Source organism: Mycobacterium sp. E2327, assembly GCF_001672675.1.
Lineage (GTDB): Bacteria > Actinomycetota > Actinomycetes > Mycobacteriales > Mycobacteriaceae > Mycobacterium.
Genome location: NZ_LZKE01000027.1, coordinates 1 through 41833, shown reverse-complemented (window position 1 = coordinate 41833; position 41833 = coordinate 1). Strand labels below are relative to the sequence as shown.

At 67.3% G+C, this 41833-nt stretch carries 40 protein-coding genes and 2 pseudogenes; 19 read left to right on the top strand and 23 right to left on the bottom strand.

The window, feature by feature from the left end:
* The 3 genes from A5712_RS03245 to A5712_RS03235 form a co-directional block, all read left to right on the top strand.
* Positions 1-752 (top strand): alpha/beta hydrolase (locus tag A5712_RS03245; RefSeq protein ID WP_068101203.1); only part of this gene is annotated, 752 nt, incomplete at its 5' end.
* A 68-nt stretch (positions 753-820) separates the two neighbouring features.
* Positions 821-1168 (top strand): hypothetical protein, encoded by a 348-nt coding sequence (locus A5712_RS03240; protein ID WP_068101200.1) that lies wholly within the window; start codon positions 821-823, stop codon positions 1166-1168.
* Positions 1161-1808 carry a Dabb family protein gene (locus A5712_RS03235; protein ID WP_068101194.1) on the top strand — a complete coding sequence of 216 codons (648 nt, stop codon included), beginning with the start codon at positions 1161-1163 and terminating at the stop codon, positions 1806-1808. The genes A5712_RS03240 and A5712_RS03235 overlap by 8 nt, the downstream gene beginning before the upstream one ends.
* A gap of 1 nt (position 1809) precedes the next feature.
* Here A5712_RS03235 and A5712_RS03230 read toward each other — a convergent pair whose 3' ends face one another.
* Together A5712_RS03230 and A5712_RS03225 are read right to left on the bottom strand one after the other, a co-directional pair.
* Positions 1810-2697, bottom strand: coding sequence for an SDR family NAD(P)-dependent oxidoreductase (locus tag A5712_RS03230; protein WP_068101191.1), 888 nt, complete (start codon positions 2695-2697; stop codon positions 1810-1812).
* Positions 2694-4625: an NAD(P)/FAD-dependent oxidoreductase gene (locus tag A5712_RS03225; RefSeq protein ID WP_068101188.1), complete on the bottom strand. Its 1932-nt coding sequence runs from the start codon at positions 4623-4625 to the stop codon at positions 2694-2696. Before A5712_RS03225 ends, A5712_RS03230 begins: the two co-directional genes overlap by 4 nt.
* Before the next feature lie 102 nt (positions 4626-4727).
* Here A5712_RS03225 and A5712_RS03220 point away from each other — a divergent pair, with 102 nt between their 5' ends.
* Positions 4728-6323: an acyl-CoA synthetase gene (locus A5712_RS03220; protein WP_068101185.1), complete on the top strand. Its 1596-nt coding sequence runs from the start codon at positions 4728-4730 to the stop codon at positions 6321-6323.
* Between the two features lie 23 nt (positions 6324-6346).
* Here the strand turns inward: A5712_RS03220 and A5712_RS03215 are convergent, their stop codons facing one another.
* Positions 6347-7252, bottom strand: coding sequence for a hypothetical protein (locus A5712_RS03215; RefSeq protein ID WP_068101183.1), 906 nt, complete (start codon positions 7250-7252; stop codon positions 6347-6349).
* Positions 7253-7519: 267 nt separating this feature from the next.
* Between A5712_RS03215 and A5712_RS03210 the strand changes: the two genes are divergently transcribed.
* The 7 genes from A5712_RS03210 to A5712_RS03180 all read left to right on the top strand — a co-directional run bounded on the left by A5712_RS03210 (position 7520) and on the right by A5712_RS03180 (position 13594).
* Positions 7520-8134, top strand: coding sequence for a TetR/AcrR family transcriptional regulator (locus A5712_RS03210; RefSeq protein ID WP_068101182.1), 615 nt, complete (start codon positions 7520-7522; stop codon positions 8132-8134).
* 91 nt (positions 8135-8225) lie between these two features.
* Positions 8226-8705, top strand: a complete 480-nt coding sequence (locus A5712_RS03205) for a nuclear transport factor 2 family protein (protein WP_068101179.1) — start codon at positions 8226-8228, stop codon at positions 8703-8705.
* Positions 8702-9568 (top strand): SDR family oxidoreductase, encoded by an 867-nt coding sequence (locus A5712_RS03200; protein WP_068101176.1) that lies wholly within the window; start codon positions 8702-8704, stop codon positions 9566-9568. The genes A5712_RS03205 and A5712_RS03200 overlap by 4 nt, the downstream gene beginning before the upstream one ends.
* A 1-nt stretch (position 9569) precedes the next feature.
* On the top strand, positions 9570-10553 hold the full coding sequence (locus tag A5712_RS03195) for an alpha/beta hydrolase (protein WP_068101174.1): 984 nt from the start codon (positions 9570-9572) through the stop codon (positions 10551-10553).
* A gap of 45 nt (positions 10554-10598) precedes the next feature.
* Positions 10599-11675: a hypothetical protein gene (locus A5712_RS03190; RefSeq protein WP_068101171.1), complete on the top strand. Its 1077-nt coding sequence runs from the start codon at positions 10599-10601 to the stop codon at positions 11673-11675.
* A 17-nt stretch (positions 11676-11692) separates the two neighbouring features.
* Positions 11693-12475 (top strand): SDR family NAD(P)-dependent oxidoreductase, encoded by a 783-nt coding sequence (locus A5712_RS03185; RefSeq protein ID WP_068101168.1) that lies wholly within the window; start codon positions 11693-11695, stop codon positions 12473-12475.
* 243 nt (positions 12476-12718) lie between these two features.
* On the top strand, positions 12719-13594 hold the full coding sequence (locus A5712_RS03180) for a cyclopropane mycolic acid synthase family methyltransferase (RefSeq protein ID WP_068101165.1): 876 nt from the start codon (positions 12719-12721) through the stop codon (positions 13592-13594).
* Here the strand turns inward: A5712_RS03180 and A5712_RS03175 are convergent.
* Positions 13575-13907: a ferredoxin gene (locus A5712_RS03175; protein WP_068101162.1), complete on the bottom strand. Its 333-nt coding sequence runs from the start codon at positions 13905-13907 to the stop codon at positions 13575-13577. The genes A5712_RS03180 and A5712_RS03175 overlap by 20 nt on opposite strands.
* Entirely contained in the window at positions 13907-15031 is a 1125-nt protein-coding gene (locus A5712_RS03170; protein ID WP_068101157.1) for a Rieske 2Fe-2S domain-containing protein, read from the bottom strand. The genes A5712_RS03175 and A5712_RS03170 overlap by 1 nt, the downstream gene beginning before the upstream one ends.
* Before the next feature lie 101 nt (positions 15032-15132).
* Between A5712_RS03170 and A5712_RS03165 the strand changes: the two genes are divergently transcribed.
* Complete coding sequence (locus tag A5712_RS03165; protein ID WP_068101154.1) at positions 15133-16836, top strand: 3-ketosteroid-delta-1-dehydrogenase; 1704 nt, start codon at positions 15133-15135, stop codon at positions 16834-16836.
* Here A5712_RS03165 and A5712_RS03160 read toward each other — a convergent pair.
* From A5712_RS03160 to A5712_RS03135, 6 genes are all read right to left on the bottom strand, one after another.
* A complete protein-coding gene (locus tag A5712_RS03160; RefSeq protein ID WP_068101151.1) occupies positions 16833-17510 on the bottom strand; it encodes a PadR family transcriptional regulator in 678 nt (225 codons plus the stop codon). The genes A5712_RS03165 and A5712_RS03160 overlap by 4 nt on opposite strands.
* 77 nt (positions 17511-17587) lie before the next feature.
* Positions 17588-18466: a DUF2510 domain-containing protein gene (locus tag A5712_RS30015; protein ID WP_082973250.1), complete on the bottom strand. Its 879-nt coding sequence runs from the start codon at positions 18464-18466 to the stop codon at positions 17588-17590.
* 82 nt (positions 18467-18548) lie between these two features.
* Positions 18549-18929, bottom strand: coding sequence for an NINE protein (locus A5712_RS03150; RefSeq protein WP_082973249.1), 381 nt, complete (start codon positions 18927-18929; stop codon positions 18549-18551).
* A gap of 97 nt (positions 18930-19026) precedes the next feature.
* The gene (locus tag A5712_RS03145) at positions 19027-19917 is read right to left on the bottom strand and encodes an alpha/beta hydrolase fold domain-containing protein (protein WP_068101146.1); all 891 of its coding nucleotides are present in this window, start codon (positions 19915-19917) and stop codon (positions 19027-19029) included.
* Positions 19914-20768, bottom strand: coding sequence for a hypothetical protein (locus tag A5712_RS03140; protein ID WP_068101143.1), 855 nt, complete (start codon positions 20766-20768; stop codon positions 19914-19916). The genes A5712_RS03145 and A5712_RS03140 overlap by 4 nt, the downstream gene beginning before the upstream one ends.
* 78 nt (positions 20769-20846) lie before the next feature.
* On the bottom strand, positions 20847-21293 hold the full coding sequence (locus A5712_RS03135) for a DUF1003 domain-containing protein (RefSeq protein ID WP_082973248.1): 447 nt from the start codon (positions 21291-21293) through the stop codon (positions 20847-20849).
* A gap of 215 nt (positions 21294-21508) precedes the next feature.
* On the opposite strand from A5712_RS03135, the gene A5712_RS03130 reads away from it, so the two are divergent.
* Positions 21509-22645, top strand: a complete 1137-nt coding sequence (locus tag A5712_RS03130; protein ID WP_068101139.1) for an FAD-dependent oxidoreductase — start codon at positions 21509-21511, stop codon at positions 22643-22645.
* Here A5712_RS03130 and A5712_RS03125 read toward each other — a convergent pair.
* The 5 genes from A5712_RS03125 to A5712_RS32390 form a co-directional block, all read right to left on the bottom strand.
* Positions 22635-23381 carry a DUF4190 domain-containing protein gene (locus A5712_RS03125; protein ID WP_068101133.1) on the bottom strand — a complete coding sequence of 249 codons (747 nt, stop codon included), beginning with the start codon at positions 23379-23381 and terminating at the stop codon, positions 22635-22637. The two genes, A5712_RS03130 and A5712_RS03125, sit on opposite strands and share 11 nt — an antisense overlap.
* 118 nt (positions 23382-23499) lie before the next feature.
* Positions 23500-25401, bottom strand: coding sequence for a serine/threonine-protein kinase (locus tag A5712_RS32400; protein ID WP_068101130.1), 1902 nt, complete (start codon positions 25399-25401; stop codon positions 23500-23502).
* A gap of 87 nt (positions 25402-25488) precedes the next feature.
* Positions 25489-27324: a serine/threonine-protein kinase gene (locus A5712_RS32395; protein WP_068101128.1), complete on the bottom strand. Its 1836-nt coding sequence runs from the start codon at positions 27322-27324 to the stop codon at positions 25489-25491.
* Positions 27325-27353: 29 nt separating this feature from the next.
* Positions 27354-28832, bottom strand: coding sequence for a multicopper oxidase family protein (locus tag A5712_RS03110; protein WP_068101125.1), 1479 nt, complete (start codon positions 28830-28832; stop codon positions 27354-27356).
* Positions 28829-29575: a helix-turn-helix domain-containing protein gene (locus A5712_RS32390; protein ID WP_156766389.1), complete on the bottom strand. Its 747-nt coding sequence runs from the start codon at positions 29573-29575 to the stop codon at positions 28829-28831. The genes A5712_RS03110 and A5712_RS32390 overlap by 4 nt, the downstream gene beginning before the upstream one ends.
* Before the next feature lie 41 nt (positions 29576-29616).
* On the opposite strand from A5712_RS32390, the gene A5712_RS03100 reads away from it, so the two are divergent.
* From A5712_RS03100 to A5712_RS03090, 3 genes are read left to right on the top strand one after another with little or no spacing between them, the layout of a single operon-like run.
* Positions 29617-30855: an APC family permease gene (locus tag A5712_RS03100; protein ID WP_068101123.1), complete on the top strand. Its 1239-nt coding sequence runs from the start codon at positions 29617-29619 to the stop codon at positions 30853-30855.
* A gap of 4 nt (positions 30856-30859) precedes the next feature.
* Entirely contained in the window at positions 30860-31357 is a 498-nt protein-coding gene (locus A5712_RS03095) for a flavin reductase family protein (RefSeq protein WP_068101120.1), read from the top strand.
* Position 31358: 1 nt separating this feature from the next.
* Positions 31359-32030 (top strand): pyrimidine reductase family protein, encoded by a 672-nt coding sequence (locus tag A5712_RS03090; RefSeq protein WP_068101118.1) that lies wholly within the window; start codon positions 31359-31361, stop codon positions 32028-32030.
* A gap of 7 nt (positions 32031-32037) precedes the next feature.
* Here A5712_RS03090 and A5712_RS03085 read toward each other — a convergent pair whose 3' ends face one another.
* Positions 32038-32526, bottom strand: a complete 489-nt coding sequence (locus tag A5712_RS03085) for an SRPBCC family protein (protein WP_068101116.1) — start codon at positions 32524-32526, stop codon at positions 32038-32040.
* A gap of 281 nt (positions 32527-32807) precedes the next feature.
* Here A5712_RS03085 and A5712_RS03080 point away from each other — a divergent pair, with 281 nt between their 5' ends.
* Positions 32808-33104 carry a hypothetical protein gene (locus A5712_RS03080; protein ID WP_369830352.1) on the top strand — a complete coding sequence of 99 codons (297 nt, stop codon included), beginning with the start codon at positions 32808-32810 and terminating at the stop codon, positions 33102-33104.
* 160 nt (positions 33105-33264) lie between these two features.
* On the top strand, positions 33265-35082 hold the full coding sequence (locus tag A5712_RS03075; RefSeq protein WP_068101209.1) for a serine/threonine protein kinase PknE: 1818 nt from the start codon (positions 33265-33267) through the stop codon (positions 35080-35082).
* A gap of 6 nt (positions 35083-35088) precedes the next feature.
* Here the strand turns inward: A5712_RS03075 and A5712_RS03070 are convergent, their stop codons facing one another.
* From A5712_RS03070 to A5712_RS03060, 3 genes are all read right to left on the bottom strand, one after another.
* Positions 35089-35448 carry a hypothetical protein gene (locus A5712_RS03070; RefSeq protein WP_068101109.1) on the bottom strand — a complete coding sequence of 120 codons (360 nt, stop codon included), beginning with the start codon at positions 35446-35448 and terminating at the stop codon, positions 35089-35091.
* A gap of 140 nt (positions 35449-35588) precedes the next feature.
* Positions 35589-37523, bottom strand: a complete 1935-nt coding sequence (locus tag A5712_RS31205) for a serine/threonine-protein kinase (RefSeq protein ID WP_068101206.1) — start codon at positions 37521-37523, stop codon at positions 35589-35591.
* A gap of 216 nt (positions 37524-37739) precedes the next feature.
* A complete protein-coding gene (locus tag A5712_RS03060; RefSeq protein ID WP_068101106.1) occupies positions 37740-39917 on the bottom strand; it encodes a glutamine synthetase III in 2178 nt (725 codons plus the stop codon).
* 194 nt (positions 39918-40111) lie between these two features.
* Between A5712_RS03060 and A5712_RS03055 the strand changes: the two are divergent.
* Positions 40112-40792 (top strand): annotated as a pseudogene (locus A5712_RS03055) (DUF2293 domain-containing protein); the annotation flags it as partial.
* On the opposite strand, the gene A5712_RS03050 reads toward A5712_RS03055, so the two are convergent.
* The 3 genes and pseudogenes from A5712_RS03050 to A5712_RS31200 form a co-directional block, all read right to left on the bottom strand.
* Positions 40789-41187 (bottom strand): type II toxin-antitoxin system VapC family toxin, encoded by a 399-nt coding sequence (locus tag A5712_RS03050; RefSeq protein WP_068101100.1) that lies wholly within the window; start codon positions 41185-41187, stop codon positions 40789-40791. The pseudogene A5712_RS03055 and the gene A5712_RS03050 sit on opposite strands and share 4 nt — an antisense overlap.
* On the bottom strand, positions 41187-41441 hold the full coding sequence (locus A5712_RS03045; protein ID WP_068101098.1) for a type II toxin-antitoxin system VapB family antitoxin: 255 nt from the start codon (positions 41439-41441) through the stop codon (positions 41187-41189). Before A5712_RS03045 ends, A5712_RS03050 begins: the two co-directional genes overlap by 1 nt.
* A 2-nt stretch (positions 41442-41443) precedes the next feature.
* Positions 41444-41833, bottom strand: a pseudogene (locus A5712_RS31200) (hypothetical protein); the annotation flags it as partial.

Here is a 41833-nt window from a genome sequence, read left to right as displayed (position 1 = left end):
GCGACATTCCGGTCCGCGTCTACCGGCCGGACAGCCAGGACACCACCCTGCCGATTCTCGTGTACGCCCACGGCGGGGGTTTCGTGTTCTGCGACCTGGACAGCCACGACGCGCTTTGCCGCGACGTCGCGAATCGCATTCCCGCCGTGGTGATCTCGGTGGGCTACCGGTTGGCCCCCGAGCACCGCTGGCCGGCAGCGGCCGACGATGTGTACACCGTCGCCCGATGGGCGGCGCTTAACGCGTCCGACCTCGGCGGCGAAGCCGACCGCCTGGCGGTGGGCGGCGATAGCGCCGGTGGCAACCTGGCCGCCGTCACCGCGCTGATGGCACGCGACCGAGGCAATCCCCCGCTGGCTGCCCAGTTCCTGATCTACCCGGTCCTGGCGCCGAACTTCCAGAACGAGTCCTACCGGTTGTTCGGCCACGGCTTCTACAACCCGAGGCCGGCCCTGCAGTGGTATTGGGATCAGTACGTGCCGTCGCTGGCCGACCGAAAGCACCCGTATGCAACACCCCTGAACGCCGAGCTGGATGGGCTGCCACCCGCCGTGATGGTCATCGCCGGGCACGATCCGCTACGCGACGAGGGGCTGACGTTCGGCGAGGCGTTACAGGCCGCCGGCGTGCCGACCGTCCAATTGCGTTATGACGGCGGCATCCACGGATTCATGACGATGCCGATGCTCGATCTCGCACAACGGGCCCGGGCGGAGGCCGCCGCCGCGCTCGCTGACATGTTGCGGCGATAGGTGCCTGACTCATCCCGATGGTCGGGAACCCAACGCGCGCGGTTCGCTGCATGCCATACGGTCGGGTGATGGCAGACGGCCAAATCTTCGTGATCGACCGTGTGATCACCAAGCCGGGCTGTGCGCGCCGGTTCGTCGAGACATACCTCTCGGAGTATGCGCCCGGCGCGCGCGATCGCGGAATGACGCTGCGGGACGTCTTGATCAGCCCGCCGATTTGGTTCGACGACCAGACGAACACGGTGACCGTCACCTGGACGCTGCCGAGCGTGCCGGCGTGGTGGGAGATGACCTGGCAGGGTAGGCCGGACCCGGCGCTGGGCGAATGGTGGTCGCGCATTGCCGAATTGGTGCAGGATCGATCACGGTCGTTCGCAGCGGCCGCGGACGACGTTGACGGACTGTGCGATGTATAGCGTTACGAGGCTGCTCGACGTCGCCGAGGGAGATCGCGACCGCGTGCTGGCGACACTTCGCGGCGCGGCCGCGCAGATACCCGGCGAACGCATTCTGGTGGAACCGACGCTTCCGGGTGCCCGCAACGGCGGCGATATCCTCATGCACCTGCGGTTCACTGATGCGACCGAATGGGACTCTGTCGCTGCGCTTTTCGATGACGCCCTCCGCGACCCCGCGGTCCGTCGCATCAACGGGGCCACGTACTCCGGTTGCCTCGCCAGCACGGGTCGGTCGGCAAAACCCGGGACCGTCTATCGCACCTTGCTGCTGAGCGTGGTGCCCGGTACCGACGCGGCGACCGTGGCGCGGTTCGAGGCGGACCTGCGACTCATGCCTCGGTACGTACGCTCGATAACCGACTGGCAGCTCAGCCGCGTAGAAGCAGCAATCGGGGCGTCGGCCTGGACCCATGTGTTCGAACAGCACTTCACCGACGCGAACGGGCTGACCGGCCCGTACCTCATGCATCCGATTCACTGGGCCTACGTGGACCGATGGTTCGATCCCGAATGTCCCGACGTCGTCGTGCGTGATCGGGTCTGCCACAGTTTCTGCCGAAGCAACACGGCAATCGCGTCTCCGGTCGGATCACTGTGAGCTACAGACCGGCGGGCAGAATATTCGGGTTGGCCGTCGGCGGCGGTTCGAGCGGTGGGAGCAACCCACTGCCGTCGAGGCTGTGCACCGGCAGTTGCTGCGACCACGGATAGTGCAGGCTGAACGCCACCAGGCCGGTGCGCTCTGTCGCGGGCAGGTGACACATTGCGAGCACAGTTTCGGCCAGGTACTCCACCGGCTCGGTGGGGAAGGCGTCCGGGATCAACTGCGCCGCACCGGGTGTACGCACGGCCGTCGACGGACCAACGCAGTTGACCGCGATGTTCGCGTCGAGCAGCTCCGCGGCGAGCCCCTGCGTAAACCTGTGCAGGGCGGCCTTCATCGCCGCGTAGATCACGTCGCCCGCAGTCTTGTTGTATTCCCGATATGGTCGCACCGGAGCCACGCCGGTGACGGAGCCGATGTTGACGATCCAGCCCGCGCCTTGCTTGCGCATATGCGGCACAGCGGATTTCGTCAGGACGAACGGCACGCGAAGGTAGTGCTCCACGGTGCGGTCGAACGTTTCCAGGCTCATGTCCTCGACCAGCGCGTAGTCGGCGAAACCGGCGTTGTTGACCAGGATGTCGATGCGCCCGGTGCGGTCCAGCACCGCGTCGACCAATCCGTCGCGCTGCCCGGCGTCCTCCAGGTCGGCAGCGACGCCGAACGCCTGGCCACCGGCGGCTCCGATCAGATCAACCGTCTCGGCGATGGTGCCCGGTAACGCGGAGGTCGTTCCGGCACGCACCGACAAGGACGGCGCGTGCGACCGCGCGGTGACCGCCACCGTGGCGCCTTCGGCGGCCAGTCGCTGGGCGATCGCGCGGCCGATTCCCCGGCTGCTGCCGGTCACCAAAGCCGTTTTACCGCAGAGTAGCCGGCTCATCGCAGCGTGAGATCCGCTTCGAGCGGAGCACGATGGTCGCGCCAGAAGTCGAGCAGCCGGTATGGGAAAGCGGTCACAATCCGCCCGCCGCCCGAGCGGTAGTACGTGTGGGCGGACGGGGTGTGGCACCAGACGGTGCCGGCCATGGTCGCATCGATGTCGCCGACATAGCGTTCGTAGGCGCTCCGCGTCACCTCGATGGTGGCGGCTTTGCGCAGCGCCATCAACTGCAGGCATTCCATAACGTAGTGCACCATCACCTCGACGCCGAAGTTGTGGCCGGCCCCGTGGCCCGGGCTGTAGTTGGGCGCCGAGGAAATGAACATGTTCGGGAAGCCGGGCACCATCCCCCCGCGGTAGGCGCGCGGGATGTCGCCCCACTCGTCGGTGAGCTTCCTACCGTCACGACCCCGGATATCCACGGTGGAAAGGAAATCCAGGTAGTAGCCGGTGGCGTAGATGATGACGTCGAGATCGATCTGCCGGCCGTCGGGGGTTACGATTCCGGCTTCGTTGACCCGGGCGGGCTCGCTGGCCTCGACGTCCACGTGCTCGCGTGCCAGCGCGGCGTAGTATCCGCCGGGATCGCGGATGATCCGCTTGCCGTAGGGAGCGAAGTCGGGAGTCACCTTGCGGGCGAGGTCGCTGCCGGCGCCGAATACGCGATCGATGTAGTCGAGGCACATCTGCAGCAGCGCGTCGTTGGCCGGCGAGATCGACAGGTGCTCGGCCGCCCAGTCCGGGTCATGCAGGATCACCGGGTAGTTGTTGTCCGATGTGCCCCAATACGATTTGAGCCGGATCCAATTCGCGTAATACGGCAGCCGGGTGCCCAGCCAGCGCTGGTATTCGGGCACGTCGTCGGTCGCTCGCCTTCGGGGCGCCACCCAGTGGGGCTGCCGCTGAAACACGGTCAGGTGCGCGACCTGGTCCACGCAGGCATCAACGATCTGCACCGCAGTGCAACCGGCGCCGATGACGGCGACCCTCTTACCCGTCAAATCCAGGTCGGGATCCCACTGCGCGGAGTGGATCGAAACTCCCGAGAACGTCTCGCGGCCAGGCAAATCCGGCCAGCGGGGCCGGTTGAGATAGCCGGCAGCCGGGATCACCACGTTGGCGTACGTCACATCCCGGGCACCGTCCGGGCCTGCGGAGTGGATCTGCCACTGCTGGCGCGCTTCGTCCCACCAGAGCGCTTCGACCTCAGTACCGAACCGGGTGTGCTGCCGCAGATTATTCTTGTCGGCCACCGAAACCAGGTAGGACTGGTACTCCGCGCCCATCGGATAGTAGCTGGACCATTCGCCGTTGATGTCCCGCGACAGCGAGTAGTACGCCGACGGCGTGTCCACGCCGATACCCGGATAGGTGGTGGTGTACCACGTTCCCCCGACTTCGTCGTTTCGGTCGAAGATCTCATAGTCGATGCCGGCATCCGCCAACTCCAGCGCGGCGGTCAGCCCCGCGATGCCCGCGCCGACGATTGCGACCCGGAAGCCATCGGGGAGCTTTGCGGTGCGCGGCAGCACCGGCTGTGACGGCTGGAACCCGCCCTGCTCCAACAACAGCGGGATGTAATCGGAGCCGACCACTCCCCCAAGGGCCACCGGCGCGATCCGCGCGAACAGGTCGGGGTCATCGGCAGGTACGGCGGTGGCGGTGCGGGATGACTGCAGCGCCGCGACCACCGCATCGACGAGCGCTGCGGCCGTCTCGGGATCGGTGACACCGGCCTGCTCCGGCGGGTCGGGCACATGAGAGATCTTCGGTGCGTACCGGTCAACCACCGCCGAGTCTCCGGTCAGTTGCGCCAGCACGGCGACCAGCACGCCAGGGTCCGCGCGGCGAAGGTTGGCCCGCAGTTCGTCCAAATCCAGGTCCGCCCGTCCGGCGCGTTCGGTTGTGACGGGTACGCCAGCGCTCATGTCGACGAGTATCGAGGCCGTCCGAGCAGATGTGCGGGTCCCTGTCTACTCAGCGGGACGTGGATGGCGCGCGGCTCTGTATGGGCGCCTACCGTGGGGGGAATGCAGTCCCACGACCTGGACGCGACCATCGCGCGGGCGCGCAGGCACGGGCTCGGAGATATCCCCCGCCGCTCGGCTCGCCGACACCCGGACAAGACCGCGGTCATCGACGGCGACGTCGCGCTGAGTTTTGCCGAGTTCGACAATCTGGTCGACCGCGCCGCGGCGGCATTGCACCACAACGGCTTTGAACCCGGCGATCGCATCGCGCTTTTGGCACACAACTGCTGGCAGTACGCGGTGCTGGCGTTCGCAACGGCCCGGGCCGGGGTGGTGCTGGTCCCGGTCAACTTCATGCTGACCGGCGAGGAGATCGGCTACATCCTCGGCCACAGTCGGGTCAGCGGATTCATTGTCGAAGCGGATTTGGTAGCGACGGCCGAAGAGGCGATGCGGCGCGGCGGTGCGGTCAAGACGCAGGTTGCTCTGGTGCCCGCCGGGCATCACAGCCCGTCCGGCTGGGACGATTTTGCCCACTGGCTGACCACCGACGCCGCGGCACCGTGCCCGCACATCGACGACGACCAACTGGTGCGGCTGATGTACACGAGCGGCACCGAGTCCCATCCGAAGGCGGCCATGCACACCAGCCGCAGCCTGATGTGGCAGTACGTCAGCACCATCCTCGCCGGCGAGATGGCCCATGCCGACATTGAGATCCACTCGCTGCCCCTATATCACTGCGCGCAGTTGGACAACTTCCTGGCCACCGACATCTACCTCGGCGCCACCAGCATCATCCTGCCGCGACCGGACCCGGAAACGGTGCTGCGCACGATCGAGCGGTACGGGGTCACCAACTACTTCGCGCCCCCAACGGTGTGGATCTCGCTGCTGCGCTCGCCGGTGTTCGACGAGGTGGACCTGTCGAGCTTGCGCAAGGGCTACTACGGCGCCTCGGCGATGCCGGTCGAGGTGCTGGCCGAGCTGCGGCGACGACTGCCCAATCTGAGGTTGTGGAATTTCTACGGCCAGACCGAAATGGCACCGCTGGCCTCCGCGTTGGGACCCGATGAGCAGGCAGCACATGCCGGTTCGGCCGGGCGTCCCGTCGCCAACGTGGAGACGACGATCCTCGACGAGGACAACGTTCCGGTCGCTACCGGCGTCGTCGGCGAAATCGCGCACCGCAGTCCACATCTGATGCTGGGTTACCTGGACGACCCGGAACGCACCGCCGAGGCGTTCAGGGGCGGCTGGTTCCACTCGGGCGACCTGGGTTTCTACGACGAGCACGGGCTGTTGCACGTCGTGGACCGGAAGAAAGACATGATCAAGACCGGCGGTGAGAACGTTGCCAGCCGCGAGGTCGAGGAGGTCCTCTACCGGCACAGCGGCATTCAAGAGGCTGCGGTGTTCGCCGTGGCGCACCCGGTCTGGGTTGAGGCGGTGGTCGCCGCGATCGTGCCCCGCGACGGCGTGACACTGACGGAGGAGGACGTCGTCGCACACTGTCGAGAGCACCTGGCCGGATTCAAAACACCCAAACGAGTCTTCTTCGTCGACTCGTTGCCGAAGAACCCGAGCGGCAAGCTGCTGAAGCGGGAGTTGCGAGAACGTTTCGGCTCAGGACAATTTCAGACAAGCCGCCGGTAGAGGCGCGGCTGACATCGACTCGGTCAGGACGAGACCGGGAAGATGGGAATCTTCTTCATGGCGCTGGCCCGGGGGTCGGGCGCGGCCGCAGCTGCCCGATGGTTTTCCTCGCCGCGCGTGTAGGTCCACACGCAGAATGGCTCGCCCTTGGCGAACTTGAAATCCTTTGGCGGCAAATTGATTTCGAGTTTGCAACCAGGAAAAAACGGTGCGGAAATGCGCTGCTCGAACGTGCAGTTCATCCAGGCACGTGCCGGCGGGTAGAGACCTTCGTCGGTGTATTTCTGCAGCACTTCGCATCGACGCATGTTGAGCACCACGTGATCGGGGTTGTACACGATGTACTCACCGCCGTAGCCGAGCGTCCCGTCGATGCTGAGGCAGGCCAATTTGAGGTAGTCAACGACATGCACCGGCTCGATTCCGAGCACCCTGGCCAGTTTGGGGTATTCGTAATCGATGATTAGTTGATACATGTCAGGCAGTCCCAACCAGACTTCGTCCTCGGGGATGATCTTCGTCCATTGATCGATGAAGTAGTTGTGTCCCTTGAGGTATTGGTCCCAGTAGGTCTTTATCAACCTTATGAGGGCTTCTTTCGTGAGGTCCTCCGTTTGGACGTCGAATGGGATGGCTTGGTACTGGGCATTTTTCCAATCCCACCCCGGGGGTGCGATGAAGCGACCCATGGGCATCACCTGTCGCATCCCAGCGCGCGACACCTGCGCGGCCACGTCCATGGCAGTGTTCATGCCAACCTTTGGGGCGTAGGTGGTGACGTGAGCGTAGGGAACGAAGTTCAGGGTGTCCTCGAAGACGCGGGCCAGCCCCAGTAGGAACCCCCTCGAAAAGTCCTGAATGTTGCCGACTTTGCCCATGAAGTCATGCGTGTAGTCCTCATAGTTCAAGTCGTCTTCTGCCCCGGTCATTGGAGTTCCTCCTCTGTAGCGGATGTCGCGCCCCTACGGGAATCGAGACGATCGCGACCCGGTGGAGCCGATTTGCTGTCAGATTCTGTATTGCGTGGCAGAATCTGACAGCAGCATGGTACGCACACTCGAGACCACGGGATCACTCAAGATGGCCGCTGAGTGGGACACCGCATGCCGGCTGAAGCACGTCGGCCACAGCCCGCCATTGCTCCCGGTTACGATGCGCCCGCACGATTCAGCCCATGCACGGAAGAGGAGCTTGACGTGAGTGCGCCCGCCAAGCCGACGCTGAGCGCGCGGCGCGCGGAGCAGCTCCGCTTGGACATCGCAATAGCTGCTCGCGACATCTTCCTGTCCGAGGGCTCGACCTCAGCAACCGTCGAGCGCATCTCTGAGGCGGCCGGCATTGCGCCTCGCACCTTCCACCGCCACTTTCCGGTCAAGGAAGACGTCGTCATGCCACTGTTTCGCGAGTTCGGCAGGCTGAGCGTTCAAGTCCTCCAACATGCCCCACCCACGAGCAATGCCATCGACACACTGGTGGAGGCGTTTAGCACCGAAGTCCCCAAGCGCGGACAGGTCGAGACAGACCGCCGGTTCCTGGCGTTGATGATCAACGATCCGCAGTACAGGCTGCGCTGGCTTGATTGGGGGCAAAACCTGGCCGAGCCCATCTCAGAGTTTCTTGCCGCGCGGTTTGACCTCGGTGCGGACCCGTTTCGCCGCGAGCTGCCAGCCCAACTTGTCATCCAATGCTGCAGACACGCCTACGTTCGGTGGGTGGAGGACGGCAACTTCCGCCGCTTGAAATACGGGTTGCGGATGGGCTTCGAGATGACACTCGCATCACTGTCGCCCCGTCCAGCCGGCCTGCCGTAGGAGCCGATCATCACCGGCCGACTCGACACCATGTTCCACTGACCGGGCATCGGGCCTGTCACCCGGCGCACAAGCCGAGTTGACTCAAGCTATGGCCAATGACATCACGCTGCCCGAATTGCAGGAGTTCGTCGCCGGGTTCTGGTACCACTACGACGAGGCTCACTACGACGAGATGGCGGCCAGTTACGCCGAGGACGTGCGCTATCTGACCCGAAGCGATTCCGGCGCAAGCCCTTTCGAGGAATTGATGTCGCCGGAGCTCAATGGCCGCGACGCCGTGATGGAATGGCTGTCGGACCACCGCAAGCAGAGCCCGTACCCGTTGCGCCACCACGCCACCAACGTGCACCGCACCGGCACCGACGGCGACGTCACCCGGGCGCGGTTCTACATCTTCGTCAACCAAATCGCCAACTTCGTGCCGTTCGCGGTGTCCAGCGGGGTAGTCAACGTCGGCGTCCGGCGCGGCGCCAACGGCCTTCAGTTCACCGAGATGGACGTCGTCCTCGACGCCACCAACTCGGTGTTGCTCTCGGAGCTGGCCGCCGACAGCGTCGCGGGGCCGTGAGCGCCGAGGAAGCCTTTTCCGGCGGGGTTGCCGTCATCACCGGGGCCGGCTCCGGCCTCGGTGCGGGCCTGGCGCGCCACGCGAGCCGGCTCGGTATGACCGTGGTGCTGGCCGACATTGACGGCGCGGCGGCCGCGTCGGTCGCCGACGAACTGCGCGCCGCGGGCGGGGCGGCTGTCGACGTCGCCTGCGACGTGCGCGACCCCGACGCCGTGCAGGACCTCGCCGATCGGGTCTACGGAGACGTCGGCCCGGTGCGGTTGCTGGTCAACAACGCCGGCGTCGAACAGTTCGGCTACCTGTGGGACACGCCAGTGGCCAATTGGCGGCGCACTATCGACATCAACGTCAGCGGCGTCTTTTACGGCGTGCACGCTTTCCTGCCGAAGATGATGTCCACCGACGAGCGGGCGTGGGTGTGGAACATCGCGTCCGTTGGCGCGGTGGTGGCGATTCCGTTGCAAGCGCCGTACATCGTCAGCAAGCATGCGGTGCTGGCACTGACCGAGTGCCTGTACTTGGAAGTCGACTCGACCGGACACGCCAACCACATTCACGTGCAAGCCGTGCTCCCCGGTCCCGTGTCGTCCAACATCTTCGAGTCGGCCGGCGGAATCGACGCCGACGGTGACGTGGTCGCCGCCGAGGCGCAACGCGCGACAATGCTGGATCTCAAGGGCACGGCCATGGACCCGATGGACGCCGCCGAGGCGTTGTTCCGGCAGGCCATAGACGGACGCTTCTACCTACACACCCATCCCGACACGGTGGGCGCCGCGATGGCCGAGCGAGCCGATGTGCTCGCCTCACAACGACCCCCGGCGCTGCGCACCGAAAGCCGCTTCGACACGACAAAGCGATGAGATGGTAACGCCCGCACTGGATCCCGACGCCGCGGCGCGCGTCGCATCGTTCGGCCCCGTCGCACCGATGCGACAACGCGGGCTGGCCGCGGTGCGCGCCGGGCTCGAATCCGCCCCGCTGCCCGAAGCGATGCCAGAAATGGCCGTCGTCACCGATACCGCGATTCCCGGTCCGGCGGGCGACATCCCGGCCCGGATCTACCACCCCACCGCCGACGCCGGCGGCCCCGTGCTGGTTTACCTCCACGGGGGCGGGCTGGTGATGGGTTCCAACCACTCGTTCGAACCGCTGGCGCGCGAGTTGGCCGCGGCGTCGGTGGCCACCGTCGTGGCCGTCGATTACCGGTTGGCCCCGGAGTTTCCACCGCCGGCACAGTTCGACGACGCCTACACGGCAACCGTGTGGGTCTCCCGAAATGCCGCCGAACTGGGTGTCGACGGGGAGCGGCTCGCGGTGGTCGGCGACAGCGCCGGCGGGTCGCTCGCGGCCGGGGTCGCGCTGGCCGCCCGGGACCGCGGCGGACCCGCGATCTGCGCACAGGTGCTGCTCTATCCGGGGCTGGATCGCGACATGTCCGCGCCCTCCGTTGGCGCGCTGGCCGATGCGCCCCTACTCGCGCGCGACGACATCGACTACATGCACGCGCTCGTCGACGGCGACGCCGGTGCGCCCACCGATCCTTATCTGGTCCCGGCGTACGCCGCCGATCTGTCCGGCCTACCGCCTGCGATTGTGGTGACTGGCGGCTGCGATCCCATCCGGGACTGGGGCGAGCGGTACGCGGCCCGGCTACGCGACGCAGACGTGCAGACCACCAGCACCCGCTATCCCGGCATGTACCACGGCTTTTTGATGCGCTCCGATGCGACCGCGCGGGGTCGGCTGGCCATCGCCGAGGTCGGCGCGCTGCTGCGGGCACGGTTCAGCCACCCCCTTCGTTTCGACGTCCCGATGACCGGACAACGGTCGGCCGCATCGCGCTGACGCTGCGCACAATCGGTCGATCCAGAACTGCAAAGGAGACAGCTGATGCTCACCGAGGAGCGGCGGATGGAGCTTTCCGACGTGCTGCGGCCGGCCAACCCGCCCCGCGAAATCGACAACGTCTACACGGACGACCAGCATGATCGTCTGCTCGACGTGGTGCGCACCGAAGGCCCGTGGAAGCTGATCATCGCCCAGCACTTCGCGTCGGCCGACGAGCTGATGGCGACGATGAGCGGCATGTTTCCCGAAGGATTCACCCCGTCGCTGGATTTGTTTCTGACGCCGACCTTCCGCGGCTACCTGGCAAATTACGGTGCGGTGCTCTACCCGCAACTGCACGACTGCTTCTACAACGAGCGTTTCCTGGATCTGGCCAAGGCCTACTGGAAAGCCGAATACGCCAAGCCACAGCTGATGTTGTTCAACATCAACGGACCGTGCGCCAACCGCGACCCGGGGCACCTGGATTCGCCGAGCTTTCGCGGGGTGCGGCACGAGAATGCGCCAACCTGGCTGACCAGCGTGATGGGCAAGTCCGGCCTTTTCCAGGACTACCTGATCAAGATGGCGCAGGTGATCACCTGGTTCTCGCTCGATGCCGGCAGCGGCTTCACCTACTGGCCCGAAGGGCCGCTCAAGGAACCGAAGCGCATCCTGCCGCCAATCAACAACCGCGGCATCGTGGTCCAGAACGAGATGATGGTGCACCGCGGCGAGGCCAATGGTCCACTGGACCAACAAGTTCCGGCCGGCCTGGCATTCGACACCATGTTCGCCGGCGACCCATGCGACCGCGACTATTGGTTGCTGAAGAACGGTGAGGATGTGATCGCCCGCCACCACACCGACGAACTGCGCTTCCTGGTGCACTGGTCGGCCGAAGTGTTCGCCGACTACGACGAGCTGAAGAAGAACATGGAGGGCTCCGACGACCTTACGGTCGAGAAGGCGATCGACATGATGGTCGACGATCTCATGGGCAGGGGCATCAAGCTGGACATTCCGAGCGAACCGCTGCACGATCCGGCGTTCGTCGGCGCCCTCAACGCCGCATACGACCTTGGCGGCCCGGCGGTCTACCCCGAGGAAGCCCCGCTCAGCGCCTTCCAGCTCGCATGACCGAAAGGGCTTGGCTGATGGATCGTTTCGCAGACAGACGGGTGATCGTGACTGGAGCGGGCTCCGGAATCGGACAGGCCACCGTGGCCCGGTTGCTCGACGAGGGCGCCACGGTTGTGGCGTACGACATCTCGGCTGACGGGCTGTCGAGCACCGCGGCCACCGCCGACGAGGCGGGCAGCGGTAAGCGACTGACCACCGCGGTCCTCGACATTTCCGACGAGGGGGCCGTAACAGCCGCGGTGGATGCGGCGCTGAACGAACTCGGTGGACTCGAAGTGCTCGTCAATGCGGCCGCCATCCAGCGCTGCGCCAACACCCACCAGCACACGCTGGAAGACTGGAATGCCACCCTGGCGGTCAACCTGACCGGGACCTTCCTGATGACCCGCCAGGCGCTTCCGGCGCTGCTGGACTCCGGTCGCGGCGTGGTCGTCAACTTCACCTCCACCGCGGCGTCGTTCGCACACCCCTACATGGCGGCCTATGCCGCCAGCAAAGGCGGCGTGTTGTCATTCACGCACTCGTTGGCGCTCGAATATTCCAAACAGGGCCTGCGCGCAGTCAACATCCAACCCGGCGGGGTTTCCACGGCGCTCGCGCTCAGCACCCTGGACAAGATGCCCGAGGGGTACGACCTCGGCCTCTGGGCCAAGCAGACACCGCTGCTGCACGGGAAAGACAACCCCATCCTGGGCGACCCGACCGCCGTGGCATCGGTAATCGCCATGGTCGCCTCCGACGACGGCGCGTTCATCACCGGCACGGAAATCCGGATCGACGGCGGCGCGCACGCCTGACCGCGTGCCTTCCGGTCGATTCGGACCCGATCCGGCTGGCGTAATGGCAAAGGCCAATTGTCACGGGCCCAAGAATCAAAAACCGCGCAAGATTGCATTCAAAATTCGCCCTGTTTCGCTACCTCGCTGCGGTGCCCAATACGTGTAATCTCCCTTACCGAATGGTGCGGATCAGTCGCGGGGGAACCCGCGCCGGCGTGGAGCCTGCAGGGACTCCCTGCCCGAGCCGTTGCGAGAGGACGCATGCGACAAAGCGCGCAAAGCCTGCGGCCGCACTTCGAGGACGTACAGGCTCACTACGACCTTTCGGACGACTTCTTCGCGCTATTCCTAGACCCGACCCGCACGTACACCTGCGCCTATTTCGAGCGCGACGACATGACCCTGGAAGAGGCCCAGATCGCCAAGATCGACCTGGCGCTGGGCAAACTGGGCCTGCAGCCGGGGATGACGCTCCTCGATGTGGGTTGCGGTTGGGGTTCGGCGATGCTTCGGGCGCTGGAGACCTACGATGTCAACGTGGTCGGCCTGACCCTGAGCAGGAATCAGGTGGCCTACGTCGAAAAGTTGTTCGCTGCATCGGACAGCCCCCGTTCCAAGCGAGTGCTGCTGCAGGGTTGGGAGCAGTTTCACGAGCCGGTGGACCGGATCGTCGCGATCGGGCCGCTCGAGCATTTCGGCTACGACCGCCACGTCCCCTTCTTCAAGTGGGCATACAACCTGCTGCCGGCCGACGGCACGATGCTGCTCCATACGATCGTGGTGTTGAGCCGCGAGCAGATCCGGCAGCGCAACCTCCCGTTGACGATGTGGCATATCCGCTTCGTGAAATTCCTTCTGGAAGAGATCTTCCCCGGCGGCCGGCTGCCGACGGTGGAAATGGTCGAGGAGAATTCCACGGCGGTTGGGTTCAGCGTCAGCCGGATCCATCGACTCCGGCCGCACTACAAGAGGACGCTCGACATGTGGGCGGCGGCCCTTCAGGCCCACAAGAGCGAGGCGATCGCGATCCAGTCGGACGAGGTCTACGAGCGGTACATGAGGTACCTGACCGGTTGTGCCGAGTTGTTCCGCGACGGCTACACCGATTTGTGCCAGTTCACGCTGGAAAAGAAATAGCTCCCGATTTAGGTTGTGGCACGCCTGTTTCGTCGACGATAGACAACGCCCCGCATCGCACCGCGTCGACAATCGACTCGCTCAGCGCCGAGCACGCGAGGAACACCGCGCGGCCACCGGGCGCCGAGATCCGCTCCGCGTCAAGGCGTTCGGCACACCGGGCGGTCGCGTCGGCGGTCCACTGCACACTGGTCTGGTTCCAACTGCTCTTGCGCGCCAGCACCTGTGCGCCGCAGGCGCGGCAGGCCACCGGAATCATCGGCATCTCAGCCAGGCGATCGTCGTCGTCGCTGACGGGTGAATCGAGCGTCATCATGACTGGGCGGCCATGTTCGCCTCGACCTGTTTCATCCACGCTTCGTAGGGCCGGGTGGTGTCGAGCTCGAATTCGAAGCGGTCCACCATGTCCGGCCGCACGTCGGCCAGGTCGACATAAAACTGTTCGTACCAACGACGCAGCTGATAGACCGGGCCGTCCTCCTCGACCAGGAGCGGGTTATCGATACGCGCCTTGTGGCGCCAGATCTGCACATCCTGCTCGAAACCCAGCTTGACGAAGTCACCAAGACTGATCGCGGTCTGCATCGCGAGGTCTTCCGGCAACGCGTCGGATTTCTTGACGATGATGCCATATTGCAGCACAAAGGAATTCGCATCGATCGGATAGTGACAATTGATGAGCACCGTGTGGTGGTCGGCGTCCGCATAGTGATAGGTCAGGTCGTCGATCATGAAGGACGGGCCCCAGTAGGACGCCACCGAGGTAGTACCGAGCATTCGCGCACCTTCGGTTCCACCCAGGTCCGGGCGGCCCGCACTGTTCATGTACTGCGTCGCCACGTGTCCTTCGAAGATGTTCTTGAAATGCGTGGGCAACGAGCCGTGGATATAGAAGAAGTGCGCCATGTCCACGACGTTGTCAATGATTTCGCGGCAATTGGTGTTCACGACGGTGGTGTACCAGTGCCAGTCGGTCCAGTCGTCACTGGTCGCACCTTCGATACGGGGAATGCTGACATCGGGTGGGGGCGGGTTGCGCTCCGGGTCGTTCCACACGAACAACATGCCGTCCTGCACCAGGGTGTGCCACGCCTGCGTACGGGCCAACCGGGGGGTGCGCCTGCTGTACGGGACTAGCTTGCATCGCCCGTCGCCGCCCCAGCGCCAGTCGTGGAACGGGCACGCTATCTCGTTGCCCTTGACCTCGCCCTGGGACAGGTCACCACCCATGTGCCTGCAGAAGCCGTCGAGGACGTTGATGTCGCCGTCGCCGCTGCGGAACACAACAAGCTTCTGCCCGAAGGCGTTGACCGCGTGCGGCTTGCCGTCGCCGAAGTCTCTGACCAGGCCGAGGCAATGCCAACCGCGGGCGAACCGCGTCGGCGTGGCCTGCGCTTCGATGAGCCGAATTTCGTCGGCGTCGGACTGCAGAGTCATGTGCGCTATTTCAACTCGTGGGCCGCGCAATGGGGCCGGCTTGTTCCACTCATCAGGAGGGCTCTTCCTTCGGCGCGTCAGCCCGGCATACCGTTCTCACCGTGACTCAGCGCAGCACGACGATTCCCGCCGGACTTCCGGTCGCCGATACCGTGGTCGACCTGCTGGTGATCGGCTCGGGCACCGGCATGTCGGCTGCACTGGCTGCGCACGAGCTGGGACTGTCGGTGCTCATCGTGGAGAAGTCGTCCTACGTGGGCGGCTCGACCGCCCGGTCCGGGGGCGCCCTGTGGCTGCCCGCCGGACCGGTGCTGGCCGATGCCGGCGCCAACGACACCGCCGAGCGTGCCGCAACCTATCTGGACGCGGTGGTCGATGGGTCGGCACCAGCGGAGCGTTCCGCCGGCTTTGTCGCTCATGTGTCCGCGACGGTCGAAATGTTGCGCCGCACGACGCCGTTGCGGCTCTTCTGGGCCCGCGACTATTCCGACTACCACCCGGAGCAGCCCGGCGGCAGCGCGGCCGGACGGACCTGCGAGTGCCGGCCACTGGACACGTCGATTCTCGGCGAATACCGCACCCGACTCAGACCAGGCGTGCTGGAGGCCGGCGTCTCGATCCCGACGACGGGTGCCGACTACCGCTGGATGAACCTCGTGGTTCGGGTGCCCCGCAAGGGCATTCCGACGTTCGCGAAGCGCGTGGCCCAGGGCGTTGGCGGCCGTCTGCTGGGCCGACGCTACGCGGCCGGTGGCCAGGGCCTGACGGCCGGGCTGTTCGCGGGTGTGCTGCGCGCCGGCATCCCGGTGTGGACCAACACCACGCTGCTGCGCCTCGACGGCGACGGCAGCCGCGTGAGCGGGGCGATCGTGGACCACGACGGACGCGAGGTGAGAATCACGGCACGACGGGGGGTAGTGCTCGCCACCGGGGGTTTCGATCACAGCATGGAGATGCGGTGGAAATTCCAGTCGGAGTCACTCGGCGCCGATTTCAGTCTGGGCGCCGAATCCAACACCGGTGACGGCATCCGCGCGGCGCAAGAACTCGGCGCCGACATCGATTTGATGGATCAGGCTTGGTGGTTCCCCGCTGTCGCGCCGCTGCCCGGCAAGGCGCCCATGGTCATGCTCGCCGAGCGGTCACTTCCCGGCTGCCTGATCGTGGACCAACACGGCCACCGTTTTTGCAACGAGTCGACCGATTACATGACCTTCGGTCAACGGTTGCTCGAACTGGAGCGATCGGGCAGTCCGATCGAAACGATGTGGATCATCTTCGATCAGCAATACCGCAACAGCTATGTGTTTGGCGCGGAACTGTTTCCGCGGATGCCGATCCCGCAGGCGTGGTACGACGCGGGCATCGCCTCGCGGGCCGACAGCCTCGCCGACCTTGCCGCGCACATCGGCGTTCCAGTGACGGAGTTCGCCCAGACGATGGCTCGCTTCAACGAAAGCGCCTGCGCCGGAGAGGATCCCGATTTCGGTCGGGGTCGCAGCGCCTATGACCGCTACTACGGCGACCCGACGATAACCCCGAACCCCAACCTGCGTCCGCTGACCAAGGGCCCGTTCTATGCCGTCAAAATGGTGCTCAGCGATCTGGGCACCTGCGGGGGCCTGAAGGCGGACGAACGGGCGCGGGTGCTGCGCGAGGACGGGCGCGTGATCGCCGGGTTGTACGCGATCGGCAATACCGCTGCCAACGCGTTTGGCACGACGTATCCGGGGGCCGGCGCGACGATCGCGCAGGGGCTGGTCTACGGCTACATCGCGGCGCTCGACGCGTCGAGCACCGGCTAGTCAGCCGCGCGCTTGGCCTCGACCTGCTTCTCGATCTCGCGCCAGTACCCCGGCGTGGGCCGTGGTTTACCGAAACCGCTCTTAGCGGCCTTCTGGATGATGGTGTCGGCCTCGTCGATGTCCTTCATCAGTTCGAGCGCGAACTCACGCTCCGCGGCGTAGTACTTGGCCGCCCAGCGCAGCGCTATCACCGAATACGCCCAGGCCGGTTCGGCCTCGGCGCCCTCGGCGTCCTCGACGGCCTTCCGGTGCCTGGCTTCGGCGTAGGCCACGTGCTCTTGCAGCAGTTCCTTCAGCCGAGCCGGATTGCTGAGGTGGCCGAAGGTGACTCGCAGCAGCATGCTGTGTTTGAGCACCGGCGGATCCACCGGTGCCTCGTTGGTCCACTCGGTGACGGCCGCCATCCCGGCCGCGGTGATCTTGTAGAGCCGCCGGCTGCGGGCGCCCTCGTCGTGCTCGACGCGCGACGTGACCAGCCCTAGGCCCTCGAGCTTCTTCAGCTCGGTGTAGATCTGACTGAACGACGGGCTCCAGTAGTAGAGGTCGACGCTCCAGTCGATCCATTTTTTGAGGTCGTAGCCGGAGACTTCCTCCTCGTAGGACATCATGCCCAGCAGCGCCCAACTGGTGGCGGCGAGCGCCGACTTCACCGACTTATCGCTGGACTCAGGCATTTCCCCAGGTTAACAATGCTGATTGGCGGGACGCGCCGCGGAGGACCGCTGGCCGGGACACCGAACGCTCCAACTCTCTAGGCCCGTTCGGCCTTCGACCGTTCCATCCATAGCAGCACCACGCCCACCGCGGTGACGATCACCGCCGCCGCGTACACCATCATTCCGAACGCCGGCGTGACGTTGACGAAGCCTTCTCCCTCGTTGTTCTTCGTGGCCACGGTGTGGAACCAGACGAACGTCAGGGCACCCAGCAGGGCGACCGCCACGCTGAGCCCGATGAGCCGGGCGGGTGGCACCAGGGATCCCGACACGGCAGGCAACGCCAAAAATGCGGCCACGACGGCCAACAGGATGACGACGAACTTCGCCGTTCCGTCGGCGGCGACCCCGTGGGAACTCAGGGTCCGGCCGAACAGCTTGAGGCTGACGGTTGCGAACGGCAGGAAGATCGAGATGACGGTGACGAGAAGCCCGCCCAGCACGATCCAGGCGGGGACCGACATCCTGGCCGCCAAGCCCTGCACCGCCGCGAGGCGGTCCGACTGTGCCTGCGGGGCGGGCTGCGCGGGCAAATCGGACCCCGGGCGCGCTCCGGGTGGTGAATAGCCCGGCGGCGCCGGCCGATTGGGCGCCTGAGACGGCGGAAGGGGCGGGTGCGGGGGCGCTGTCGGCGCGGTCCCGCGCGGAGGCGGCTGAGGGGGCAGCGGCGCCGCGCGGGTTTGGGCCGCCGAGGGCAGATTAGACCCGGGCGGCCGGGGCGGTAGCGGTGTGACCTGGGTCGGCGCCGCGGAGGGCGCGGGCGGGGATTGCTGCGGCGGCATGACCGGCGGTCGCGCTGTCCGCGCGTCGGGTTTGCGCTGTTGGTGCGGTGTCCAGGTCCGGCCGTCCCAGTAACGCTGGGCGCTGGGGTCGCGTGGGTCGTCGTACCAGCCGGGCTGGTTGGGCGTCGTCATCGGCGGATCCTCCCCTGTGGACTGAACTGCCCCCGCAACCGCGAGAATACGCGCGGCCACGCTTGAGGCCCGGCCGTGCGCCTCAGTCGCGCAGCGTGCGCCCCTCCGCGTCGGGCACCTTGCCGACGAGAATCATGATTCCGTCGATCAGCGGCCAGATGGCGCCGATCCCGCAGGTCAGCCAGGACACCGCGATTTGGGCGATGCCGACGTTGGTGTAGCCGAGATAGAAGCGGCCGACGCCGAAACTGCCTACGAAGATCTGCAGCAGCCCCGCGAGGAGCTTGCTCTTGTCCGACAGCGGACGCCCGTAGGCGTCGACGCCATACGGCGCGCCACCGTATGGAGCGACGCCCGCGCCCGCGGCGGGCGCGTTGGCGTGCCATTGCTGGCCGTCCCAATACATTTGGCCGGGCTGGCCGCTCGGGTCCGGGTACCACCCGGCGGATGGCTGTTCGGTCATTGTGTTTCCCTCTCTTCTGAAGGCGATGAATGCACCTGCGGCTCAGCCGATTAGGCCCATCATTGCACCGGCGAGCCGAATTTGTCCGGTATGGACTTCAGTTCGCCCGCAACCGTTCGACGATGACCTCTCGCGCGGCGCGGCCTTCCGGCGTCGGGGTGAGGGGGTAGACGTGCACCAGGCCGGGTTGTTCGTGGTAGTCGATTCGCACACCGGCGGCCGCCGCCTTTTCGGCCAGCAGTCGCGCGTCGGGGTTGAGGATGTCGCGGGTGCCGCTGAACACGGTCAGCGGTCCCAGGCCGGACAGATCGGCGTTCAGCGGGCTCACCATGGGGTCGGTCATCGGCAAGTCACCACACCAGCGCTTGGCGAACTCGAGCAGGCCCACCCGCGTCAGCCACGGATCGTCGACCGCGTCGATCAACGGGTTGGTCAACGACAGGTCGAGAACGGGCGAGATGAGCACGGTTTCGGGCAGGACCAGGTGGTGCTCGTCGCGCAGTAGCAGCGCCGCCGACAGGGCCAGCTGTCCCCCGGCGGAATCCCCGGCCAGGCACACGCTGTGGTCGGGCGTCGCCTTCTCGGCAACCAGCTCGGCAATCCTGGGGACCACCTCGGCCGCGGTCGCGAACGGCGCCAGCGGATAGATCGGCACGACCACTTCCACGCGCGCGTCACCGGCGATCTGTACCGCCAATTTCCAATGCTGCGAGGCGATTTCGTTGACCCAGGCGCCGCCGTGCAGGTAGACGACCGTCGACTGCGGTTCGTGCAACGAATGCAACGTCAAGGAATAGGTCGGCCAAAGCGATTCTCGGTCCAAGTGCAGGTTGACGTCCTTGCGCAACCCCGGCGGAGGTCCGTAGAACTGCGGGTGCGCCGCGCGCTGATCGATGTGATCGCGGGCGCTTTGCGCGCTGCGGTATGCGCGGGCCCGCGTCCGACGTATGACGGCGGGCAGGGCCCGACTCCGCCAGCTCAGGCTCATCGGATCTGGACCCCACGCTTGCGCACCCACACTAGGGCGGCCACGGTTCCCGCGATCCAGACCGCCACGGCGATCGCCAGATGCACGAAGCTCTTCGTGTCCCGCCCGAACACCGGCCAGATCAAGGCGGGAACTTTCGTCCACAGCAGGCGGTGCTCGACGCCGTTCATCGGGTCGGCGACGTAGTACAGCGCGTAGGGCAGCGTCAGCGCCAAGATCCAGGCGCCGGTGCGGCGACGATCGCCACGCTGCCGCCAGCGCCGAAGCAGCGGCTCGACGCTCACCGGGTGCAGTACCGAGAAAAAGTTCCCGACGCCCAGCCACGACACGATGGGCACCGCGACGGTGGGGATGGTCACCGCCAGGCGCCCCGGCGTTTGGAACCACAGCGTGAGGACCATCGCCGTCAGCAACGTCGGCAGCCCGACGATCGTCAGCAGTGCCAGGTTCTTGATCAACAGCACTCGCCAGAAGGGCACCCCGTCGGACAATGCCTGTTGGACGCGGTAGTGGTCGGCCCCGAGCAGGTTGGTGGTGGTGACGTCCGCGAGGACCCACGAGGAAAAGTACGTGCCGACCAAAACCGCCCAGTCGTGGTGATGGCGGCCCGGCGTCAGTGGCTGCACCAGCAGCCACGCCGCGGCGAAGACGACGTTGGCCAGCACCCCCATCAGCCAGTTACGCGGCGGCGTGAATGCCCAGCGGATCTCGGCCGCGACCGCCGGCCCGAGCTTTTGTTGCAAGTCCTTGGCGGCCCGCCTGGCCGCGGCGGGCCGAGGTGCGGTTGCGCGCGCCGCGGCGCGCAGCGCGGCGTCAACCCGCGGGCGCATCGTCGCCTGCAATTCCAACATTTGCTCCCCCACATTAGAGCGGTTGTCCGTGCCACCACCCGCTCTGGCAAGGCTTTTCGCCGCGTGTCGTAGCCGTTGTCAATTCGGCGGTCCGATATAGCGCCGGTGCAGTTCCTGCGTGAGGAGGTGAATCTCGCGGGTGAGCTCGGTGTTGGTCTTCAGCTCCAAGTCCTCCATCTGGTAGTCATGGTCGGCGCGGGCCTGCTGGAACGCCGCCTGACGGTTCTGACCGATCATCACGAAGGTCGACAGGAAGATCGCTTCGAGCGACACCGCCAGGGTCAGGGTGGGCCATGGACTGCGTTCCAAGAACAGCATCCATACGCCGAACAGGGCCGCGTGCAGCCAGACGAAGTTCATCGACCCGGCAAACGCGGTTATCCGGTCGGCCAGGCGCAGCTGGAGGTCCTGGCCCCGCCTGCGGGCCTCCGCGATGACGGCCGGGTGGTGCACCTGGCCGCCGCGCAGCAACCGGCGCGGAATCAGTTGCGGATTGTGGTGATGCGCATAGGCCTGTGTCGTCATGTGAGCGGTTCCTTCCGGTGCCGTGGCGGTGCCCCGCCGCTGGCTAATGCTAATGGGCTGCCCCCTCGCCAGCCGACGCCCAATGGCGCGTCGCTAGAACGTGTTACAGTTTGCCCACCACGCGCGTTAGGAGGCCCGGATGGACGCCGTCGCACCGGCCTGGCCAACCAAAAACCGCTGCGGCACAAGCGAATCGCGCCGTGCGTGATCCGGACATGAGCCGCAAGCGTGTCGTCGTCGCCGGACTGGGAGACGTCGGTGTCCTGACCGCCATCCGCCTGGCCCGGCACGCCGACGTCGTCGGGATCTCCGCCAAACCCGCGCTGGTAAGCGGCCAGGAACTCGGGATCCGGCTGTCCCGCCCCGAGGACTGGGCCCGCGACTACTGGATTCCGTTCGACAAGTTCCGCCGCCTGGACGACGTGCGCACGGTGCAGGCGACGCTGACCGGGCTCGACCTGGCCGGCCGAACGGTGTTGGGCCGGCGCGACGACGGCACCCCCCTGGCCGAGGAGTTCGACGCGCTGGTCATCTCGACGGGCGTCAGCAACGGGTTCTGGCGCCGCCCGAACCTGCAGTCGCCCACCGAGATCGGCGCCGACCTGCGCGCCGCCCATGACCGGCTGGCCGCCGCGAATTCGGTGATCATCGTGGGTGGCGGCGCGGCCGCGGTCAGCAGCGCCGTCAACATCGCGACCACCTGGCCGGGCAAGCGGGTCGACCTCTACTTCCCCGGCGAGCGGGCGCTGGGCGAGTATCACCCGGCGACGTGGCGGCGCATCCGAGACCGATTGCTCGACCTGGGCGTGGGCGTGCACCCCGGCCACCGCGCCCAGATCTCCGACGGCTTCTCGGGTGAGGAGATCACCGGGGACCCGGTCCACTGGAGCACCGGGCAGTCCCCGGCTTCCGCCGACGCGGTGCTATGGGCGATCGGCCGGGTACGCCCGAACACCGATTGGCTGCCACCGGAACTCCTGGACGAGCGCGGCTTCGTTCGCGTGACGCCGCAGCTGCGGGTGCCCGGCCATCGGGGCGTGTTCGCGGTCGGGGACGTCGCGGCCACCGACCCGCTGCGCAGCTCCGCCCGCAATCGTGGGGATGCGTTGGTAGCGAACAACATTCGCGCCGAATTCGCGGGCCGGGAGCTGCGCGCCTTCCGAACCCCGGGCCGGCGGTGGGGCTCGTTGGTGGGCATCCAGCCCAACGGGCTCGAGGTCTTCTTCCCCACCGGCCATTCGTTGCGGTTCCCGTCCTGGTCGGTCGAGCGGGTGGTGATGCCGTGGGTCGTCCGATGGGGCATGTACCGCGGGATCCGCGAAAACCAGCCGCTTCGGCCGCTCAGCTCTTGATGGACCCGGTTCGCTTGGTGGTGAACGTCGCGACGCACACCATGGCGCGGTCGCCGCGCTGCCACGATTCGCGGGTGGGCGGCATGATCGCCAGGTCGATGTCGGGATCCAACAACGCGGACGGCGAGTACGACGCCAGGTCGTCCTTGCAGTCCTTGCTGTAGGCACCGAATCCGGACTCGCCGGGGAACGGCCCGTCGGGAATGGTCACGATCCCCGCCACCTCGCCCGCGTGGGGCCGGTCGCAGCTGGTGGTGTCCACCGAGGAGATGCGGTTGCCCCTGGGCAACTCGGCGAAGCAGTCCCCGACCTTGATGTCGCGCGCGCTGACCGTGTGAGTCGGAGACAGCGCGACCACCACGATGACGACGGCGATGCCGACCGCCCAGGCGCCGGAGAGGACGAGGCCGCCGATGGCCATGCCCCGGCCGCGCTGCCCGCCGGGTTTCGTCTTGCCCAGCGCGATGACGCCGAAGATGACGCTGAGCAGGATTCCCCCGACCGCACCGAAAATCAGTGAGGCGACGGCGAATCCGCTGGTCGTCTGGGCCTGCGGCGGCAGCGCGTAGCCCGGCGGCGGGTACGGGCCCGGCGGGTAGGGCGCGGGATAGGGGCTTGGCGGGTAAGGCGGCGGATAGGGTCCCGGCGGGTACGGACCCGGGTAAGGCGGCGGATATCCACCCTCGGGCGGGGGCGGTTGGTATGGGGGCGGGCCCGGGTCCGTCGGATGCGACATGCCTAACTGTACGACCGGCGGTCACCGCACCGCTTCGCGACCGTAACCTGGCCGCGAATTTGACAGGATTTTTCGCTGTGTGGTTACGCTCGCGGCTGCCTCGGGGAATCAGGTGCCGCTAATCGCCTGTCCGCGTGTATGTTTCGTCGAAGTCCACGCTCCATTGGCAGTCGGCGCGGCCCGAGGACTCGTCGAGATGGTCGTGGCCGATCAGCTGCGTGATCGGATCCTGTGGCGGTTGGGGCAACGCATACTGGCCGGTGGCTCGCGCGTAGACGGCCCCGCCGCAGCCGGGATCGTTGTCGTCGTGCTCGACGTGCAGTGTCCAGGTGCCGCCCTCGAACACCAGCGGTGTGTCAATCGTTTTGGAGTGGAAATAGCTCATGCACCGGTCCCCGGTGCGCAGGCAGTCGGTGACGACGGCTTGGTCCGTCTGCTGTGGCGCGATCCTCGCCTTGAACTTTCGGACCAGGTGGTAGCGGCCGTGCAGGGCTTGGGCCGGCGAGCCCACCCGCGGCGGAAGCGCGTTCGGGTCGGGGAGCTTGTTGATGTCGACGTCCCCGGAGCGGGTGAAGGTCACCGTCCGCTTTTCGTTGCAGGCGTTGGCCGATGCCCCGCGATATTCACCGGCGAAGGTTCCGTCCGGTTGCGGCTGCAGAGTCAACACCTGCCACACCTCGGCCGGGGCGTCTCGGCACTTGTCCGAGCCGATGGTCACCGCCACCCAGCGCCCGTCCACCTCGTCGAAAACCGCGTTCGACGCGAGCCGTAGCTCGCCACTGACCCGTTGCGCCGTCGCCCGGCAACCGTTCGGCCCGCACGCCGAGCGGACGGCGTAGGTGTCCGTTTCCGGAGCCGCGCCCTGACCCGGGACACCCTCCAGCGTGGTGCCCTGGCTGAAGCGCACGCGGTAGACACCGGTGAAGGGGCCGGTGTTCGGGGTCGCGGCAGCGGTGTTCCCCGGCGTAGTGGCGGGACTGGTGGCCGCGGTGCGGCCCGATTCGGAGTGCCGCAGCAGTTTCACGGCCGCGAAGACGCCACCGGCGACGACGAGCAGCGCGACGCCCAGCAGGGCGCCGACGAGCGCCCGGGGGCGCCGGCGAGGCCGGATGGCGGGCATGGTCGCATCGATCCGGGGTTGGGTGTCCGGGAATGGAATGTCGCCGGGCTGGGTGGCGCCCGGGCCCAGCTGCCGGGCCAGCTGGTCGGCGAATTCGCGGCAGCCGCCAAACCGGTGCGACGGCTCCTTGGCCATCGCTTTGGCGAACACCGGATCCAGCGCGGCGAGCTCGGGGCGGCGGGCGCCGATCCAGGGCGGGGCGGCGTTGATGTGCTGGCTGATCACCACGGCCGGGTTGGAATCGACGTACGGCGCCGACCCGGTCAGCAGGTGAAACGCGGTGCACGCCAACGCATATTGATCGGCGCGCCCGTCGACCCGCTCCCCCTTCAACTGCTCCGGCGCGACATAGGCCACCGTCCCGACCGTCATGTTCGTCGCGGTCAGCCCGGTCGCGTCGTCGATGTGGCGCGCCAGCCCGAAGTCGGCGAGATAAACCCGGCGCGCCTGACCGTCGGGGTCGGTCAGCAAGATGTTGGCCGGCTTGACATCCCGGTGCAGCAACCCACGGCCGTGCGCGTAATCCAACGCCGAGCCGACCGCGGTGACGATCGCCACGACGTCTTCGAGCGGCATCCCGCCCGGGTGGTGTTCGCGCAGCAGCCGGCCGGCATCGGTGCCGGCCACATAATCCATCGAGATCCAGAACTGGCCGTCCTCTTCACCGCGGTCGTGGATCGTCACGATGTGCGGATGCGACAACCCGGCCGCCAGCTCCGCCTCCCGCATGAAGCGGCCCCGAAACTCCGGGTCGCCGGTGAGCTCCGCGGGCAGCACCTTCAACGCATCCTGGCGCGGCAACCGGGGATGCGCCGCCAGGTACACCTGGCCCATCCCGCCCGCGCCCAACACCCGCACGATCGTGTACCCGGCAAACACCTGACCCGCCTCGAGCGACATGGGACGATCGTAAATGCTCAAGCCGCAGTGGCACCTAAACTCGCGCCGAATGCGAAGCCGCGCCCTCCGGGCAAACCGCGCACCGCTTTAATCGCCGGTGCGGGTGAAGGTTTCGTCGAAGTCCGTGTTGAGCTCGCACGGGGCGGTCTGTTCCTGGTGAGCGCGGCCGGTGAGCGTGGCGATCGGATCCCCCGGCGGTTGCGGCAGCGGATACTGTCCGCTGGACTTCATGCGCGCGGTGCCCCCGGAGTGCGGGCAGGTGACGTCGGCGTCGACGTTCCAGGTCCAGCGTCCGTTTCCGAAGACCAGCGGTTGGTCGGCCGACGCCTCGTGGAAGTAGCTCATGCACCGATCGGCGGTGCGCAGGCAGTAGGTCGCGACCGCGGTGTTGAGCTGTTGTTGCGGCAGGCCGTTCGCGAAGATCCGGGTCAGGCGGTAACGGCCGCGCAGGCCCTGGGCCGGCGACGCCGCCCGCGGGGGCTGGGCGTTCGGATCGGCAAGGGTTTTCACGTCGACGTCGCCGGTGCGGGTGAAGGACACGGTTCGCTTGTTGGCGCAGGCGTTGGCGGCGGTCGCCGTGTATTCGCCGTCGAGGCCGCCGTCCCGACGGGGCCGCAGTACGAAGACCTGCCAGAACTCCGCGGTCGCCTCGCGGCAGGCGTCCGGTGCGACGGCGACCGCGACCCAGGCCGCGCCGATCTGGTCGAACACCATCGTCGGTTGCGCCACGGTCTCCCCACCGAGGCGGGACGCGGTCATCACGCAGCCCGCGGGGCGGCACACCGAGCGCAGGCCGTACGTGCTCGTCAGCGCCGGCGGGGAACCGGGGTCCGGGACGTCATCGAGAGCCATGTTCGGCCCGAAATCGGCCCGATAGGTGCCCGTGAAGGGGCTCGCGGGCGCGGCCGGGCGGTGCGAACCGGTGAGCTTCAGCGTCGCGACGACGCCGCCCGCGACCAGCAACACGACGCCGGCCAGCACCGCGGCGAGGACGCCGGGGCGACGGCCCAGCCGCCTCCAGGCGGAGGGTTTCTTCCACTGCGGCGCAAGCAAAGTCGGGTCCGACGAGGGATACGCGTCGGCCCCGTCGAGATGCCGCCCCAATTCCTGGGCGAACTCCCCGCAGCTGTTGAACCGGCCGCCGGGATCCTTGGCCAGCCCGGCGGCGAAGACGGGATCCAGGCCAGTCAGCTCGGGACGGTGGGCGCCGATCGACGGCGGCGGGGCGCTGACGTGTTGACCGATGACCACCGCCATGGTGGGCCCGCCGAACGGGGGCACCCCGGCGAGCAGATGAAAAGCGGTGCACGCCAGGGCATATTGATCGGCGCGACCGTCGACCGACCCTGCCATCAACTGCTCGGGCGCCGCGTAGGCCACCGTGCCGACCGCCATCTTCGTCGAGGTCAACCCGGCCACGTCGTCGACGCGACGGGCGATCCCGAAGTCGGCCAAAAAGATCCGCCGCGGCTGTCCGTCCGACTCGGTCACCAGGATGTTGGCCGGCTTCACGTCGCGGTGCAGCAGCCCCCGGTGATGCGCGTAATCGAGCGCCGAGGCGACCGCGTTGATGATCGCCATCGCGTCCTCGACGGGCATGCCGCCGCTAAATTGCTCCCGCAACAGCCGGGCCACGTCGGTGCCGGCCACGTATTCCATCGAGATCCAAAACTGGCCCTCGTATTCACCGCGGTCGTGGATCCCCACGATTTGCGGGTGCGAGAGCCCGGCGGCCAGCTCCGCCTCCCGCTCGAATCGCTCCCGGTACTGCGGATCGGCGGTGACTTCGGTCGGCAGCACCTTCAACGCGTCCTGGCGCGGCAACCGGGGGTGCGACGCCAGATACACCTGACCCATGCCGCCCGAGCCCAGCAGCCGCAGGATGGTGTATCCCGCGAACACCTGACCGATCTCGAGCGCCATGGCCGAATCGTAGATGCCCCGGTGGCGGATCAGCGGCTGTTGAGCAGCAGCATGAGGCCGTAGTCCATGTGGATCTGCTGGTGGCAGTGCAGCAGCGACAAGCCGGGCTGGTCGGCGACGAAGTCGATCTCCATGCTTTGGAACCCGCCCAGCATCGCGACGTCCTTGCGCACCCCGGAGGTCGGCGTCCCGGCGATGCGGGTGAGTTCGAAGGTGTGGCGGTGCAGGTGCATCGGGTGCAGGTCGTCGGTCGCGTTGCGGAAGCGAAGCCGATAGCGCTTGTCGCGCTGCAGATCCAGCACGGGCTGGTTGGTGTCCATCGAAAACGCGGTGCCGTTGAACATCCAGACGTTGAAGCCGTTGTCGGCGGCGTTGCGCTTTTCGATCAGCATCTCGATGGTGCGTTCCGGCGGCGGCACCGGCGCGGGGTTGGGCGGCGCGAACAGCCGGTAGTCCCATTTGAACGGCGGGGGCTCCGCCCACTGCGGGTCACCGCCGCGCCCGGCGTATTCCACCACCACGCCCATGCCGTGGCCGCGGTCGTCGTCGGAGAGGTCCCCGAGCACCCACACGCCGGGATTCGTCATGTTGACGAACGCCGAAATGCGTTCGGCCGCACCGAGCCACAGCACCGGGACCGGCGACGGATTGGGCACCGGATTCCCGTCCAGGGCGACCACAGTGAAGGTGTGCCCGGGCAAGGCCAGGCTGCGGCTCTCGGTGGCGCTGCCGTTGAGGACGTGCAACAGCACCCGCTGCCCGGCTTGGACGCGGATGGGATCGCCGTGGCCGAGCATGCGCCCGTTGATCGCGAATGCCCCGTAGCTGACCTCGTAGCCATGCGGGTCGCCTTTGGCGAGCGACGCCTTCATCGCGGACTCGCCTTTGTCCTTGAGGTCGGCGTCCGGTTCGCCGGCCAGGAATTCGCTGGCCATGTCGCCCCCGCGGGTGAAACTGGGCTCGAATTCCTTGAGCATCAAGAAGATCTCTTGGTCGTAGGCGCCCGGGTTCTGTTTGGGCTCGATGTAGACCGGTCCGACCAGGCCGCTGTACTGGCCGCGGGACAGGTCCGCGCGCGGCACGACGTGGGTGTGATAGAAGCGGTACCCCGCCGGCCCGGGGACGAACGAAATGCGCCGCATGCCGTGCGCCGGGATGTCGGGGGTGCCCTCCTCGGCCGAACCGTCGACGTCGACGCCGACGTGCTGGCCGTGCCAGTGCAGCTGCTCCGGGGCATCGGTGTCGTTGAAGATGTCGACCCACGTCCGTTGCCCCTCCTTGAACCGCAGCAACGGTCCCGGGAATTGGCCGTTGTAGGTCAGGGTCGACACGGTGTGGCCCGGCGCCAGCTCCACGGGTCCGGTGCCGATGCGCAGCGTGTAATCGGGCTTGCCGTTGGGCGGGCCGGGCGGCGCGGTCCGTGAGCAGGCCGCCGCGACGCCGGCGGCACCGCCCGCGGTGATCAACGCCAGGCCACTGAGGAATCGACGGCGGTCGAAGGGGTTCATCGTCGCTCCCGGGGCTGGGCGAGGACGGGCAGCAGAAAATCGATCCGGTCGTTCAGTTCGCTTGCCACGCGCCGGAATTCGGGATAACTCGCCCTGCCCTCAGCGGCCGAGGGATCCGGCAGGCTCCAATGCATCGCGGTGACAACGCCATGCTCCCGGGCGTATTCGCGGACCTTGTCGCACAGCGTGATCACGCAATCGAAGCGCCCCCGGGCGACCGCGGCCAACGGCTGCGGTCGGCCGCCACCAAGGTCGATGCCGTAGAGGTCGCGCATGATCCGCACCGCGTTCGGGTGCATCTGTGGTTTGGGATGGCTGCCGGCGCTCGCGGCACGGATGCGGCCGCCGCCCTTCTTCCGCAGCAGCGCCTCGGCCATCGGCGAGCGCGCGCTGTTGCCGGAGCACAGAAACAGCACCGACCCGGCGGGCCGGGTCGTGGCAGCGGGCGCAAGCGCCGGATGCAATGCGCTTGCCGCCCCGGCGAATTCGGCCGCGCACCGCGCCAGGTTCAGGTGGTAGTAGGTGTCGCGGGCGTCGAAATTGCTGCGCCGCGCGTCGATGAGCCCCGCCGAGCGCAACAGCCGCAGGTGGTACGACACCAGGTTCTGTGGCTCGTCGACGGCGTCGGCCAGCTCCCGTACCCGATGGTCGCCTCCGGCGAGCTCGGCAAGCAAGGCCCAACGCACCGGGTGCGACGCCATCTGCATCAGCGGTGGAACTTCCGCGCGCTTGGTTGCCGCCACCCTTCGGACAATACATCAAATCAGTTTGATAGGTTTGGCGCGTGAATGAGCTCCGCCGCACCCTGGGGGTGTTCGACGCGGTGGTGATCGGGCTGGGCTCGATGATCGGTGCCGGCATCTTCGCGGCGCTCGGCCCCGCGGCGCACGCCGCCGGCTCGGGGCTGCTGCTGGGCCTGGCCGTGGCCGCGGTGGTCGCCTACTGCAACGCCACCTCCTCCGCGCGGCTGGCCGCCCGCTACCCCGCCTCCGGCGGCACCTATCTGTACGGCCGCGAGCGGCTGGGCGATTTCTGGGGCTACCTGGCGGGTTGGGGCTTCGTCGTCGGCAAGACCGCCTCGTGCGCGGCGATGGCGCTGACGGTCGGCTCGTATGCGTGGCCGTCGCAGGCGCACGCGGTGGCCGTCGCCGCGGTGGTCGCGCTGACGGCGGTGAACTATGTCGGGGTGCAGAAGTCGGCGTGGCTGACCCTTATCATCGTCGCGGTAGTCCTTGCGGTGCTGGCCGCGGTGGTCGTCGCCGTATTCACCTCCCGCAGCATCGGCGCCGAACACCTGCATCTGTCGGGCGTCACCGCCGGCGGCGTGATCCAGGCGGCGGGCCTGTTGTTTTTCGCCTTCGCCGGCTACGCGCGCATCGCCACGCTGGGCGAGGAGGTGCGCGATCCGGCGCGCACCATCCCCCGGGCCATCCCGCTGGCCCTGGCGATCGCCCTGGCCGTCTACGCGCTGGTGGCCGTCGCGGCGCTTGCCGCGCTGGGGCCGCGACGCCTGGCCGAGGCGTCCGCGCCGCTGTCCGAGGCGGTGCGGGCGGCGGGGATGGGCTGGCTGGCGCCCGTCGTGCAGGTCGGCGCGACGGTCGCGGCGCTGGGCTCGCTGCTGGCCCTGATCCTGGGGGTTTCGCGCACCACCCTGGCGATGGCGCGCGACCATCACCTCCCGCACGCGCTCGCCGCCGTGCACCCGCGGTTCGGCGTGCCCCACCGCGCCGAGCTGCTGATCGGCGTCGTCGTGGCGGTGTTGGCCGCGACGGCGGACCTACGGGGGGCGATAGGTTTTTCCTCGTTCGCGGTGCTCATCTACTACGCGGTCGCCAACGCCTCGGCGTTGACCCTTCGGCCCGACGAGGGACGGCCGCGCCGCGCCATCCCGGTGATCGGGCTGGTCGGGTGCCTGGTGCTGGCGTGCGCGCTGCCGCTGTCCTCGGTGCTGTCCGGTGCGGTGGTGCTGGGCCTCGGTGTCGCGGCGTACGCGATTCCCCGGCGGCCCGAACGGGAAGACTGAGCGGGTGGCCGAGCGCGAAACAGATGCATTCGAAGAGTTGGTGTCGCTGCTGAACTACCCGATGTTCGTGGTCACCACCCAGGCCGACGGCGTCGACGCCGGCTGCCTGGTCGGTTTCGCCAGCCAAACCAGCATCCACCCGCCGCGGTTCCTGGTCGGTTTGTCCACGAAGAACCACACGTTCCGGGTCGCCGCCGGGGCCAGCCACCTCGCCGTGCATGTGTTCGACCACGAACACCTCGGCGTCGCGGAGCTGTTCGGCAGCCAGACCGGCGACGAGATCAACAAGTTCGACCGCTGCTCGTGGCATCGCGGCCCGGCGCAGCTGCCCATCCTCGACGACGCGGCCGCCTGGTTCGCCGGCAAGATCCTGGATCGTTTCCCGCTCGGTGACCACGTCGGGCACCTGCTCGAGCCGGTGGACGGCCGCCCGCCGCAAGAGCTCGAGCAGTGGGTGTCGTTCGGCGACGTCCGCCACCTGGAACCGGGTCACGAGGCCTGATGTGACTCCCCGGGTGGGCGCCGTCGGCGGCATCGCCGAACTCGCGTCGTTCTACGCCGATCCCCCGGCGGGCGTGCGGGCCAACATGATCTTCAGCGCCGACGGCGCGGCGGCGTTTGCCGGTCGCGCGGGTCCGCTGTCCTGTCCGATCGACCAGCAGCTGTTGAGGCTGCTGCGGGGCTTCGCGGACGTGGTGCTGGTCGGCGCGGGCACGGCGCGCGCCGAGAACTACGGTCCGGTGCGCCTCACCGACGCGCAGCGGGCCGCGCCGCCTATCGCGGTGATCACGCGCAGCGGCGAATTGCCGGCCAGGCTGTTCAGCGACCCCGCGCACCCGCCGATCTTGGTGACCTGCGCGCGCTCGGCCGCGCGGCAGGACCCGCGCCGGGAGATCCTGGTGGCCGGCGAGGATTCCGTCGACGTGACGCGCGCCGTCGCCCAGCTGCGCGGCCAGGGCATGGCCCGCATCCTGTGCGAGGGCGGCCCGACCCTGCTGGACGAGCTGGTCGACGCCGACGCCGTCGTCGAAATCTGCGTGACACTGGCGCCCAAGCTGGCCGGGAGCCAACCCGTCGGCAGCCGGCCGGCGTCACGGCTGTCGGTGCCGGTCGGGATGCGCCTCGAGCACGCCCTGGCTTACGACGATTACGTGTTTTTGAAGTACCGCCGCTGAGCCGCGGTCAGGCGCGGGGATAACCCCGGCGGACCGTGCGATCGAGAATGCCCAGGGTCGCCCGCAGCGCGCCCTCGGAGAGCACCGGAAAAATCCCGGCGTCGCGCCACTTCGGGTCGATGTTCGACCAGTCGTAGAACGACGTGACCACGGTGGACGCGCCGTCGTCGGCCGGCTCGAGCAGGTATCCGTAGACGTGGCCGATTTGTGGGCGGATCTGGCCGAGAATCGTCCACGAAATTAGCCGATCCTGCTCGAACTCCTTGATGCTGACGGTGACGTCGTATTTGCCCAGTTGCGGAAAGTCGTTGAGCGCTTCGCGGTCCATGTGGACCACGAAGCTGTCTCCGACGCCCGTCACCGGTTCGCCCTCGGCGTCCTGGAGCATGCCCGAGGAATCGATGGCAACGTGGCCCTGCGGGTCGCACAGCACCGCGAAGACATCGGCGGCCGGGGCCGGGATGGTGCGACGGATCTCGATGCGTTCTTCGGTCATGGGTCCTCGCAGCCGCCGCAGAAAACCTGATTTGCCTCGCCGGTCACTCTACGTCGCCGCGGCCGTCGACGTCAGTGCCGTCGCGATTGCTGGACGCCCGCTCGGCATGCAGCGGCGCACCGGGCTTCCTATGATGAAGGCTTGGGGATAATTTCATCGAATTGCCTGCGCGACACAATCTTCAGTCCACCGTCGTCCGACTTCTTCTCGCGGGCACACAGAGGAGGAACAGCGGCGACGTGAGCGATTCGAACGGCGAGGACGAATACCGCAACCTGGCGGTGAACCGGCTGCGGCCCAGCGAGCTTCAATGGGCGCTCAACAACGATTCCGTGCACGGGATCGCCTACGCGTTCCGCAACCCCGTCGCCGTCGCCGAGTCCATCGACGACCCCCAGGACGAACGCAAGACCTACCTGATCCGGGTCAGGCGTGACGATCTGGCCTCGGCGCTGGGAAAGATCAACGATTGGATCGTCCGGAATCCCGGCCCGGCGGGCATGCAGGCCTACGGCTTCGTCCGGGCGTTGTCGCGAGAGGGGCTCAGCGAGAAGACCGGCGACGAGGAATGCCGGTAATCCTCACCCACCCCGAAGTTCGTAGCCAGCCGACCGGGAATTAGCTGGCTTTCTGGCAATTCAGCGTGCCCCGCGGTTGCCCAAACCATTAGCCTTATGCCTGGCACGCCGCGCTTCGGTGTGGGTTTTGCGGCGCGTGGCGGCGGGTGAGGAGTCGGCGATGGGTGACACGACCGCGGATTCGCGGGAGGGCTCGCAGTTCGGGCCGTATCGGTTGCGGCGGCTGGTCGGCCGCGGCGGCATGGGCGATGTCTACGAGGCCGAGGACACGGTGCGCGAGCGCATCGTGGCACTCAAGCTGATGTCGCAGACGCTGTCCAGCGACCCGGTCTTCCGTTCGCGCATGCAACGCGAGGCCCGCACCGCGGGGCGGCTGCAGGAACCGCACGTCGTGCCGATCCACGACTTCGGCGAGATCGATGGCCAGCTCTACGTGGACATGCGCCTGATCGACGGCAAGAACCTGGCCGCGATGCTGAGCCGTTTCGGGCCGCTGTCCCCGCCGCGCGCGGTGGCGATCGTGCGCCAGATCGGCTCGGCGCTCGACGCCGCGCACGCCGCCGGGGTGATGCATCGCGACGTGAAACCGGAGAACATCCTCGTCACCGCAGACGATTTCGCGTACCTCGTCGATTTCGGGATCGCCAGCGCCACCTCCGACGAGAAGTTGACGACGTTCGGCACCACGGTCGGCACGGTCAAATACATGGCCCCGGAGCGGTTCAGCGATGGCGAGGTGACCTATCGGGCCGACATCTACGCGCTGGCCTGCGTCCTGTATGAGTGCCTGACGGGCACCCCGCCGTACACGGGCGACACGATCGGGGTGATGGGCGCGCACCTCAACCAGGCGATCCCGCGCCCCAGCGCCGCGCGCCCGAGCATCCCGGTGGCCTTCGACGGTGTGATCGCCCGCGGCATGGCCAAGGATCCCGCGGCGCGCTACGCCACGTGTGGTGATCTGTCGGCGGCCGCGTATGCCGCGCTGGCCACGCCCGATCAGGATCGGGCCACCGACATCTTGGAGCGCAGCCAGGTGGCGAAGCTGCCCGCCGCGTTCGCCGGCCAGCAGCCCAGCGGTTTTGCCGCCATGCCGCCGCCCGTGATGGCGAACCAGGCGCCCCCTCAGGCGCCCCGGTGGACCACCGGATCGGCGCCCGGGGCACCGATGCCGCAGCCGACGGGGTGGCCCGGCACCCCCACGTGGGGCACCGGCGACATGGGCAGCGTCGGCGCGCCGCTCTGGGGGCAGCCGCCCCAGAGCAGCGGCAAGCCGTGGCTGTGGATCGGCGCCGTCGTGGCGGTCGTGGTAGCCGTGGCGGTCGGGTTGGTCATCGTTGCCGCCCACCCGTGGCAGTCGTCGTCCCCGTCGGCCCGGTCCTCCACGCCGACCCCTGCGGCGCCTCCGCCGGACGCGGTTGAGCTCAAGGTGCTCGATGACGGTGTCTCCGTCGGCAGCGCGGCCGCACCGACGACGATCGACATCTTCAACGAGCCGATCTGCCCGCCGTGCGGCAGCTTCATCCGGTCGAACGCCGGTGACATCGACAGCGCGGTGAACAATAAGAAGCTGGCGGTGCGCTACCACCTGCTGAACTTCCTCGACGACAAGTCGCACAGCAAGAACTACTCGTCTCGCGCGGTGGCGGCGACGTATTGTGTTGCGGCGCAGAACGATCCGAAGCTGTACATGAACTTCTACTCCGGCCTGTTCGCCAGCAACTTTCAGCCGGCGGAGGACGCCCCCGAGGACCGCACCGACGGCGAACTGGCCCAGCTGGCCAAGACCGTCGGCGTCGACGCCAGCGTGATCGATTGCATCAAGGGCGGCGACGACGTCGGCACCGGCAAGGCCAAGGCCGCCGCCGGGGACGCGACGCTCACCGGACTCAACGCCACCGGCACACCGTTCGTGTGGGACGGCACCAAGTCGGTGAACTATCAGGACCCGACCTGGCTCACCAAGCTGCTCGGCTAGTTCGCGCTAGGAATGCGGCGTGGCAGGCGCCGGAGCGGGTGTTTGTGAGGGGCTCATCATGCCGCCCGGCCCCATCATCCCGCCGGGGCCCATCATGCCGCCCATTCCGCCGCCCGAGCCCATCATCGGGCAGCTGCCCTCACGGCCGATGTAGTAGCCGCGGTGCCAACCGGCATGGGCGCCGGAGGACCAGCCGAGGAACAACCCCCAGAAGAAGATCGATTCGACGATGAACACCACACCGGCGACGATGACGACCCATGCCGCGGCTTGGCCCAGACGGCTGGGCCCGCCGTATCGGTTGTCGTAGCGCGGTTGCTCACTCACGGTGGGCGGTTCGACCGTGGATTCAGCTGTGTCTGTCATGCCTCGAAGGATTCCACACATATACCCCTCGGGGGTAGGGACTATTGGCCCTAGGTGGTGGGCGGGCGCCGCGAGCCTAACCTGACTGCGAAAAATCGAGGCGGGTTTCGCAGTGTGGTTAGGCTCGCGTGGGGATGCCGCTAATCGCCGGTGCGCGCGAACTTTGCGTCGACGTCCGTGCTGCCGCAGTTGGTCCCGCCGGAATTCGTCACGTCCTCGTGACCGTGCCCGGTGAGCAACGCGATCGGGTCCGGTGCGGGCTGCGGCATCGGGAAATGCGCGACGATCCGTACGTGCGCCGTGCCGCCCTTCGAGCAGCGGCCGTCGAACTCCCGGTCGTAGATCCACTCCCCGCCGCCGAATACCAACGCCATAGCGGACGCCGGGGGTGCGTGGAAAAAGCTCATGCACCGGTCGCCGGTGCGCAGGCAGTCCGTGCGGACAACGTAGTCCTGCTGCCCTTTGAAACCGGTCGGTGTGACGTCCGATTCGTGGTAGTGGCCGCGCAGCGCCTCGGCCGGCGAAACCACCCGCGGCGGCAGCGCATTCGGGTCGGCCACGCTGCCGAGGTCGACGTCTCCCGTGCGGGTGAACGTCACGCCGCGCTTGTTGGCGCAGCCCTTGCCCATGATCTCGGTCGCCTCCCCCGCGAGCGTGCCGTCGGGACGCGGTTGCAGCGTGAACGTTTCCCAGATCTCGCCTTCGGCGTTGCCACCGCCGCACGTGCTCGTGCCTGCGGTGACGGCTCGCCAGGTTCCGTCGACCTGATCGAATACGGTCGTCGGCACCTGCATGGTCTCGCCGGTAAGGCGCGTCGCGGTCGCCACGCAACCGGTGGGACGGCATGCCGAACTGACAGCCCAGGTTTCGCTTGACGGCGCGGCGCCCGGGGGCGGCATGCCTTCGATGCTGGTGATCCGGGCGAAGTCGGCCCGGTAGACGCCCGTGAAGGGACCCGTGTTCGGCGGCGGTGCCTTGGGCCCGGGGCTGGCCGTGGGCGCCGCGGTGTGCGCCGGCTTGCCGGACTGGGTGAGCTTCCCGGAGACGAAGACACCGCCGGCGATCAGCAACGCGACGCCCGCCAGGGCGGGGATCAGTATCGCCGGGCGCCCGCTCAACCGTTTCCAGCCGGCCCGTTTCGGCCGCAGCGGGACGGTGGGCGCGGCGACGCCGAAAGAAGGCTGGGTGATTTCGTTGTCGGGGCGGGCCGGGATCTCGCCGGCGTACGCGAAGCTCGGCAGCGGCCGGCCGCCGAGGTGGGCCGCGAACTCCCCGCAGCTGGCGAACCGGCCGGACGGCTCCTTGGCCATCGCGGTGGCGAACACCGGATCGAGCTGGGCCAGCTCCGGTCGCTGCGCACCCACCGACGGCGGCGGGGCATTGACGTGCTGGCTGATCACCACGGCGGGATTGGAGTCGACATACGGTTGCGCACCGGTCAGCAGGTGAAATGCGGTGCAGGCCAAGGCGTATTGGTCGGCCCGCCCGTCGATCGACTCGCCCTTGAGCTGTTCGGGCGCCGCGTAGGCCGCGGTGCCGACCGTCATGTTGGTCGCGGTCAGCCCGGTCGCGTCATCGATGCGACGGGCGATGCCGAAATCGGCCAGGAACACGCGCCGCGCCTGCCCGTCCGGTTCGGCCAGCAGGATGTTGGCCGGCTTGACGTCGCGGTGCAGCAATCCCCGATGGTGGGCGTAATCCAGCGCCTCGGCGACGGCGGTGATGATCGGCACCACCTCGTCGAGCGGCATTCCGCCGGGATAGTTTTCGCGCAACAGCCGGCCCACGTCGGTGCCGGGCACGTAGGCCATCGAGATCCAGAAATGGCCGTCCTCTTCGCCGCGGTCGTGAACCCTCACGATGTGCGGATGTGACAGCCCCGCCGCCAGGTCGGCCTCGCGCACAAATCGGGCCCGAAACTCGGCGTCGGCGGTCAAGTCGGGGGGTAGCACCTTGAGCGCGTCCTCGCGCGGCAGGCGCGGGTGCGCCGCCAAATACACCTGGCCCATGCCACCCGAACCCAGCAGCCGCAGGATCGTATATCCGGCGAACACCTGGCCGGCTTCGAGCGACATGGCCGAATCGTAAGTCTTGTCTTCGCGGCTGTGCGGCACTTTTCGTCCCTTTCCGGTCTGTTACGGGGCAAGGCCCGTCAGCGGAAAGGTTGCGGCACAGCACTTGGCAGAAGTTGGCGAGTTTCTTGCGAAATTCTTGCGCACGTGGATCGTCGGGCGTGGGGGCCGCGGATCACCGCCGCTGGCGCGGCCGGCCCCCACACCCGACGATGTCTGTCACAGGATGTACAGCATCTCCTGGTAGGTGGGCAGCGGCCACAGGTCGTCGGCTACAACGCTTTCCAGCGTGTCGGCGGCCGTACGCACCGCCGCCATGGCGGGCAGCAGCTCTTTCTGCGCGTGCTTGGCCTCGTCGAGCGCCGACGATGCCGAGTGATCCGCCAGCGCGGCCTTCAGCGTGGCGAGCGCTGCTTCGAGATCGGCGATCGGCGCCGAAACCGATTCCAGCGCAGTCAAACTCGGTTCGATTCCGGCGGCCTTGAGCGTCGCCACGTTCTGCGCGAGCTCGGTCTGGTATCGGATGGCGGCGGGCAGGATCACCGTCGTCCCCAGCTCCAATGCCAACTTGGCCTCGACCCCGATGGTCAACGCGTACTGCTCCAAGCGAACCTCGTAGCGGCTGTGCAGCTCGCGCTCGTTGAACACCCCGTATTTGCCGAACAGTTCGATGGATTCCGGCTTGATCAGCTCCGGAATGGCGTCCAGCGAGGTCTTGAGGTTGGGCAATCCGCGCTCGGCCGCCTCGATCTGCCAGTTGTCGGAGTACCCGTCCCCGTTGAACACCACCGCGCCGTGCTCGGTGATGACGTCGGTGAGCAGTTTCTGGACCGCCTTGTCGAAGTCCTCGCCGTCGGCGACGGCCTTCTCCAGGATCGTGGCCATGTAGTCGAACGAGTCGGCCATGATCGTGTTGAGGATGATCATCGGCACGGCGACCGTCTGACCGGAGCCGGGCGCGCGGAACTCGAACCGGTTGCCGGTGAACGCGAACGGGCTGGTGCGGTTGCGGTCGCCGGCGTCGGTGGGCAGCGGGGGCAACGTGTCAACACCGATGATCATGGTGCCCTTGCCCTTTGAGGAAGTGGCCGCGCCCTTGGCGATCTGCTCGAACACGTCGGCGAGCTGTTCGCCGAGGAAGATCGAGATGATCGCCGGCGGGGCCTCATTGGCGCCCAACCGGTGGTCGTTGGTGGCCGACGCGACCGAAACACGCAGCAGCCCGGCGAACTTGTGCACGGCCCTGATCACCGCCGCGCAGAACACCAGGAACTGCGCGTTCTCGTGGGGGGTGTCACCCGGGACGAGCAGCGAGCCCAGCTCGGAGTTGCCCACCGAGAAGTTGACGTGCTTGCCGGACCCGTTGACACCGGCGAACGGCTTCTCGTGGAACAGGCATTCCATGCCGTGCTTCTTGGCGATCGTCTTGAACACGGTCATCAGGAGCTGCTGGTGGTCAGAGGCGATGTTGGCCCGCTCGAACATCGGCGCCACCTCGAACTGGCCGGGGGCCACCTCGTTGTGCCGCGTCTTGGCGGGAATGCCGAGCTTGAACAGCTCCCGCTCGGTGTCCATCATGAAGCCCAGGACGCGCTCGGGCACGGCGCCGAAGTAGTGGTCGTCGAACTCCTGGCCCTTGGGCGGCTTGGCGCCGAACAGCGTGCGCCCGGCGTTGACCAGGTCCGGGCGCGCCAGGAAGAAGTGCCGGTCGACCAGGAAGTACTCCTGTTCGGGGCCGCAGAACGACACGACCTTGTTCAGATCCTTGTGGCCGAACAGCGCCAGGATGCGCTCGGCGTGCACACCCATCGCCTGCTGGCTGCGCAGCAGCGGCGTCTTGTAGTCCAGCGCCTCGCCGGTCATGGAGACGAAAATGGTTGGGATGCAAAGCGTGTTGCCGTTCGGGTTCTCCAGGATGTAGGCGGGGCTGGTCACGTCCCAGCCGGTGTAGCCGCGCGCCTCGAACGTGCTGCGCAGCCCGCCCGAGGGGAAGCTCGACGCGTCGGGCTCACCCTGGATGAGCGTCTTGCCAGCGAACTCGGCCAGCGTCTGGCCGTCGGAGATGGGCTCCAGGAAGCTGTCATGCTTCTCGGCCGTGAGCCCGGTCATCGGGTAGAAGACGTGCGCGTAGTGGGTGGCACCCTTCTCCAGCGCCCAGTCCTTCATCGCGACCGCGACGGTATCGGCGACCGCGGGGTCGAGCTTGGCGCCCTTCTCGATGGTCGCCACGACGGACTTGTACACCGACTTGGGCAGCCGCGCCTGCATCTCGGCCTTGGTGAAGACGTTGGAGCCGAAAATCTCACCCGGGGTTTCGCCGGCTACGAAGCTGACCGCCGGGGGGACATACGCCTCGACATTGTTGATTGCCTGCAGGCGAACCGCGTTTCCGCTCAATTGAGTTCCTATCGCTGAGGGGGGCCCACGAATTCCCGTGCCGGAAAGTGGACCGCCCCACAGTAGGAACGTTCGATGGCAAACTTGTTACGCCGATGTCAACGGTGGCTCCGAAATGGTTTCGATCATGAGACGCGGACGGCAGCGTCACCCAACAGACCCGAATGCGAGACGGCCCTATGACAAAGCCGCACAACCGGTCGCCGGATCTCCTTGTGATCTCACCCGTGAAAAAGTGGACCTGCACCTCATGTGGGAGCACCGGCGGCTTGTTGAAGATGGAAGACGGCGGCCCGCTGTGCCTAGACTGCGCCGACCTCGGTCACCTCGTATTCCTGCCGTCCGGCGACGCGGCGCTGACGAGGCGGGCGAAGAAAGGAAGCGGCCTTTCAGCGGTGGTCGTGCGGTGGAGCCGTGCACGCAATCGCTATGAGCGCCAGGGAATCCTGGCGGACGCGGACGCAATCGAAAGAGCCGAGCGCGAGTGCTTATCGGATGCCGAGGCCCGCTCGCGCCGCCGCGAGCGGGAACAGGCACGGCGCGCATCGGAGGATTTAGAGTTTCAGGCCAAGTTCGCCACCGCGATCCGCGAGCTGTTCCCGGGTTGTCGCCCCACCCGGGCCGACGACATAGCGCGGCACGCAGCGATGCGCGGTAGCGGTCGTGTCGGTCGAAGCGCCGCCGCGCGAGCCTTCGACCCCGACGCCGTCTACCTCGCGGTCGCGGCATCCGTCCGCCACCTCGACACGAACTACGACCAGCTGCTGATGTCCGGCGTAGACCGCGCGATAGCCCGGGATCGGGTGCGCCAACGCGTCGACGACGTGTTGGACGCTTGGCGCGAAGGCATCGCGACGCCCGATCCGGCCAATTAGCTGTCGGCGAGCGCCACTCCAATGTCGGTGTGGGTGAAATCGTCGCCCCTGAAGAGGAGGGGCTGGCCGCTGATCTTGGCTAGGGCATAGGAGAAGCAGTCGCCATAGTTGAGGCCCGCGCGGTGGCGCCCCTTGCCATATCTGCGGTAGGCGACCCGGGCGGCATCGGCCTGATCGACGTCGAAGCCGACAAGGTCAACGCCCGCCCGATGCAGCCACAGATCCAACTCGCGCCCTCCCGGTTCACCGAATCGCACCTCGATCACGATGGCCGTCTCCAGGTACGACGCCGTCGACATCAGCCGGACGGGGTCTGCTTCGACAACCGCCTCGAACCGTTCGGCCTCAGGCTCGTCGGTGAGCATCGCAATCAACGCGGAAGTGTCGATCACCATCAGGCGGGCAAACCGTGCTCGTCGAAGCCGAGGATCTCATCCGCACTTCGGTCGTCGAGCACCGGCAGCGCCGCGCAGCGTCGGCGGATGGCGGCCAGCTCTTCACGCAGGGGTACGGACCTCGTGCGCCCGGTTTCGCGCGCGAGTCGTTCCCGCAACGCCACGACGACCGCTTCGGTCAAACTCTCGCCCGTCCGAGCCGCGAGTTCTCTGGCGAGCCGATCCGCCTCGGGATCCTTGATGCTCAACGCCATGTCTAGATTCTATATCTTTTTCTATATTCTCGCCGCCGCGTCCAAAAGGGACGTCTTACCCGGCTGAACGGGGGACCCTGCAGGCGCGCGATCCGCAAGGTGCCGACGATCAGCACCGCCGCCAACGGCAACTCCACCAGCCCGGCGATGAGCGCCGACACAAGAAGGTCGCCGCCCTCGGCGGTCAGCACGTCGAACCAGGCGTCGCACACGAGCAGCACCCCCGTTGCGAACGCAAACAGCGTCAGCAATTGGTGCTGCAGGAAACCGAGCACCGCGGTGGCGACCATGAACGCCAGCAACAAGATGTCGAAGCCGACCCAGGTGGCCTGCCAATGCTGCGCGGTGTAGTCCTGCGGCAAGGTGAGGGCGAGGTAGACGGTCCACGGGAT

Coding starts and splice junctions, on each gene's coding strand:
- A5712_RS03125 (WP_068101133.1), bottom strand. CDS start 23,381: ATGTCGCATCCGACGGACCCGGGCCCGCCCCCATACCAACCGCCCCCG.
- A5712_RS03145 (WP_068101146.1), bottom strand. CDS start 19,917: ATGAGCCTGAGCTGGCGGAGTCGGGCCCTGCCCGCCGTCATACGTCGG.
- A5712_RS03175 (WP_068101162.1), bottom strand. CDS start 13,907: ATGACGCTCGATTCACCCGTCAGCGACGACGACGATCGCCTGGCTGAG.
- A5712_RS03195 (WP_068101174.1), top strand. CDS start 9,570: ATGGTAACGCCCGCACTGGATCCCGACGCCGCGGCGCGCGTCGCATCG.
- A5712_RS30015 (WP_082973250.1), bottom strand. CDS start 18,466: ATGACGACGCCCAACCAGCCCGGCTGGTACGACGACCCACGCGACCCC.
- A5712_RS03140 (WP_068101143.1), bottom strand. CDS start 20,768: ATGTTGGAATTGCAGGCGACGATGCGCCCGCGGGTTGACGCCGCGCTG.
- A5712_RS03180 (WP_068101165.1), top strand. CDS start 12,719: ATGCGACAAAGCGCGCAAAGCCTGCGGCCGCACTTCGAGGACGTACAG.
- A5712_RS03205 (WP_068101179.1), top strand. CDS start 8,226: ATGGCCAATGACATCACGCTGCCCGAATTGCAGGAGTTCGTCGCCGGG.
- A5712_RS03075 (WP_068101209.1), top strand. CDS start 33,265: ATGGGTGACACGACCGCGGATTCGCGGGAGGGCTCGCAGTTCGGGCCG.
- A5712_RS03150 (WP_082973249.1), bottom strand. CDS start 18,929: ATGACCGAACAGCCATCCGCCGGGTGGTACCCGGACCCGAGCGGCCAG.
- A5712_RS03215 (WP_068101183.1), bottom strand. CDS start 7,252: ATGACCGGGGCAGAAGACGACTTGAACTATGAGGACTACACGCATGAC.
- A5712_RS03050 (WP_068101100.1), bottom strand. CDS start 41,187: ATGGTGATCGACACTTCCGCGTTGATTGCGATGCTCACCGACGAGCCT.
- A5712_RS03070 (WP_068101109.1), bottom strand. CDS start 35,448: ATGACAGACACAGCTGAATCCACGGTCGAACCGCCCACCGTGAGTGAG.
- A5712_RS03135 (WP_082973248.1), bottom strand. CDS start 21,293: ATGACGACACAGGCCTATGCGCATCACCACAATCCGCAACTGATTCCG.
- A5712_RS03240 (WP_068101200.1), top strand. CDS start 821: ATGGCAGACGGCCAAATCTTCGTGATCGACCGTGTGATCACCAAGCCG.
- A5712_RS03085 (WP_068101116.1), bottom strand. CDS start 32,526: ATGACCGAAGAACGCATCGAGATCCGTCGCACCATCCCGGCCCCGGCC.
- A5712_RS03130 (WP_068101139.1), top strand. CDS start 21,509: ATGAGCCGCAAGCGTGTCGTCGTCGCCGGACTGGGAGACGTCGGTGTC.
- A5712_RS03230 (WP_068101191.1), bottom strand. CDS start 2,697: ATGAGCCGGCTACTCTGCGGTAAAACGGCTTTGGTGACCGGCAGCAGC.
- A5712_RS03220 (WP_068101185.1), top strand. CDS start 4,728: ATGCAGTCCCACGACCTGGACGCGACCATCGCGCGGGCGCGCAGGCAC.
- A5712_RS03045 (WP_068101098.1), bottom strand. CDS start 41,441: ATGGCGTTGAGCATCAAGGATCCCGAGGCGGATCGGCTCGCCAGAGAA.
- A5712_RS32400 (WP_068101130.1), bottom strand. CDS start 25,401: ATGTCGCTCGAGGCGGGTCAGGTGTTTGCCGGGTACACGATCGTGCGG.
- A5712_RS31205 (WP_068101206.1), bottom strand. CDS start 37,523: ATGTCGCTCGAAGCCGGCCAGGTGTTCGCCGGATATACGATCCTGCGG.
- A5712_RS03170 (WP_068101157.1), bottom strand. CDS start 15,031: ATGACTCTGCAGTCCGACGCCGACGAAATTCGGCTCATCGAAGCGCAG.
- A5712_RS32395 (WP_068101128.1), bottom strand. CDS start 27,324: ATGGCGCTCGAGATCGGTCAGGTGTTCGCGGGATACACCATCCTGCGG.
- A5712_RS03185 (WP_068101168.1), top strand. CDS start 11,693: ATGGATCGTTTCGCAGACAGACGGGTGATCGTGACTGGAGCGGGCTCC.
- A5712_RS03160 (WP_068101151.1), bottom strand. CDS start 17,510: ATGCCTGAGTCCAGCGATAAGTCGGTGAAGTCGGCGCTCGCCGCCACC.
- A5712_RS03190 (WP_068101171.1), top strand. CDS start 10,599: ATGCTCACCGAGGAGCGGCGGATGGAGCTTTCCGACGTGCTGCGGCCG.
- A5712_RS03110 (WP_068101125.1), bottom strand. CDS start 28,832: ATGAACCCCTTCGACCGCCGTCGATTCCTCAGTGGCCTGGCGTTGATC.
- A5712_RS03225 (WP_068101188.1), bottom strand. CDS start 4,625: ATGAGCGCTGGCGTACCCGTCACAACCGAACGCGCCGGACGGGCGGAC.
- A5712_RS03235 (WP_068101194.1), top strand. CDS start 1,161: ATGTATAGCGTTACGAGGCTGCTCGACGTCGCCGAGGGAGATCGCGAC.